This is a genomic window from Streptomyces sp. NPDC001070 (assembly GCF_053598835.1).
This window is the reverse complement of the sequence record NZ_JBSFLB010000029.1, coordinates 55,608-110,181: the sequence shown is the minus strand read 5'-3', so window position 1 is coordinate 110,181 and position 54,574 is coordinate 55,608. Positions and strand designations below refer to the sequence as shown.

54 protein-coding genes, 1 tRNA gene and 1 pseudogene (2 of these 56 only partly in view) are annotated in these 54,574 nt (G+C 72.4%); 25 read left to right on the top strand and 31 right to left on the bottom strand.

Features of this window, described 5'->3' with window-relative positions; translation table 11 throughout:
• The 3 genes from ACWDAS_RS31055 to cdgB all read right to left on the bottom strand — a co-directional run.
• Positions 1 to 236, bottom strand: partial view of a response regulator gene (locus ACWDAS_RS31055; RefSeq protein ID WP_450397635.1) — the beginning only. The gene continues 454 nt to the left of window position 1, outside the view; only the first 236 of its 690 coding nucleotides appear in the window; its start codon is at positions 234 to 236; its stop codon lies beyond the left edge, outside the window.
• A gap of 58 nt (positions 237 to 294) precedes the next feature.
• A complete protein-coding gene (locus tag ACWDAS_RS31050; RefSeq protein ID WP_450397634.1) occupies positions 295 to 1,488 on the bottom strand; it encodes a sensor histidine kinase in 1,194 nt (397 codons plus the stop codon).
• 132 nt (positions 1,489 to 1,620) lie between these two features.
• The gene (gene cdgB / locus ACWDAS_RS31045; protein ID WP_450397633.1) at positions 1,621 to 3,267 is read right to left on the bottom strand and encodes a diguanylate cyclase CdgB; all 1,647 of its coding nucleotides are present in this window, start codon (positions 3,265 to 3,267) and stop codon (positions 1,621 to 1,623) included.
• Between the two features lie 436 nt (positions 3,268 to 3,703).
• On the opposite strand from cdgB, the gene ACWDAS_RS31040 reads away from it, so the two are divergent.
• Positions 3,704 to 4,177, top strand: a complete 474-nt coding sequence (locus tag ACWDAS_RS31040) for a flavin reductase family protein (RefSeq protein ID WP_450397670.1) — start codon at positions 3,704 to 3,706, stop codon at positions 4,175 to 4,177.
• Positions 4,178 to 4,253: 76 nt separating this feature from the next.
• Here the strand turns inward: ACWDAS_RS31040 and arfB are convergent, their stop codons facing one another.
• The gene (arfB, locus tag ACWDAS_RS31035; RefSeq protein ID WP_450397669.1) at positions 4,254 to 4,697 is read right to left on the bottom strand and encodes an alternative ribosome rescue aminoacyl-tRNA hydrolase ArfB; all 444 of its coding nucleotides are present in this window, start codon (positions 4,695 to 4,697) and stop codon (positions 4,254 to 4,256) included.
• Between the two features lie 171 nt (positions 4,698 to 4,868).
• Between arfB and ACWDAS_RS31030 the strand changes: the two genes are divergently transcribed.
• The 6 genes from ACWDAS_RS31030 to ACWDAS_RS31005 all read left to right on the top strand — a co-directional run bounded on the left by ACWDAS_RS31030 (position 4,869) and on the right by ACWDAS_RS31005 (position 9,495).
• Entirely contained in the window at positions 4,869 to 5,444 is a 576-nt protein-coding gene (locus tag ACWDAS_RS31030; RefSeq protein ID WP_450397632.1) for a TerD family protein, read from the top strand.
• 61 nt (positions 5,445 to 5,505) lie between these two features.
• Positions 5,506 to 6,054, top strand: coding sequence for a GNAT family N-acetyltransferase (locus tag ACWDAS_RS31025; RefSeq protein ID WP_450397631.1), 549 nt, complete (start codon positions 5,506 to 5,508; stop codon positions 6,052 to 6,054).
• A complete protein-coding gene (locus tag ACWDAS_RS31020; RefSeq protein WP_450397629.1) occupies positions 6,051 to 6,545 on the top strand; it encodes a hypothetical protein in 495 nt (164 codons plus the stop codon). Before ACWDAS_RS31025 ends, ACWDAS_RS31020 begins: the two co-directional genes overlap by 4 nt.
• A gap of 55 nt (positions 6,546 to 6,600) precedes the next feature.
• Entirely contained in the window at positions 6,601 to 7,008 is a 408-nt protein-coding gene (locus ACWDAS_RS31015; RefSeq protein WP_450397627.1) for an SHOCT domain-containing protein, read from the top strand.
• Between the two features lie 81 nt (positions 7,009 to 7,089).
• Positions 7,090 to 8,064 (top strand): zinc-binding dehydrogenase, encoded by a 975-nt coding sequence (locus ACWDAS_RS31010; RefSeq protein ID WP_450397626.1) that lies wholly within the window; start codon positions 7,090 to 7,092, stop codon positions 8,062 to 8,064.
• A 189-nt stretch (positions 8,065 to 8,253) separates the two neighbouring features.
• Positions 8,254 to 9,495 carry a GDSL-type esterase/lipase family protein gene (locus ACWDAS_RS31005; RefSeq protein ID WP_450397624.1) on the top strand — a complete coding sequence of 414 codons (1,242 nt, stop codon included), beginning with the start codon at positions 8,254 to 8,256 and terminating at the stop codon, positions 9,493 to 9,495.
• Here ACWDAS_RS31005 and ACWDAS_RS31000 read toward each other — a convergent pair.
• Entirely contained in the window at positions 9,482 to 10,798 is a 1,317-nt protein-coding gene (locus ACWDAS_RS31000) for an FAD-binding oxidoreductase (protein ID WP_450397622.1), read from the bottom strand. The two genes, ACWDAS_RS31005 and ACWDAS_RS31000, sit on opposite strands and share 14 nt — an antisense overlap.
• A complete protein-coding gene (locus ACWDAS_RS30995; protein ID WP_450397621.1) occupies positions 10,795 to 11,682 on the bottom strand; it encodes an LLM class flavin-dependent oxidoreductase in 888 nt (295 codons plus the stop codon). Before ACWDAS_RS30995 ends, ACWDAS_RS31000 begins: the two co-directional genes overlap by 4 nt.
• A gap of 64 nt (positions 11,683 to 11,746) precedes the next feature.
• Here ACWDAS_RS30995 and ACWDAS_RS30990 point away from each other — a divergent pair, with 64 nt between their 5' ends.
• The 5 genes and pseudogenes from ACWDAS_RS30990 to ACWDAS_RS30970 form a co-directional block, all read left to right on the top strand.
• On the top strand, positions 11,747 to 12,118 hold the full coding sequence (locus tag ACWDAS_RS30990; protein WP_450397619.1) for a winged helix-turn-helix transcriptional regulator: 372 nt from the start codon (positions 11,747 to 11,749) through the stop codon (positions 12,116 to 12,118).
• A 49-nt stretch (positions 12,119 to 12,167) separates the two neighbouring features.
• Entirely contained in the window at positions 12,168 to 12,506 is a 339-nt protein-coding gene (locus ACWDAS_RS30985) for a hypothetical protein (RefSeq protein ID WP_450397618.1), read from the top strand.
• 364 nt (positions 12,507 to 12,870) lie between these two features.
• Positions 12,871 to 14,892 carry a glycosyl hydrolase family 28-related protein gene (locus tag ACWDAS_RS30980; protein ID WP_450397668.1) on the top strand — a complete coding sequence of 674 codons (2,022 nt, stop codon included), beginning with the start codon at positions 12,871 to 12,873 and terminating at the stop codon, positions 14,890 to 14,892.
• Positions 14,893 to 15,408: 516 nt separating this feature from the next.
• On the top strand, positions 15,409 to 15,678 hold the full coding sequence (locus tag ACWDAS_RS30975) for a chaplin (protein ID WP_450397616.1): 270 nt from the start codon (positions 15,409 to 15,411) through the stop codon (positions 15,676 to 15,678).
• 660 nt (positions 15,679 to 16,338) lie between these two features.
• Positions 16,339 to 16,795 (top strand): annotated as a pseudogene (locus ACWDAS_RS30970) (site-specific integrase); the annotation flags it as partial.
• A gap of 1,065 nt (positions 16,796 to 17,860) precedes the next feature.
• On the opposite strand, the gene ACWDAS_RS30965 reads toward ACWDAS_RS30970, so the two are convergent.
• Positions 17,861 to 17,936, bottom strand: a tRNA-Thr gene (locus ACWDAS_RS30965).
• A 222-nt stretch (positions 17,937 to 18,158) separates the two neighbouring features.
• On the opposite strand from ACWDAS_RS30965, the gene ACWDAS_RS30960 reads away from it, so the two are divergent.
• The 3 genes from ACWDAS_RS30960 (at position 18,159) to ACWDAS_RS30950 (ending at position 20,683) form a co-directional block, all read left to right on the top strand.
• Positions 18,159 to 19,277, top strand: a complete 1,119-nt coding sequence (locus ACWDAS_RS30960) for an ABC transporter ATP-binding protein (protein ID WP_450397615.1) — start codon at positions 18,159 to 18,161, stop codon at positions 19,275 to 19,277.
• A 224-nt stretch (positions 19,278 to 19,501) separates the two neighbouring features.
• Positions 19,502 to 19,915 (top strand): hypothetical protein, encoded by a 414-nt coding sequence (locus ACWDAS_RS30955; protein WP_450397614.1) that lies wholly within the window; start codon positions 19,502 to 19,504, stop codon positions 19,913 to 19,915.
• A gap of 30 nt (positions 19,916 to 19,945) precedes the next feature.
• Entirely contained in the window at positions 19,946 to 20,683 is a 738-nt protein-coding gene (locus ACWDAS_RS30950) for a nucleotidyltransferase family protein (protein ID WP_450397613.1), read from the top strand.
• Positions 20,684 to 20,795: 112 nt separating this feature from the next.
• Here ACWDAS_RS30950 and ACWDAS_RS30945 read toward each other — a convergent pair whose 3' ends face one another.
• The 6 genes from ACWDAS_RS30945 to ACWDAS_RS30920 all read right to left on the bottom strand — a co-directional run bounded on the left by ACWDAS_RS30945 (position 20,796) and on the right by ACWDAS_RS30920 (position 27,100).
• The gene (locus ACWDAS_RS30945; protein WP_450397611.1) at positions 20,796 to 22,469 is read right to left on the bottom strand and encodes a DoxX family protein; all 1,674 of its coding nucleotides are present in this window, start codon (positions 22,467 to 22,469) and stop codon (positions 20,796 to 20,798) included.
• An 82-nt stretch (positions 22,470 to 22,551) separates the two neighbouring features.
• Positions 22,552 to 23,508: a 23S rRNA (guanosine(2251)-2'-O)-methyltransferase RlmB gene (rlmB, locus tag ACWDAS_RS30940; RefSeq protein ID WP_450397609.1), complete on the bottom strand. Its 957-nt coding sequence runs from the start codon at positions 23,506 to 23,508 to the stop codon at positions 22,552 to 22,554.
• 76 nt (positions 23,509 to 23,584) lie between these two features.
• Positions 23,585 to 24,979, bottom strand: a complete 1,395-nt coding sequence (gene cysS / locus ACWDAS_RS30935; protein WP_450397607.1) for a cysteine--tRNA ligase — start codon at positions 24,977 to 24,979, stop codon at positions 23,585 to 23,587.
• 178 nt (positions 24,980 to 25,157) lie between these two features.
• Positions 25,158 to 25,682 (bottom strand): 2-C-methyl-D-erythritol 2,4-cyclodiphosphate synthase, encoded by a 525-nt coding sequence (gene ispF / locus ACWDAS_RS30930; RefSeq protein WP_450397605.1) that lies wholly within the window; start codon positions 25,680 to 25,682, stop codon positions 25,158 to 25,160.
• Entirely contained in the window at positions 25,672 to 26,403 is a 732-nt protein-coding gene (ispD, locus tag ACWDAS_RS30925; protein ID WP_450397667.1) for a 2-C-methyl-D-erythritol 4-phosphate cytidylyltransferase, read from the bottom strand. Before ispD ends, ispF begins: the two co-directional genes overlap by 11 nt.
• A gap of 214 nt (positions 26,404 to 26,617) precedes the next feature.
• Positions 26,618 to 27,100, bottom strand: coding sequence for a CarD family transcriptional regulator (locus ACWDAS_RS30920; protein WP_018559600.1), 483 nt, complete (start codon positions 27,098 to 27,100; stop codon positions 26,618 to 26,620).
• Positions 27,101 to 27,706: 606 nt separating this feature from the next.
• On the opposite strand from ACWDAS_RS30920, the gene ACWDAS_RS30915 reads away from it, so the two are divergent.
• Positions 27,707 to 28,300 (top strand): DUF461 domain-containing protein, encoded by a 594-nt coding sequence (locus ACWDAS_RS30915; RefSeq protein ID WP_450397603.1) that lies wholly within the window; start codon positions 27,707 to 27,709, stop codon positions 28,298 to 28,300.
• A gap of 237 nt (positions 28,301 to 28,537) precedes the next feature.
• On the opposite strand, the gene ACWDAS_RS30910 is transcribed toward ACWDAS_RS30915, so the two are convergent.
• Positions 28,538 to 29,218: a response regulator transcription factor gene (locus ACWDAS_RS30910; RefSeq protein WP_031525271.1), complete on the bottom strand. Its 681-nt coding sequence runs from the start codon at positions 29,216 to 29,218 to the stop codon at positions 28,538 to 28,540.
• Positions 29,215 to 30,501: a sensor histidine kinase gene (locus ACWDAS_RS30905; RefSeq protein WP_450397601.1), complete on the bottom strand. Its 1,287-nt coding sequence runs from the start codon at positions 30,499 to 30,501 to the stop codon at positions 29,215 to 29,217. The genes ACWDAS_RS30910 and ACWDAS_RS30905 overlap by 4 nt, the downstream gene beginning before the upstream one ends.
• A 205-nt stretch (positions 30,502 to 30,706) precedes the next feature.
• On the opposite strand from ACWDAS_RS30905, the gene phoU reads away from it, so the two are divergent.
• Complete coding sequence (gene phoU / locus ACWDAS_RS30900) at positions 30,707 to 31,387, top strand: phosphate signaling complex protein PhoU (protein WP_450397599.1); 681 nt, start codon at positions 30,707 to 30,709, stop codon at positions 31,385 to 31,387.
• 401 nt (positions 31,388 to 31,788) lie between these two features.
• Here the strand turns inward: phoU and ACWDAS_RS30895 are convergent, their stop codons facing one another.
• From ACWDAS_RS30895 to ACWDAS_RS30870, 6 genes are all read right to left on the bottom strand, one after another.
• Complete coding sequence (locus ACWDAS_RS30895; protein WP_450397597.1) at positions 31,789 to 32,268, bottom strand: VOC family protein; 480 nt, start codon at positions 32,266 to 32,268, stop codon at positions 31,789 to 31,791.
• Between the two features lie 106 nt (positions 32,269 to 32,374).
• Positions 32,375 to 33,025 (bottom strand): class I SAM-dependent methyltransferase, encoded by a 651-nt coding sequence (locus ACWDAS_RS30890; protein WP_450397596.1) that lies wholly within the window; start codon positions 33,023 to 33,025, stop codon positions 32,375 to 32,377.
• Positions 33,026 to 33,594: 569 nt separating this feature from the next.
• Positions 33,595 to 33,948, bottom strand: coding sequence for a VOC family protein (locus ACWDAS_RS30885; protein ID WP_450397595.1), 354 nt, complete (start codon positions 33,946 to 33,948; stop codon positions 33,595 to 33,597).
• 468 nt (positions 33,949 to 34,416) lie between these two features.
• Positions 34,417 to 35,481, bottom strand: coding sequence for a CU044_5270 family protein (locus tag ACWDAS_RS30880; RefSeq protein WP_450397594.1), 1,065 nt, complete (start codon positions 35,479 to 35,481; stop codon positions 34,417 to 34,419).
• On the bottom strand, positions 35,478 to 36,116 hold the full coding sequence (locus ACWDAS_RS30875) for an RNA polymerase sigma factor (RefSeq protein WP_450397593.1): 639 nt from the start codon (positions 36,114 to 36,116) through the stop codon (positions 35,478 to 35,480). Before ACWDAS_RS30875 ends, ACWDAS_RS30880 begins: the two co-directional genes overlap by 4 nt.
• A gap of 256 nt (positions 36,117 to 36,372) precedes the next feature.
• Entirely contained in the window at positions 36,373 to 37,134 is a 762-nt protein-coding gene (locus ACWDAS_RS30870) for a phosphoglyceromutase (protein ID WP_450397592.1), read from the bottom strand.
• 107 nt (positions 37,135 to 37,241) lie between these two features.
• On the opposite strand from ACWDAS_RS30870, the gene ACWDAS_RS30865 reads away from it, so the two are divergent.
• On the top strand, positions 37,242 to 38,531 hold the full coding sequence (locus tag ACWDAS_RS30865; RefSeq protein ID WP_450397591.1) for an MDR family MFS transporter: 1,290 nt from the start codon (positions 37,242 to 37,244) through the stop codon (positions 38,529 to 38,531).
• Positions 38,532 to 38,816: 285 nt separating this feature from the next.
• Here the strand turns inward: ACWDAS_RS30865 and ACWDAS_RS30860 are convergent, their stop codons facing one another.
• Positions 38,817 to 39,332 carry a YbjN domain-containing protein gene (locus tag ACWDAS_RS30860; protein WP_450397589.1) on the bottom strand — a complete coding sequence of 172 codons (516 nt, stop codon included), beginning with the start codon at positions 39,330 to 39,332 and terminating at the stop codon, positions 38,817 to 38,819.
• Entirely contained in the window at positions 39,325 to 40,674 is a 1,350-nt protein-coding gene (mshA, locus tag ACWDAS_RS30855; protein WP_450397587.1) for a D-inositol-3-phosphate glycosyltransferase, read from the bottom strand. Before mshA ends, ACWDAS_RS30860 begins: the two co-directional genes overlap by 8 nt.
• A 154-nt stretch (positions 40,675 to 40,828) precedes the next feature.
• Between mshA and ACWDAS_RS30850 the strand changes: the two genes are divergently transcribed.
• From ACWDAS_RS30850 to ACWDAS_RS30840, 3 genes are all read left to right on the top strand, one after another.
• Positions 40,829 to 41,629, top strand: a complete 801-nt coding sequence (locus ACWDAS_RS30850; RefSeq protein ID WP_450397585.1) for a class I SAM-dependent methyltransferase — start codon at positions 40,829 to 40,831, stop codon at positions 41,627 to 41,629.
• A 287-nt stretch (positions 41,630 to 41,916) separates the two neighbouring features.
• Positions 41,917 to 42,945 (top strand): C40 family peptidase, encoded by a 1,029-nt coding sequence (locus ACWDAS_RS30845; RefSeq protein ID WP_450397583.1) that lies wholly within the window; start codon positions 41,917 to 41,919, stop codon positions 42,943 to 42,945.
• 105 nt (positions 42,946 to 43,050) lie between these two features.
• The gene (locus ACWDAS_RS30840) at positions 43,051 to 44,517 is read left to right on the top strand and encodes a PP2C family protein-serine/threonine phosphatase (RefSeq protein WP_450397666.1); all 1,467 of its coding nucleotides are present in this window, start codon (positions 43,051 to 43,053) and stop codon (positions 44,515 to 44,517) included.
• 103 nt (positions 44,518 to 44,620) lie between these two features.
• Here the strand turns inward: ACWDAS_RS30840 and ACWDAS_RS30835 are convergent, their stop codons facing one another.
• The 3 genes from ACWDAS_RS30835 to ACWDAS_RS30825 form a co-directional block, all read right to left on the bottom strand.
• A complete protein-coding gene (locus ACWDAS_RS30835; RefSeq protein ID WP_450397581.1) occupies positions 44,621 to 44,959 on the bottom strand; it encodes a DUF2516 family protein in 339 nt (112 codons plus the stop codon).
• Between the two features lie 87 nt (positions 44,960 to 45,046).
• Positions 45,047 to 45,676, bottom strand: coding sequence for a hypothetical protein (locus tag ACWDAS_RS30830; RefSeq protein WP_450397579.1), 630 nt, complete (start codon positions 45,674 to 45,676; stop codon positions 45,047 to 45,049).
• Between the two features lie 77 nt (positions 45,677 to 45,753).
• Positions 45,754 to 46,257: a helix-turn-helix domain-containing protein gene (locus tag ACWDAS_RS30825; RefSeq protein ID WP_450397578.1), complete on the bottom strand. Its 504-nt coding sequence runs from the start codon at positions 46,255 to 46,257 to the stop codon at positions 45,754 to 45,756.
• Between the two features lie 730 nt (positions 46,258 to 46,987).
• Between ACWDAS_RS30825 and ACWDAS_RS30820 the strand changes: the two genes are divergently transcribed.
• Genes ACWDAS_RS30820 through ACWDAS_RS30810 form a run of 3 tightly spaced genes read left to right on the top strand, consistent with a single transcriptional unit; the run spans position 46,988 to position 49,454 of the window.
• The gene (locus ACWDAS_RS30820; protein ID WP_450397576.1) at positions 46,988 to 48,061 is read left to right on the top strand and encodes a MerR family transcriptional regulator; all 1,074 of its coding nucleotides are present in this window, start codon (positions 46,988 to 46,990) and stop codon (positions 48,059 to 48,061) included.
• A gap of 9 nt (positions 48,062 to 48,070) precedes the next feature.
• Positions 48,071 to 48,850 carry a 2-phosphosulfolactate phosphatase gene (locus ACWDAS_RS30815; RefSeq protein ID WP_450397575.1) on the top strand — a complete coding sequence of 260 codons (780 nt, stop codon included), beginning with the start codon at positions 48,071 to 48,073 and terminating at the stop codon, positions 48,848 to 48,850.
• 55 nt (positions 48,851 to 48,905) lie between these two features.
• Positions 48,906 to 49,454 carry a DinB family protein gene (locus tag ACWDAS_RS30810; protein WP_450397574.1) on the top strand — a complete coding sequence of 183 codons (549 nt, stop codon included), beginning with the start codon at positions 48,906 to 48,908 and terminating at the stop codon, positions 49,452 to 49,454.
• Between the two features lie 4 nt (positions 49,455 to 49,458).
• Here ACWDAS_RS30810 and ACWDAS_RS30805 read toward each other — a convergent pair whose 3' ends face one another.
• The 3 genes from ACWDAS_RS30805 to ACWDAS_RS30795 all read right to left on the bottom strand — a co-directional run bounded on the left by ACWDAS_RS30805 (position 49,459) and on the right by ACWDAS_RS30795 (position 52,303).
• Complete coding sequence (locus tag ACWDAS_RS30805) at positions 49,459 to 50,286, bottom strand: MerR family transcriptional regulator (protein WP_450397572.1); 828 nt, start codon at positions 50,284 to 50,286, stop codon at positions 49,459 to 49,461.
• A 113-nt stretch (positions 50,287 to 50,399) separates the two neighbouring features.
• Positions 50,400 to 51,428, bottom strand: coding sequence for an aspartate-semialdehyde dehydrogenase (locus ACWDAS_RS30800; RefSeq protein WP_450397570.1), 1,029 nt, complete (start codon positions 51,426 to 51,428; stop codon positions 50,400 to 50,402).
• Positions 51,425 to 52,303: a dihydrodipicolinate synthase family protein gene (locus ACWDAS_RS30795; protein ID WP_450397568.1), complete on the bottom strand. Its 879-nt coding sequence runs from the start codon at positions 52,301 to 52,303 to the stop codon at positions 51,425 to 51,427. The genes ACWDAS_RS30800 and ACWDAS_RS30795 overlap by 4 nt, the downstream gene beginning before the upstream one ends.
• A gap of 119 nt (positions 52,304 to 52,422) precedes the next feature.
• Between ACWDAS_RS30795 and ACWDAS_RS30790 the strand changes: the two genes are divergently transcribed.
• Entirely contained in the window at positions 52,423 to 52,848 is a 426-nt protein-coding gene (locus ACWDAS_RS30790; protein WP_450397567.1) for a GNAT family N-acetyltransferase, read from the top strand.
• Between the two features lie 67 nt (positions 52,849 to 52,915).
• Here the strand turns inward: ACWDAS_RS30790 and ACWDAS_RS30785 are convergent, their stop codons facing one another.
• Both ACWDAS_RS30785 and ACWDAS_RS30780 read right to left on the bottom strand, forming a co-directional pair.
• Complete coding sequence (locus ACWDAS_RS30785) at positions 52,916 to 53,641, bottom strand: winged helix-turn-helix domain-containing protein (RefSeq protein WP_450397565.1); 726 nt, start codon at positions 53,639 to 53,641, stop codon at positions 52,916 to 52,918.
• Positions 53,595 to 54,574: the 3' portion of a phosphotransferase gene (locus ACWDAS_RS30780; RefSeq protein ID WP_450397564.1), read on the bottom strand. Its footprint extends 286 nt past the window's final position; only the last 980 of its 1,266 coding nucleotides appear in the window; its start codon lies beyond the right edge, outside the window; it ends in the stop codon at positions 53,595 to 53,597. Before ACWDAS_RS30780 ends, ACWDAS_RS30785 begins: the two co-directional genes overlap by 47 nt.

The following is a 54,574-nucleotide window of genomic DNA, read 5'->3' as shown; positions in this document are numbered from 1 at the left end:
TCGGGGGTGCGGTCGGGGGCGCCGCAGATCCGGCGGGTGGCCTCGACGCCGTCCAGGCGGGGCATCCGGACGTCCATGAGGACCACGTCCACCGGGGTGGTGCGCAGGGTCTCGACGGCCTCCGCGCCGTCCCCGGCCTCGGCGACGACCTCCATGTCGGGCTGGGCCTGCAGCACCATGCGGAAGCCGGTGCGCAGCAGCACCTGGTCGTCGACGAGCATCACGCGGATCGCCATGGGTCCGGTCCTCTTTCCCTTTTCCTGTCGTCTGTGTTCCCGTCCCGGCGTGTGCCCGCTAGCCCGCGGCCCTCACCGGGAGGACCGCGCTGATGCGGAAGCCGCCGCCGGGTCGCGGCCCGGCGTCGAGGGTGCCGCTCACCATGCCGACGCGTTCGCGCATGCCGATCAGGCCCTGGCCCTGGCCGTCCTCGCCGCCGCCCTCGTAGAGCTCCTGCTGGGCGCCGCGTCCGTCGTCCTCGATGAGCAGGCTGAGATCGCTGTCGCCGAACGTGAGCCGGACCTTGGCGTGCGCCTCGGGCCCGCCGTGCTTGCGGGTGTTGGTGAGCGCCTCCTGCACGATGCGGTACGCGGTGAGCTCGACGCCGCTGGCGAGCGGCCGTGACTCCCCCTGCACCTCGAAGGCGACGGGCAGCCCGGCGCCCCGGACCTGCTCTATGAGGTCGGTCAGCTGGTCGACGCCCGGCTGCGGCACGTACTCGCCGCGTCCGTCGTCGCCGGCCCGCAGCACCCCGAGCAGGCGGCGCATCTCGGTGAGCGCCTGGCGGCCGGTGGTGGAGATCGTCTCCAGGGCCTGCTTGGCCTGCTCCGGCGAGGCGTCCAGCACATAGGCGGCGCCGTCGGCCTGGACGACCATCACGGACACGTTGTGGGCGACGACGTCGTGGAGTTCGCGGGCGATCCGGGCGCGTTCGGCGGCGACCGCGGCCTTGGACTGGGCCTCGCGTTCGCGCTGCAGGCGGGCGGCGCGTTCCTCCAGCTCGGCGTAGTAGGCGCGGCGGGTGCGGAGGCTGTCGCCGATCACCCAGGCGAGCAGGAAGGGGACGGCGAGGAAGACGGCGGAGACGGCGTCGGCCCAGTGGCCTTCGGTCTCGTTGGGCCAGCGCAACGTGGCGATGGTGGAGGCGACCAGTCCGCCGGCGAAGGCGAGCCGGGACGCCCAGCGGGCGCCGTTGGCCGCGACGGTGTAGATGATCACCAGCATGGCGAAGTCGCCCGGGTTGGCCTGGACGTCCAGCAGCAGCTGGAGCGCCCCGACGAGGACGGCGAGCAGCAGCATCTTCTCCGGCATGCGGCGGCGCAGCGCGACCACGACGGACAGCGCGAGCGCCAGCGGCACGGCGGCGACCCGGGAGTGCGCGTGCAGCTCGTCGGCGGCGATCCACAGGGAGGAGAACCCGAGCAGGACGAGGGCCCAGAAGCCGTCGACCCAGGTCGGGTGCCTGCGGAGGAAATCGTAGAGACGCTGCACGTAACCCAGCGTAGGCATCCGGGATGCGTGCGGGAGTCAACCGGAGGAGCGATCCGGGGTACTCCCCAGGGTGGACGCGCGCCCTCCGCCGAGGATGAGGCACCGGGCCGCCGGAGGTGCGCCCCCGTGCGGTCAGCCCGCGGCGCGGCGGTGGCTGCGGGTGCCGTTGCGGGAGCGCTTCTCGATGTACATGCGCTGGTCCGCGGATTGCAGCACCTCGTCCGCGGTCATGCCGCAGCCGGCCCAGCCGATGCCGAAGCTGGCCCCGACCCGGACCGCGCGGCCCTCGAAACGGATCGGCGGGATGATCGCGTTGCGCAGCCGCACCGCGAGGTCCTCGGCGTCCTCCTGGCCGAGGCCGTCGGCGAGGACGACGAACTCGTCGCCGCCGAGCCGGGCCACCGTGTCCCCGTCCCGTACGGCGCTGGTGAGGCGGCGGGCGACCTCGATGAGCACGGCGTCGCCGGTGTGGTGGCCGAACCGGTCGTTGATCGACTTGAAGCCGTCCAGGTCGCAGAAGAGCACGGCCAGACCCTTGCCGCCGTCCCGGTCGCCGGACGGCGGGACGGTGTGGGTGTGGTGGTCGAAGCCGGACAGCGGGGCGCCGCGGTCGACGGGGTCGTAGTCGTAGGTGTACGCGAACTCGTCGCCGCCCGCGTGGGCGGCGGTGTGGCCGTCGGCGTCGGGGGCCAGGGGGCGGGCGCAGATCCTGCCGGAGAGCCGGGCGCGCAGCTCGGCGCTGTTGGGCAGCCCGGTGAGCGAGTCATGGCTGGCGCGGTGGGCGAGGGCGAGCTCGCGGCCCTTGCGTTCCTCGATGTCCTCGACGTGGGTGAGCAGGAAACGCGGACCGTCGGCGGTGTCGGCGACGACGGAGTTGCGCAGGCTGACCCACACGTAGGAGCCGTCGCGGCGCTGCAGCCGCAGCTCGGCGCGGCCGCCCTCGGCGCTGGTGCGCAGCAGGACGCCGACGTCCTCGGGATGGACGAGGTCGGAGAAGGAGTGGCGGCGCAGCACCGCGGCCGGGCGGCCGAGCAGCCGGCACAGCGCGTCGTTGGTGCGGACCAGCTTGCCGTGCTGGTCGCCGCCCATCTCGGCGATGGCCATGCCGCTCGGGGCGTACTCGAAGGCCTGCCGGAAGCTCTCCTCGCTGGCCCGCAGCGCCTGCTGCTCGCGTTCCAGGCGGACCAGCGCGCGTTGCATATTTGCACGTAGACGCGCGTTGCTGATGGCGATGGCGGACTGGAAGGCGTACATCTGCAGCGCCTCGCGGCCCCACGGGCCGGGCCGCCGGCCGCCCACCGGGCGGTCGACGGATATGACGCCGATCAGCTCGCCGCCGCCGGACGGGTTGGCGTACATGGGCGCCAGGAGCCGGTCCTCGGGGTGCCATTCGTCGGGGAAGCGGGGAGGCGGGCCGTCGCCGGGCCAGCTGGGGACGTCGTCGCCGTCCAGGACCCAGCCCTCGTGGTGCGGGATGAAGCGCAGGGTGCCCCAGCGCTCGCCCATGGTGAGCCGGCGCTCCCAGGAGGCGCGCGAGCCGACCCGCCCGGCCATCAGGGCCTCGGCGGCGGGGCTCCCGGCGACTGCGGCGACGACCAGGTCACCGTCCGGCCGGACGAGGTTGACCACGGCCAGCTCGAAGCCGAGGCCCTTGACCACGCCGTCGGCGACGGCCTGAAGGGTGTCGGCGAGGCTGCGGGCGCAGTTGAGATCCGCCACGACCTGGTGCACCTGGCGCAGGGTCGCGAGGCGGACATACGGCTCCGACTCGGTGTCCATGCGCTCTCCCCGGGCCCTCGACGACAACTCCTGAGACTGCTTGTGGTCCGTTGTGGTCCAATTCCCACCGCAACTGAATCACAGCGAGCAGTTCGACCGGTACACAGGGTCAACAATTCATGCCCCTTGTGACTCAAGTCACATCTGATTGTCGTGTTCCGATCACGCAGCGTAGAGCAGACCGGTGCTTCGCCTTCACCCATCGAACACAATCGAGCAGGTGAGCGGGGGTTGCACGACCAGAACCGGGGTGAGGCCGGAGGTCCTAGGACCCGGCTCGATCCGAAGTCCGATGCGGGTGGCGCGGCAGTCCGGCTAGCGTCGGGGCGTGTCACAGTCAATCACCTCCCCGTCCCTCATCCCGCATCCTGGGACCGTGCCCGACGGTTCCGAGCCACCGCCCCCGGTCGTGGACGGCGAAGCCTTCCGCGCCGCCATGAGCCGCCTCGCCGCGGGAGTCGTCCTCGTGACCGCCCACGACCCCGAGGACGGCCCGCGGGGCGAGGACGTGGGCATGACCGCGACCGCCTTCGTCTCGGTCTCCCTGGAGCCGCCCCTGGTGATGGTGAGCCTGCGCGAGGGGTCGCGCATGGACGAGTTGCTGGAGCGCCGGCGGCGCTGGGCCGTGTCCGTGCTGAGCGAGAGCCAGCGGCACATCGCCGGGCGCTTCGCCATGCGCGGCCGCATCAGCGACCGGCTGCTCTTCGAGGACGTCCCCTACTACCGCGGCGAGGTCTCGGGCGCCCCCATCCTCGGCGGCGGCCTGGCCGTGCTCGAGTGCGAGACCGAGCAGCGCGTCGCGGCCGGCGACCACACCCTCGTGATCGCCCGTGTGCTGACCGCCCGCACGCCCAGCGCGGACGGCGCGCCCCTGGTGTACTTCCGGGGCCGCTACCGGCACTTGAGCTGACACGCGGAGCCGGAGCGCCGGGCAGAGCGGCCGGAGCGCGCGGAACGCGCGCGGACGCGCCCGGCACCGGGGAGCGTCAGGACCAGCCCCGCGGGTCGCGGCCGCGCTTGGTGTCGCCGCGGCGCTTCTTCTCCCGCAGCCGCCGCTCGTTGATGCCGCGCGGGATCTTCGTGGGCCGGCGCACCTTGGGCGGCGGCGCCGTCGCCTCGGCGAGCAGCGCCCCCAGACGTGTCATCGCCGTCTCGCGGTTGCGCCACTGCGAACGGTGCTCCGAGGCCCGTACCACCAGGACGCCGCCCACCAGGCGGGAGGCGAGCCGCTCCAGGGCGCGCTGCTTCCACACCGGCGGCAGCGACTCGGAATTGGCGAGATCGAATCGGAGCTCGACCTGGCTGTCGGAGGTGTTCACGTGCTGGCCGCCCGGTCCGGACGACCGGGAGAAACGCCACATGAGCTCGGCCTCCGGTATGGAGACCGAGCCGCGGACGAAGAGGGAGGACGGCCCGGACATGCCTCCCATGATCCCGCCGGCGGCCGCCGGCGTCACAGGGTTTTCCGGCACCTGCTCCCGGACGGTCCCGAACACCGTTTTCCGCCGCAAAGGAACCGCACCGGCCTCTCACGGCGTTGTCCCCCGTGAAGGTAGCGTCGACGTCGGCACGAAATGACCGACATCACGGAGGGGACTCCCATGGCTGTAAGCCTGTCGAAGGGCGGCAACGTCTCGCTCACCAAGGAAGCGCCGGGCCTGACGGCCGTCACGGTGGGCCTGGGCTGGGACGTTCGCACCACCACCGGCACCGACTTCGACCTCGACGCGAGCGCCATCGCGCTCAACCCCAGCGGCAAGGTCTACGCCGACGCCTTCTTCGTCTTCTTCAACAACAAGCAGACGCCGGACCAGAGCATCGTCCACACCGGTGACAACCGCACCGGCGAGGGCGCGGGCGACGACGAGGCGATCAACGTCAACCTGGCGGGGCTGCCCGCCGACATCGAGCGCATCGTCTTCCCCGTCTCCATCTACGACGCCGAGTCCCGCAGCCAGAACTTCGGCCAGGTCCGCAACGCCTACATCCGCATCGTCAACCAGGCCGGCGGCGCCGAGATCGCCCGCTACGACCTCAGCGAGGACGCGGCCACCGAGACCGCCATGGTCTTCGGCGAGCTGTACCGCAACGGGGCCGAGTGGAAGTTCCGCGCGGTCGGCCAGGGCTACGCCTCCGGCCTCGCCGGCATCGCCACCGACTTCGGCGTCGGCCTCTGACCCAGCCGGGGCCTCACTTGATGAGGCGCCCCGTGCCCCGCACGCGACTAGCGTGCGGGGCATGCTGCTGCTCGAACCCCTCGTCCCGGTGGACGGCTCCCTCCCGCCCGGCGTCCTCGCCGAACTGACGGAGCTGTACGCCTCCAACACCGCCTTCCACCGCGCCGGCGGGGACTTCCCCGACCCCGAGGACGTCACCGCCGAGCAGGTCGCGAGCAGCGTCAACGCCGAACTGGTCCACCCGGCGGTGGAGGTGCTGCTCGCCCGCGACAGCACCGACGGCACCCTCGCCGGGATCGCCGTCACCCTCGCCGAGCACCCGGACCCGCTCGACCCGTACCCCTGGATCGGCCTGCTGATGGTGCACGGCGGCCGACACCGCGCGGGCCTCGGACGCGAACTCGCCGGCCTGGTCGAGCAGCGACTGCGCGCGGCGGGCAGGGACGGCGTGCGCCTCGCGGTGCTCGACGCCAACCCGCGCGCGCTGGCGTTCTGGCGGGCGCTCGGCTACCAAGTGATCGACCACCGTGAGGACCGGCAGATGGGCCGCCCCTGCTCCGTCCTGCACAAGGACCTGCCTCCGGGGGCGCCGCGTACCATCGGCGGGTGATCGACCTCGGCTACTCGCTCTCCCGCCGCTTCCCCGACCCCCCGCAGACCGACTACCGCACCGCGGACGTGCGGGCGCTGCGCCACGACCTGTTCTGCGGGGACGTCTACCTGGCGGACGTGACGGCCGACCGCGAACTGTCCACAGCCTGGGGATGGGTGCCGGTCCTCGACTTCGCGTGGGCGCTGTGCGACATCGTCGAGCAGCTGGACCGGGACCCGCTCGGCAGCCGAGCCTCCCGCCCCCAGTACGCCGAGCTGGACTTCACCGAGTCCACCGACCGGCTGCGGTTCCAGCGCCGCTTCGGCTTCGTCGACGTCACCGCCGACTGGGCACCGGACGAGCGGCCGCTCTCCTTCGCCCACTCCGAGCTGCGCCGCGAGACCCGCGACTTCCTGCACGACCTGATCGCCGACCTCACCGACATGCACGACGGCCTGGACGCCAACCCCGCGATCTGGGACCTGCGGGCGCGCTTCCCGCGCGTATAGCCCGAATGGCGCAGCCCCGGGTGCGGGACCCGTTCGGCCGACGTCCACTTGGGGCATGGACGACTACAACTACCCGCTGCTGAACCTGTTCTGGACCATGCTCCTGATCTTCTGCTGGGTGCTGTGGTTCTTCCTGCTCTTCAGGATCATCGGCGACCTCTTCCGTGACCACACGGTGGGCGGGTGGGCCAAGGCCGGCTGGATCATCCTGCTGATCTTCCTGCCCTTCATCGGCGTGCTGATCTACATCATCGCCCGCGGCAAGGGCATGGCCGAGCGCGACCAGAAGCAGGCGAAGGAGATGGACGCGGCCTTCAAGCAGTACGTGCGCGAGGCCGCCTCGGGCGACGGCGGGGCGGCGGGCGGCAACGTCGACCAGCTGGCCAAGCTCGCCGAGCTCAAGAACCAGGGTCACATCACCGACGAGGAGTACGCCAAGGCGAAGGCGAAGCTCCTCGCTTGACCTCAAGCGGGGTTGAGGTCGAACAGTGGGCGGTGCGGATCATCCGACCGCCCACTGCCGATGTGTCCAGGGGGAAGCACCGTGCACGCCATCCGTCTCCACGCCTTCGGCCCGGCCGGGAACCTGCGGTACGAGAAGGCCGAGGACCCGCAGCCCGGCCCCGGCGAGGTGCGCATCGCCGTCGCCGCCGCCGGTGTCCACGTGATCGACACCGCCATCCGCTCCGGCGACCCCAAGGGCCCGTACCCGCTGCCGCCGCTGCCCACGATCCCCGGCCGCGAGGTCGCCGGCACCGTGGAGACCACCGGGGAGGACGTCGGTCCCGAGTGGCTCGGCAGGAGCGTCGTCGCCCACCTGGGCATGGTGCCGGGCGGCTACGCCGAACTCGCCGTCACCGCCGTCGGCAAGCTGCACGTGCTGCCCGAGGGCCGCGACGCCGCCGAGGCCGTCGCCATGATCGGCACCGGCCGCACGGCCATGGGCATCCTGCGCCAGGCCCCGTTGGGCCCCGGTGACACGGCCGTCGTCACCGCGGCGGCGGGCGGTCTGGGCAGCCTGCTGGTACAGGCCGCGCGGAACGCCGGCGCCGGCGTCCTGGGCCTGGCGGGCGGGCCGGTCAAGACCGGACGGGTGCTGGCCCTGGGCGCGGACGCCGCCGTCGACTACTCCGCGGAGGGCTGGACGGACAGGGCCCGGGAGGCCCTGGACGGGCGGCCCGGCACGGTCGTCCTCGACGCGGTCGGCGGCGACCTGGGCCGCGGCGCGGTGGGGCTGCTCGGCCCGGGCGGACGGCACGTGGTGTACGGCTGGGCGTCCGGGGGGCCACTGGAGTTCACGGCCGGGGAACTGGCCGCGCGCGGCATCACCTCCGAGGTCGTCCTGGGTCCCGCCATGCTGCGGATCGGGCTGCGCGCGCTGGAGGAGGAGGCCCTGGCGGAATGGGCGGCCGGGCGGCTCACCCCCGCCGTGCAGCGCTTCCCGCTCGCCGACGCCGCCGGCGCGCACGCGGCGCTGGAGAGCCGCGGCACGATGGGCAAGGTGGTCCTGGTCCCGTAGGGGCCGCCGCCGAACCGCTGCCCCCTGCCCTTTCCAGGACGGCTCTCCGCCTCGTTGCCGGAAGATCCGCCCGCCCGCGGCGCACAGGGCGCGGCCCCGGGGCCCCGTCGTGTGTGACCGCCCCGGTGGCGAGCCCATCGGCGCCGGCGCGGCGCCGGGCGCCGGATCCGATGGCGCGGCCGTGTGCCCATGGCGGGTCGCGGGCAGGGGGAAAACGTGACAACAGCCACGCACGCGCTGCGCGCGGTCCCGCTGACCGGCGGCCCGGTGGAGATCCGCGGCGCCCTCGACCTGGAGCGGACGAGCGCCGGTCTGCTGCCGCGCCGCCTGCCGGCGTGGACCCGCGCGCAGTACCCCGACGTCTTCATGGACGAGGTGACCGCCCTGCCGTCCGGCGTACGGCTGGCGTTCCGCACCGCGGCCCGGACGATCGAACTGGAGCTGCTGACCTCGGTGTGGCAGCTGGCGGGGACCTCCGAACCGCTGCCCGCCGGAGTCGTCGACCTGGTGGTCGACGGCGCACGCGCCGGCAGCGTCCCCGCACCGCCCGGGGACGTGCTCCACAAGCCGGACCTCTTCGCCGAGCCCTCGCGGCGCGAGCCGGGGGCACCGGGACGCGTCAGGTTCGGCGACCTGCCCGGGGGCGAGAAGGACGTCGAGCTGTGGCTGCCGCAGCAGACCCGCACCGAGCTCGTCGGGCTGTGGGCGGACGCCGAGGTGCTGCCGCCGCGCCCGACCGGCCGGCGCCGCTGGATCCACCACGGCAGCTCCATCAGCCACTGCGCCGCGGCCGACTCCCCGACCGCCACCTGGCCCGCGCTCGCCGCGGCCCTGGCCGGGGCGGAACTGCTCAACCTCGGGCTCGGCGGCAACGCCATGCTCGACCCGTACGTCGCCCGGACGATCCGGGACGTGCCGGCCGACCTGATCAGCCTGAAGCTCGGCATCAACATCGTGAACCGGGACGCCTTCCGGCTGCGCTCCTTCGGCCCGGCGGTGCACGGCTTCCTCGACACCGTCCGGGAGGGGCATCCGGACACCCCGCTGCTGGTGGTCTCGCCCATCAGCTGCCCCGTCGTCGAGACCACTCCCGGCCCGACCGCGCCGGACCTGTCCGCCCCCGTCCCGCGGGTCGTGGCGATGGGCAGCCCCGCGGACGTACCCGGCGGCGCCCTGACGCTCACCGTCATCCGGGCCGAGCTGGCCCGCATCGTCGCCGCCCGCGCCGCCTCCGGCGACCGGCATCTGCACTACCTGGACGGCCGCCGGCTGTTCGGCCCGGGTGACGTCGCCGACCTGCCCGACAACCTGCACCCCAACGCCGCGGGGTACCGGCGGATGGGCCGGCGCTTCGCGGCGCTCGCCTTCGGCCCCGGCGGGCCCTTCGCGGAGCGGCGCGGGGCGGGACGCGGCCCGGTCAGCCGGGTGTGAGCGGGCGCAGGACGCCGTCCGGGTCGTGGCGCCGCCACAGCTCGCGCACCCGCGCGCCGGTGGCCCCGGGGTAGGCGCGGTCGAAGACGTCGGGGCCGGTGCCGCTCTCGAAGTTCACGTACGAGCCGGTGGCGTGGTCCCGGACGGGCGCCCACACGTGTCGGAGGTCCTGCGCCGCGTACGGCGGGAAGTGGTTGCCCTGCGCGAGGACCTGCGCGGTGCGGTGCGCGTACGCGGTGGCGTCGGCCGGGGTGTCGTTGATCGCGCCCCCGAGGGAGCGCAGTTGGACGAAGGCGGGCCGGCGCCGGTCGCCCGCCGCCGCCATGACGGCGCGCGCCGCGTCCCGGGTCATCCCGGGCAGCAGGGAGTTGGTGCTCACGACGGGCTGCTGCCCGGTGTTCGGGTGCTGGTGCGCGGTGGAGACGAGCGCGGTGTACGGGGCCATGTGCGCGGAGGCCCGGAGCGGGCGGTGGCGTCCGGCCAGAAGGGGCCCGAGGGTGTCGCGCACGTGGTCGGGGTCGTCGTCGGCCACGGCCACGGAGACGGAGAGCGCCAGGCCGGGCCCGTTCGGCACGATCAGGGCGGCGGAGGTGAGCGTGCGCGGTGCGGCGGCCGTCGCGGACGCCCAGTGCGCGAGGGCGGCACCGTCCGCGTCGGCCTCGTAGACGAGCTGGGCGACGCCGATGTCCCCCAGTTCCATCGCCTCGATCTCGAAGGCGGTCACGATCCCGACGCCCCCGCCCGCGCCGCGCACCGCCCAGAACAGGTCCGGGTGGTGCGCGGCGTCGGCGCGCAGCGCGGTCCCGTCGGCCAGGACGAGCTCGACGGCACGGACCCGGTCGACGGTGAGGCCGTACACACGGGCGAGCCAGCCGATGCCGCCGGCGGTGGCCAGGCCGCCGGCCCCCACGTTGCCGTGGTCGCCCGAGCTGATGGCCAGACCGTGCGGGGCGAGCGCGGCCGCCACCGAGCCCCAGCGGGCGCCCGCCCCGACCCGCACCAGGCGGGCGGCGCGGTCCAGGACCCGGACGCCGTCGAGGGCCGAGAGGTCGATGACCACCCCTCCGTCGTTGGAGGACCGGCCGGACAGCCCGTGGCCTCCGCTGCGTACGGAGACGGCCAGGCCCTGCGCGCGGGCCGCCGCCAGCGCGGCGGCGACATCGCCGGCGTCGTGGACCAGGACCACGGCGGCGGGGCGGGCGATGGCGGTGTAGGTGGAGCTCAGCAGCGGGTAGCGGGGATCACCGGGCAGCACGGTCCGCCCCTTGAGCGCCCCCGGGGCGGCGAACGCGGCGGTCGTCATCGGCCCACCCGCTCGCGGACGGCCGGCACGACCTCGGCGGCGAAGACCTCCAGTTGCTGCCGGTGCGCGGTGAGCGGCCAGAACACGAAGGTGTCGAAGCGCAGCGCGGTCGCCCACTCGGCGAGGGTGTCCGCCCACCGGCCGACGCCGCCGTTCATGCCCGGGGCCCCGGAGCCGCCGATCACGCCGATGACGTTGTAGATGCGGCGGATCCGCGCCGGGTCGCGCCCGGCGGCGCGCGCGGCCTCGTCGATGATCCGCTGCCGCTCCGGCACCTCCTGGGGCGGCACGTAGATGTTCAGCGGCGAGATCCAGCCGTCCGCCGCCCGGCCGGCGACCGCCAGCATGCGCGGCCGCTGTCCGCCGAGCCACAGCTCCACCCGTCGCGGCGGCACCGGGCCCGCCTGGTAGCCGGGCACCGTGAGCATCTCTCCGCGGTGCCGTACCGGTCCGCCGTCCAGTGCCTGCCGCATGATCCGCAGGGACTCCTCCGTGTAGGCCACGGTCTCCCGCGGCGTCCGCGGGGGTGCCCCCATCGTGGCGATCGCCTCGGGGATGCCACCGCCGCCGACGCCGAGCCGGAACCGGCCGCCCGACACGGCGGCGAGGCTGGCCGCGGCCTTGGCCAGCATGACCGGGGGCCGCAGCTGCAGGTCGGCGACATCGGTGAACAGGGAGATCCGCGAGGTGCGGGCCGCCACGTGGGCGGCCAGCGTCAGCGCGTCGAGGTGCTCGGGCTGGTACGGGTGGTCCTGCAGGGCGAGCAGATCCAGCCCCGCGGCGTCCGCGGCGGCGGCCAGCTCCAGCGTCTCCGGCAGCCGGCCGGCGTCCGGGTCGAGGCTCAGGCCGAAGCGGAGCGGTTGTGGACGGTCGGTGGTGTTCATGGCTTCAGCGTCGGGGGGCCGGGGTCACCGGCAAAGAAAGGGATTAGCGGCTAACCTTTGGTAAGTGACCTTTCGCGACACGGACCCCGACATCGACGCCGAGGCCTGCACCGCCTTCCAGGCCGTCCTCGAACAGGTCGGCCGCCGCTGGACCGGCGCCGTCCTGCTGGCCGCGGCGCGCGGCGCGCGCCGCTTCACCGACTACCGCCGCATGGTGCCCGGCATCTCCGACCGCCTGCTCTCCCGGCGCCTCAAGGAAATGGAGGCCCTCGGCCTCATGACCCGCGAGGTCGTCCCCAGCACACCGGTCCAGGTCCTCTACCACCCCTCCGCCCGCGGCACCGAACTCCTCACCGCCCTCGAACCCCTCATCGCCTACGGCCTCCGCCACGCCCCCGCCCCGGCACCCCCGGACGCGGACCCGTCGGCCGCCTGACCCGGTCCGGCCACTGGTCAAGGCGGAACGACCCTGGTTTGACCACCGGATGACCGACGCCGGGACCGGAAACCACGACCGACTGCCCCGCGCCGCCGTCGTCCTGGGCGCCTGCTCCGTCGCCTTCTGGTTCTGCCGCCCCTTCTGGATGCTGACGTGGCTCATCGCGCTGCCCGCCGGCCTCTCGGGCGCCGGGCTCGGCTTCGTCGCGTACCGCACCGCGTCCCGCGAGGGCGCGAGCCGGGGCCGGTCCGTCACGGCCATGGCGCTCGGAGCCGTGGGGACGGCGGCCGCGATCGCCTACCTCGCCTTTCTGATCCGGCACCCGGACCTGGAGTGGACCCCCGCGCCCCTGCCGGGGCAGAACTGGGTGAGCCTGCCCCGGTAGCGGGCTCCGGCAGCAGCGCGGCGCGCGGCGCCCCTCCCTTGGTCTCCGCGTGTGGACGAAGGTGTCCGCGCGCGGAGACCCGTTGCCCGGCGCGCGCAACCCCTCAGCCCCGTAATTCCGCAACGAGTCACGTAAGCATCGCAAAAAATGAACACGCATCCGCACCTTGTCGGCATCAGACCGAAAACATCGCGCATGAGCCTTGTGGGGCGGCACGGCCGGTCCCTACTGTCGCCTCACCTCATGACGTCCGCTCCGCCTCGAACGTCCCGGGCGGTCGCGCCTTACGAGAGAAGAGCTGGGGATGACACGGACACGGAGCAGCAGCAGGAGAGCGTGGCGAAGAGCCGTGGCAGTGGTCGCGATGGCGGCCGGCGTCGGCATCGGCATCGGGCCGGTCGCCGGTACGGCGCAGGCGGGTGCCGTGCCGGCGCAGGGAGCGACAGGTCCGGTCGTGACGCGGGCGGCGCTGGATCCGGCGCTGGTCGCGGGGCGCGGCGCCGACCTGGGGTTCGAAGAGCAGGAGGCGGAGAACGCTGCGACGAACGGCGAGGTCATCGGCCCCGACCGCAGCGCCTACACGCTCCCGGCCGAGGCGTCCGGGCGGAAGGCGGTCACCCTGGAGCCGGGCCGGTACGTGGAGTTCACGCTCCCGGGCGCCGCCAACGCGATCACCGTGCGGTACAGCATCCCCGACGCGCCGGGCGGGGGCGGCATCACCGCGCCGCTCGACGTGACCGTCAACGGCCGCGCCCGCACGACGATGACGCTGACCTCCCAGTACGCCTGGCTCTACAACCAGTACCCCTTCTCCAACGACCCGCAGGCCGGGCTGCTCCACGACGACTGGTGGATCACCGAGTGCGGCTGCGTCCCCAACGCGACCACCCCGGCACCGGTGATCTCCAAGCCCTTCCGGCCGAACCACTTCTACGACGAGCAGCGCCTCCTGCTGGGCCGCACGTACAAGGCGGGCGACAGGATCCGGCTGACCGTCCCGGCGCGCGCCGGGGCCGTGCCGACGACCGTCGACCTCCTCGACTCACAACTGGTCGCCCCGCCCCGCGTCTCGCTCCTCGCCGCGAACGTGCTCGCCTTCGGCGCCGACCCGACCGGACGCCGGGACTCCGCGAGCGCCCTCGACAAGGCGATCGCCTTCGCCCGCCGCGCGCACCTGAAGGTCTACATCCCGCCGGGCACGTACCGGGTCAACCGGCACATCATCGTGGACGACGTGACGATCGAGGGCGCCGGCAGCTGGTACACGATCATCAAGGGCAAGGAGGTCGCGCTCGACTCCCCCGCGCCAGGAGGGTCCCCCAAGCCGGAGGCTGGGGGAGGCTCCGTCCACACCGGCGTCGGCTTCTACGGCAAGGACGCGTCGGCCGGCGGCAGCCGCGACGTCCACCTGTCGGGCTTCGCGATCGAGGGCGACGTCAGCGAACGCATCGACACCGACCAGGTGAACGGCGTCGGCGGGGCGATGAGCGACTCCACCGTCGAGGGCCTGTACATCCACCACACCAAGGTGGGCATGTGGTTCGACGGCCCGATGTCGAACCTGCGGATCACCGGCAACGTCATCACCGACCAGATCGCCGACGGCCTCAACTTCCACACCGGCGTGACGGATTCGGTCGTCCGCGACAACTTCGTCCGCAACTCCGGTGACGACGGGCTGGCGATGTGGTCGGAGAAGACCGGCAACGCCCGCAACACCTTCGACCACAACACCGTGCAGACGCCCGTGCTCGCCAACGGCATCGCGATCTACGGCGGCACGGACAACACCGTCTCCGGCAACCTGATCGCCGACCCCATCCGTGAGGGCAGCGCCCTCCAGGTGGGCTCCCGCTTCGGCGCCCAGCCGTTCACCGGGCATCTGTGGATCACCGACAACACCACCGTGCGGGCCGGTACGTACGAGCTGAACTGGAACATCGGCCTCGGCGCGATCTGGTTCTACGCACTGGAGCGGAACATCGACGCCGACATCCGGGTGACCGGCGACCACTTCCTCGACAGCACCTACAACGCGATCATGCTGGTCACCGACTGGCCGGTGAAGGACACGTACTCGATCACGGACGTGCACTTCAAGGACGTCCGGGTGGGCGGCACCGGCACCTCGGTCGTCAGCGCCCGGGCCGCGGGCTCGGCGTCCTTCGAGAACGTGGACGCCCGCAACGTCGGCGCGGTCGGGGTCGACAACTGCGGCTCCTTCAACTTCCCGGCCACCGGCTCCGAGTTCTCCCTGAACGACCTCGGCGGCAACGACGGCGGGGGCACCACCGGCCCGTGGCTGGGCACATGGGAGCTGCCCAACACCATCACCTGCGACGACCGCCCTCCGGTCGTCGTTCCCCCGGCCCCGTCCCCCTGGTGAGCCCCGCCCGGACCTGACCCGCGGGGTCCCGCGCGAGTCCGCCTCCGCGGGGGACCCCGGCCGTGGCCGGCATGGGGGCCTTCCCCGTACGCGCCTACGCGATCGTCACCGGAGCGGAAACCGACGGGCCCGGTCAGGGGAAGGCGGGAAGGGCGGGGGTCGCTCCGGGCGGACGTCGACGTAATCCGAGGCCGTGTTGCCGACGAGATGGCCGGTCCGGTCGCCTTGCCGAAGGTCACGGTCCAGGTGCCGTCCCGAGTCGCCCGTTCCGGATCGGCGAATCGGCCCTTGGCGTCGACGCCCAGGGCGTGCACGTACCGGTGGCTCCTGGCCCCGCGGGGCCGGAAGTACAGGGACACCTGGGTGTCGCGAGGAGCCTTCCGGACGGTGCCGCCGCGGTACCGGCCCTGGGCCGGATTCCGGCCTTGCGGCTGTTCGGGGGACTTGGCGTTGCAGTGTTCTGCCCCGTTCGTTGAGCAGGACCCAAGACCGAATCATCGAATGAGGTAGGTGGCTATGCATCGTCTGGCCAAGACTGTTCTCCTGACCGCCACTGCTGCGGCGGCAGCCGTGGGAAGCACCGGCGCGGCCTTCGCCGACGGCAAGGGCGGCCATGACAATGGGAGTGGTGCGACGGCCAAGGCAATTGCCGTCGGATCGCCAGGCTTTCACAGCGGCAACGTGTTCCAGCATCCGCTGAACCTCCCGACGAACCTCTGCGGCAACACGCACAACCACTTCGCCCTGCTGAACCCGACGCTCGGCAACGTCTGCATCAACAGTTAAGACAGCGGCGACGCGGTTGGTCACCGCCGTCGCTCTTCGGGCCCCGAAACACAACGCGCCTTCCTCCGCGCCGCCTTGAGTCGGGGCCCTTGCCATGCCCGAGCACCGACGACTGGCGACCGGAGTCGTCCATCGCACACCTGATTCAGTCTCGGATATCGCCAAGCCGGCACCACGGAGACGCTTTACCAGACGCGCACGGGCATACAGCCGGATACATAGACCGAAGACGGCCCCGGTCCCTTGCTGTCGGGTGTGAGGTCGGTGCAGCGACTTTGACCGGGAGCTGCTTCGGGCGCGAGTGATCAGGGCCCCTTGCGCCGGCCCGCGGATCGGGCAGGCTTGTGGACCTGCCCGTCAGTGCCCGGCGTGAGGCCGTGATCTTCGAGGCTCGCGCCGAATCCGGCCTTGTGCCCCGGTGTCCATGTGGGCGGACGGCGCGCCGAGCGGGCGAAGACCGGAGGCGTGGGCGCGGCCGGACGCGGGCCGCGCGCCGCCGCGCTTTGGCATGCGCGTCACCGAGGTCGCCGCAGTGCTGCCGGGCATGGCCGAGCGCTCGGTCTGGTGGTGCGGGTGCAGGAGGCCGCCAGAGGCGTGGTGACCCGGCCCGCCATCCGCGCCGCCGCCCACCGCGGAGCCCTCCCCGTCCCCGCGGCCGACGACCAGCACGTACGGCTCCACCCGGCGCCGTTGCTCGGCTCCGAGCGGCTGGAGTCCCCGGGGCCGCGTGACGTACGGACCTTCGTCGCCGAGGTGTCCCGCCGGACGACTCCTGCCACGGCCACAGAGGCCCACCGCGTGCTCCGTACGGCCCTCACCGCGGCCTGCCGGGAGGAACTGGCGACCCGGAACGTCGCCTCGCTCGTGGAGCCGCCCAAGGCCGTCGGCCGCGGGCTGCCTCCCTGGACGCTGGACGAAACGCTGACGTTCCTGGAGGAGGCCCGTCGCGATCCGCTCTACGCCGCCCTCGTCCTGGCCGTCGCCATCGGCCCGCGACGTGGAGACGGGGCTCCGCCGGCCGGGCATGGACCTCGGCGACCGGGTCTTGCGGTTCAGCAAGCAGGTGCAGCGCGTCGGCGGCGAGCTCTACGAGGACACCCCCAGGAGCGGCCGTCAGCCACATGGAGCGCCTGCTCAGGCGTCGCCTCGCCCGTGAGTGACCGCCCGCGCGGAGAGCAGAGGGCCGGCGCTCGTGGCGAGCGCCGGCCTTCGTCATGCGGGCGCCCCGCCGGCACCGCATCCTGGGACCACGGCCCCGCCCTGGTTCCTCGGCTCGAGCCGGGCGGGGCCGCCCGTCATCCCTGTGCGCCGCCCAGCCGGCGCCCGCTCCCTGGCGGGAGGAGTCCGGGCGCAGTGCCCGAGGGATCCCCCCAGATGCCTCCCGTGGGCACGAGAGGCCCTCGCCGCACTGCCGTGCCGGGGGCTTCTCGTTCCCGGCAGGCTTTGCCATTGAGGGCGCCCGCCGGCGCGCGTCGGGGTGTATACCTGAAGTAACCGCATAAAAACCCCAAAACGGTCGCATCGCTGCGCCTCTGAGGAGCCCACCATGTCCTACGGAGCCGGCGGTGCCGCCCGCGCCGCCCCTCGCCCCGATGTGCCCCTGGCCCGCGACTGCGAGGTATGCCTCGGCTGGGGAACCGTGGTCACCGACCAGGGGCGACACGAACTCTGCCCGGCCTGCCAATGCCGGGCTTGCCAAGTGGGGCGCGCGCAGTGATGATCCGCCCCACGATGACGAGGCCCCCACCGCGGCAACTGCGGTGGGGGCCTCGTGCCGTCGGAGATCGGCACTTGTGGCGAGCGCCGGCCCGCACCGTTGCAGCCTCCATCGGGTAGGACCGCCGTCCACGGCGCACCCGTACGGCATTTCTGAGCAGAAGGAGCCCTGCGGTGCCCGGCCATGGGGAGGTCTGCACCGCGCGCATCAGCCGGTGGGGGCTTCCTCGCCTCGGCTGGCGTCGCTCCCCGCGTGGTGACGGGGATCCCCGGGCACAGCCGGATCGGCATCACGACGGACGTCCACACGCACGTGACATCCGCCACACAGTGTGAGGCCGTCAGCCACTTGGACCACCTGCCCGGGCGTCGTCTCGACCGTGAGTGACCGCCCAGGTCGATGTCACCCGTGGATGTCGAACGCCCCTGACCGATCATGGTCCGGGGCGTTGTCGCTGCTCCCAACTGGAGCCGCCTGTCGGGTTCGAACCGACGACCTTCGCTTTACAAGAGCGGTGCTCTACCAGCTGAGCTAAGGCGGCACGGCACCGTGCCCGCTCCGGGATGGCCGGACGACGGGTGGGGCCACGAGAAGTGTACCCAGGCGGGGAGGGGGGAGGACTCGGGAATTCGGGGCCGGGAGGGTGCTGACAAAGCGGGGCGGTGCGGGTAGCGTCACGGGAGGTCCACGCCTTGTGGACTAGACCTCATTCCTTTACTCGGATCGTCCGGCACGTTCCTGCCGGTGAAGGGAACGCATCACCATGGCCACTGTCACCTTTGACAAGGCAACCCGGATCTACCCCGGGTCCGAGCGCCCCGCCGTCGACGCGCTTCAGATCGACATCGAGGACGGCGAGTTCCTCGTCCTCGTCGGCCCGTCGGGCTGCGGCAAGTCGACCTCCCTCCGCATGCTGGCCGGCCTGGAGGACGTCAACGCCGGCGCGATCCGGATCGGTGACCGGGACGTCACCCACCTTCCGCCCAAGGACCGGGACATCGCCATGGTGTTCCAGAACTACGCGCTGTACCCGCACATGACGGTCGCGGACAACATGGGCTTCGCCCTGAAGATCGCGGGCGTGAACAAGGCCGAGATCCGCAAGCGGGTCGAGGAAGCCGCCAAGATCCTGGACCTCACCGAGTACCTGGGCCGCAAGCCGAAGGCGCTCTCCGGTGGTCAGCGCCAGCGTGTGGCGATGGGCCGCGCGATCGTGCGTGAGCCGCAGGTGTTCCTCATGGACGAGCCGCTGTCCAACCTGGACGCGAAGCTCCGTGTCCAGACCCGTACGCAGATCGCCTCGCTGCAGCGCCGCCTCGGCGTCACCACGGTGTACGTCACCCACGACCAGACCGAGGCCATGACCATGGGCGACCGCGTGGCGGTCCTCAAGGACGGTCTGCTGCAGCAGGTCGACACCCCGCGGAACATGTACGACAAGCCGGCCAACCTCTTCGTCGCGGGCTTCATCGGCTCGCCGGCGATGAACCTGGTCGAGGTGCCGATCGCCGACGGCGGCGTGAAGTTCGGCAACTCGGTGGTGCCGGTCGAGCGTGACGCGGTGCAGGCCGCGGCCGACAAGGGCGACCGCACGGTCACCGTCGGCGTCCGCCCGGAGCACTTCGACATCGTCAACGGTGACGGCTCCGGCCTGTCCAAGGACGCGCCGGCGGGCCTGGCCGTGACGGTGAACGTCGTCGAGGAGCTGGGCGCGGACGGTTTCGTCTACGGCTCGGCCGAGGTCGGCGGCGAGCACAAGGACCTGGTCATCCGCGTCGGCGGCCGCCAGGTGCCGGAGAAGGGCTCCGTGCTGCACGTCGTTCCGCGTGCCGGCGAGAGCCACGTCTTCTCGACCTCCAGCGGTGAGCGTCTGAGCGACTGAGCCACCGAGCTCGGAGCTCCGCGACGGACACACGTGGCCCGGCCCCCGCGCAAGGGGGGCCGGGCCACGGCCGTTCCCAGGCCGCGCATAACACCACATTTCCTGCCATAGGAAGGCGTTTCGACCATGTTCGTCAATGTGCACGTAGTTGATCAAGGGGCATTCATCACTCATCAGAGTGGCTAAATGTCGCCAAATCATCACTCCTCGCTACCATCGCTGCCGTGAACCAGGTAGCCCGCCGCATCGGCAAGTCACTCGCCCTCGTCCTCCCGGTCGTCCTCGTGCTCTCAGGCACCCTCGCCGTCACCCGCGTCCCGTGGGCCACTTCGGCGTCCGAGGCCCAAGTCCTCACCGCCTCGCACCAGAAGAACGCGCTGTCCGAGCGGTCGGCCCCGCAGGAGGTGCTCCGCCGCAGCCTGCTGGGCGAGCTGCAGGAGAAGAACCCCGGCATCGCCCTGACGCACCTGCAGCGCGAGATGGCCGAGCGGCCCTCGCTGGCGCAGTACTGCGGCTCGATCGCCAGGTCCCTCGGCCGGGCCGCGGTCGCCAAGTACGGCTCGGTGCAGCGCGCCCAGGCCTGGTCGCGTCCGGTCTGCGACACCGCCTTCGCGACGGGCGTGGCCTCCCTCGGATGACCCGCGAGCCGGGTCGCGTAGGGTGCGCTCATGAACGGCGCGCCCCCGACCTCCCAGGCGGTGACCCAGGCCGTCCTCCTCGCCGGAGGACAGGGCTCCCGCCTGAGGCCCTACACCGACACCCTCCCCAAGCCGATGATCGAGATCCCCGGGACCGGGGTCCCGATCATCGGCCATCAACTCGCCTGGCTGGCCGCCGAGGGCGTCACCGACGCCGTGGTCTCGTGCGGCCACCTCGCTGAGGTCCTCCAGGAGTGGCTCGCCGGCGCGGCGGCCGACCTGCCGCTGCGGGTGACCACCGTCATCGAGCGCGAGCCGCTGGGACGCGGCGGCGGCCTGAAGTACGCCGCCGCCTCGCTGCCCCGGCCGCAGGAGGCCTGGTACGCCACCAACGGCGACATCTGGACCCGCTTCTCGCTGCGGGATATGGCCGCCTTCCACTTCGAGCGCGCCGCGGTCGCCACGCTGGCACTGGCCCGGCCGCGCATCCCGTGGGGCGCCGTGGAGACCAACGAGTTCGGCCATGTCCTGGACTTCATCGAGGCGCCGCCCTCGCCGTTCCTCATCAACGCGGGCGTCTACGTCTTCTCCCCCGAGTTCACCGAGTTGCTCCCGGAGCGCGGTGACCACGAGCGCACCACCTTCCCCCAACTCGCCCGGGAACGGCGGCTCGCGGGCTTCCCGCTGCCCCAGGGCGCGTACTGGCGGGCCATCGACACCGCGAAGGACCTGACCGAGGCCGCGAAGGAGCTCGCCTCCCAGGCGTGAGCGCACGCGCCGTACGCGGCGGGCCGGGGCGCACCGCGGCACGACGGCAACGACGAGGAGGCGGCCGGAGGAGAGAACCTCCGGCCGCCTCTTCTCGTGTGCCGTACGGGCGTTACGCGACCTTGCCGGACCCGTGCCGCGCCGGGGCGCCGAACAGCCAGCCGGAGGTCTCTCCGCTGCCCAGCAGCCCGCCGAGGGCGCCGCCGCTGTCGGAGGAGCCGCCACCGCCGCCGGCGCCGCCGTTGCCGCCGCCCGTCGTGGGCGGGTTGCTCGGCAGCGTCGGGCGGGACGGGACGGACGGCACGGTCTGCGAAGGTCCGCCGCCGGTGCCGCCCCCGGTACCGGTGTTCGTGGAGCCGGGGCGTGAGTGCGTGGCGTTGGGCGCCGAGGACGCCGCTCCGGGCGCCGGACGCGAGGGGGACGGGGACGACGAGGGACCGCCGGAACGGCCCGCCGAGGGGGCCGTGGAGGGCCTGGCCGACTTCTCGCCGGGCACCTCGGGCAGCGGGGAGCCCTCGAGGTTGTTGGTCGGCAGGTCGGTCGGGGCCGGGAGCTCGGAGCGCGGGCTGGTGGACCGTACGGCGGTGCCGAGGGTGGCCCCGACGACCAGCGAGAGCCCGGCCAGCACCGTGGCGAGCACCGCGCCGCGCCGCAGCACCCGGCGCCGCAGCTCCCACAGCGGGGTGCGCGGGCCGAGCTTGCGCCAGGCCTCGCTCGCCAGGCGGCCGTCGGCGGAGTAGACCGGTGCGCCGGCGATGACCAGCGGGCTCCAGGCGGCCAGCATGATGATGTCGGGCGTGTCGTAGGCCGGCACGGTCCGCCAGCTCACCGTCACCAGCAGGGCCGTCGACAGCATCACGCCGATCGACGCCGCGAACCGCTGCCAGAGCCCGAAGACCGTCAGCACACCCGCGATGACCTGCAGGAAGGCCACCGTCAGCCCGGCACCGATGGGGTGCGCCAGCGCGAGATCGCGCAGCGGCTCGGCCATCCCCCACGGGTGGAGCGAGCCGAGCCAGGTCACCATCGAGCCGCGCTTGCCGCCGTCGAAGTAGACGGGGTCGCAGAGCTTGCCCATGCCGGCGTAGATGGAGATGAAGCCCAGGAAGATGCGGAGCGGCAGCAGCACGATGCCGAGGTTCATGCGGCGGCCGGGGTAGTAGGCGTGCCGGATCGGCTCGGCCCGGTCGCGGGCGCGGCCGTGCTCGCTGCCGGGCTCCCCGTACGACTCGAAGTCGGTGTCCTCGTCACCGGGGTCGCCGGGGGCGCCGTGCGGCGCGGCGTAGGCGAACTCACCGGTGTCCTCGGGGTCGAGGTAGTCGTCGTAGGCGCCGCGCGCGGGGCGGATGCCGCCCAGCATCTCGCCGGGCGCCGGCGGCCGGCGGGGCGGGCCGAGGACGGGCTGCGGCGGCTCCTCGATCCGCGGCAGCACCTGCGTCGCGGCGCCCACGTCCGGGCCGCCGTCCATCTGGCCGTGGCGCACGGCCGCGAGCAGCTGGGTGGCGGCGGCGTCGCCGGGTTCGCTGCGCCCGGACCACACCAGGGGCGCGCCGCGCCGCTGCGCGGCGGCGGAGGGTCGTACGGAGGTGGGAATGACGGGGACGCGCTGGGTCCTCGCCAGCGCGCGTCCCGACGTAGCGCCGAGCTGCACGCGGAAACTCGCGTGATTGACGATGACCTGGGCCGGGTCGGAGGAGACCTTGAGCATGTTGAGCACAGGCTCGTCAGTGACCGCCGACGACCGTCCCCCCGGAGGAGTGCGGGGTGTTCTGGTGTCCACACTCATCTAACCGAGTGACACCCGATAAGGACACTGTGTGACGGGCCCCGTTGTGTCCGAGGCCCGTCAATCAGGGGTTACGGCCGGTTCAGGCCCGGCGGCGCGCCGCCTCGTAGAGCACGATGCCCGCCGCGACGCCGGCGTTCAGCGACTCGGCGCCGCCCGGCATCGGGATGCGCACGCGCAGGTCGCAGGTCTCGCCGACGAGCCGGGACAGGCCCTTGCCCTCCGAGCCCGCGACGATGACGACCGGCCCGGCGAGCGCCTCGAGGTCCTGGAGCTCGAGCTCGCCGTCGGCGGCGAGGCCGACGACCGTGAGGCCCGCCTTCTGGTACGCCTCCAGCGTCCGGGTGAGGTTGGTGGCGCGGGCGACCGAGACCCGGGCGGCGGTGCCGGCCGAGGTCTTCCAGGCACCGGCGGTCATCCCGGCGGCGCGGCGCTCGGGGACGACGACCCCGTGGCCCCCGAAGGCGGCGACGGAGCGGACGACGGCGCCGAGGTTCCGCGGGTCGGTGACCCCGTCCAGTGCCACGATCAGCGGGTCCTCGCCTGCGTCGAAGGCCTCGGCGGCGAGGTCCTCGGGGTGGGCGTACTCGTACGGCGGGATCTGCAGCACCAGGCCCTGGTGGTTGAGCCCGTTGGTGATGCGGTCCAGCTCCGGGCGCGGGGCCTCCATCAGCGGGACGCCGCGCTCGGTGGCGAGTTTGATGGCCTCGCGCACCCGTTCGTCGTTGTCGATGAACTGCTGGACGTAGACCGCCGAGGCCGGGATGTCGGCGCGCAGCGCCTCCACCACCGGGTTGCGCCCGGCCACCAGCTCGGAGGTGGACTTGGCGCCCCGGCCCGAGGGGCGGCGCGACTGCGCGGACGCGGCGCGCTTGGCCCTGGCGTTCGCGGCACGCTGCTTGGCGTGCCCCTTGCGCGCCTCCGCGGGCGGGGTGGGGCCCTTGCCCTCCAGGGCCCTGCGCCGCTGCCCGCCGCTACCGACCGTGGCGCCCTTCTTGTTGGACGTGCGGCGGTTCCTGCGCTGGCTGTTGCCGGCCATGGGTCACCTGTTTCCTGCTGCTGTTGCTGCTACTGCGTGAACGAACGTACGTGTCAATGATGGCGCGGGCGCCCGGCTACCGGGAGCCGAGCGACCAGCGCGGCCCGGAGGGGGTGTCCTCGATCTCCAGCCCGGACTGCTGGAGCCGGTCGCGGATGGCGTCGGCGGTCGCGTAGTCCTTGCGCCCGCGGGCCGACTCCCGCTGCTCCAGCACCAGCCGGACGAGCGAGTCCACGACCCCGTGCAGGTCCTCGCTGCGCTCGCCGCCGGACCAGTGCTCGTCGAGCGGGTCCAGGCCGAGCACGCCGAGCATCGCGCGCACCTCGGCGAGGCGGGCGACGGCGGTCTCCTTGTCGTCGGCGGTGAGCGCCGAGTTGCCCTGCCGGACGGTGGTGTGGACGATCGCCAGCGCCTGCGGGACGCCCATGTCGTCGTCCATCGCCTCGGCGAAGGCCGGCGGCACCTCGGCGGCCGGCTCGACCGGGCCCGCCATCTCGACGACCCGCTGCACGAAGCCCTCGATCCGCGCGAACGCCGACTCGGCCTCGCGCAGCGACTCCTCGCTGTACTCGATCATCGAGCGGTAGTGCGGGGTGCCGAGGTAGTAGCGCAGCACGATGGGCCGCCAGCGCTTGGTCATCTCGCTCACGAGGACCGAGTTGCCGAGCGACTTGCTCATCTTCTCGCCGCTCATCGTGACCCAGGCGTTGTGCATCCAGTACGCGGCGAAGTCGTCGCCGTACGCCTTGGCCTGCGCGATCTCGTTCTCGTGGTGCGGGAAGATCAGGTCGATCCCGCCGCCATGGATGTCGAAGGCGCTGCCCAGGTACTTGTGGGCCATCGCCGAGCACTCCAGGTGCCAGCCGGGCCGGCCGCGGCCCCATGGGGTCTCCCAGGAGGGCTCGCCGGGCTTGGCGGCCTTCCACATGGCGAAGTCGCGCTGGTCGCGCTTGCCGGTCTCCCCCTCGCTCTCCGGCTGGCGGAGGTTGTCCAGCTCCTGGTTGGACAGCTCCAGGTAGCCGGGGAAGGAGCGGACGTCGAAGTAGACGTTGCCCTCGGACTCGTAGGCGTGGCCGCGCTCGATGAGGCCGCGCATCATCTCGATCATCTCGGGGATGTGGCCGGTGGCGCGCGGTTCGTACGTGGGCGGCAGGCAGCCGAGCACGTCGTAGCCCTCGTTGAAGGCCCGCTCGTTCTCGTAGCCGATCGCCCACCAGGGGCGGCCCTGCTCGGCGGACTTGGCGATGATCTTGTCGTCGATGTCCGTGACGTTGCGGACGAAGGTCACGTCGTAGCCGCGGTGGGCGAACCAGCGCCGCATGATGTCGAAGTTCAGATCGGACCTGATGTGCCCGATGTGCGGGGCCGCCTGCACGGTCGCGCCGCACAGGTAGATCGAGACGCAGCCCGGCCGGAGCGGGGTGAAGTCACGGACCTGGCGCGCGTTGGTGTCGTACAGGCGAATAGTCACGCATCAAGGGTAGTGGCCCCGGGTGCGTGCGCCGTCCGCTCGGCGTGAGCTTCACGGTGTCGTAACGCCCGGGGGCACCGTGGAGCGGCTCGCGGGGGCCGGCCGGAGGCCGCGCGCTTCACCCGTACGACGGACGGCGCGGCCCGCGGGCGGCCGGGCAACTCACTCCCGCCGCACGTCACTTCGCCCGGCGGACCACCAGTGCGGTGGCGACCGCGGCCAGTCCCTCGCCACGTCCGGTGAAGCCCAGGCCGTCGGTCGTCGCGCCGGAGACCGCCACAGGGGCGCCCACCGCGGCGGACAGGATCTCCTGCGCCTCGTCGCGGCGCTTGCCGATCTTGGGGCGCGGGCCGATGACCTGGACCGCCACGTTGCCGATGGCGTAGCCCGCCTCGCGGACGATCCGGGCGGCCTCCGTGAGCAAGGTCACACCGGACGCGCCCGACCATTCCGGCCTTCCGGTGCCGAAGTGCGCGCCCAGGTCGCCCATCCCCGCGGCGGAGAACAGCGCGTTGCAGGCGGCGTGCGCGACGACGTCGGCGTCGGAGTGCCCGGCGAGGCCGTCGCCCTCGCCCTCCCAGAGCAGGCCGGCGACCCACAGCTCGCGGCCGGCCTCGAAGGCGTGGATGTCGGTGCCGATCCCCACCTGGGGCAGCGGCGGGATCGCGGGGTCCTGCTCGGCGCCCGTCGGCTCAGTACTCATCGGCGGCCCTCCGGCGGGCGAGGACCGCCTCGGCGAGGACGAGATCCAGCGGGCGGGTGACCTTGAAGGCCTCCTCGTGGCCCGGTACGACCAGCACCGGGACGCCGAGCCGCTCGACCATGCTCGCGTCGTCCGTGACCTGGCCGGTGACCGTGGTGTGCGCCTTGAGCAGCGTCGCCCGGTCGAAGCCCTGGGGGGTCTGCACGGCGCGCAGCAGCGAGCGGTCCGGGGTGCCGACGACGGTGTCGGTGGCCGGGGCGATCTCCTTGACCGTGTCGGCGAGCGGCACTCCCGGCACGACGGCCGAGGCGCCCTCCCGTACGGCGGCGGCGACGGCGTCGACCATGTCGACCGGCACGAGCGGGCGGGCGGCGTCGTGGACGAGCACCACCTCGACCTCGTCCGGCAGCGCGGCCAGCCCCAGCCGTACCGATTCCTGGCGGCTCTCGCCGCCGGCGACGACCTTGATGTCCTTCGCCTCGGGCAGGCCGTGGCTGTCCAGCAGCGCCCTGACCTCGGCGACCCCGTCCGGGGGCGCCACCACGACGACCAGTGACACCGCGCGGGCGCGGGTCATGGCGCGCACGGCGTGCACGAGGATCGGAACGCCGCCCAGGGTGCGCAGCGCCTTGGGCGCACCGGGGCCGAGCCGGACTCCGCGTCCGGCGGCGGGAATGACTGCCGCGGTAGTCAGGTTTGTGTCCTTGGCCGAAATGGGTATCGCCTCAACGTGCCGGGCACGAAGCCCCTGTCGGACCCTTCCGTGACACCGACAGGGCCGGCTGCCCGGGCCCGGCACTCAGTATGCAGGGGGAAGCGGCGCGCGAACGAAGACGAGGGGGCTCCTCGGCGCCGTCGAAATGCCGGGAAGGTGTTCTGGCATGCCGCAGTGCCCGGCGTATGGGACGCACCGGGCACCGCAGCGGAAATCCGCGTCAGGACGCGAGGACCTCGTCGAGGAGGGTCTCGGCCTTGTCCTCGTTGGTGTTCTCCGCGAGCGCGAGCTCACTGACCAGGATCTGGCGGGCCTTGGCGAGCATGCGCTTCTCGCCGGCCGACAGCCCGCGCTCCCGCTCACGACGCCACAGGTCACGCACGACTTCCGCGACCTTGATGACATCGCCGGAGGCGAGCTTCTCCAGATTTGCCTTGTAGCGGCGGGACCAGTTCGTGGGCTCCTCGGTGTACGGTGCGCGCAGCACCTCGAAGACCCGGTCCAGCCCTTCCTGACCGACCACGTCGCGCACGCCGACGAACTCCGCATTGTCCGCGGGCACGCGTACCGTCAAGTCGCCCTGGGCGACCTTGAGCACCAAGTAGGTCTTGTCCACGCCTTTGATCTGGCGAGTTTCGATGGCCTCGATCAGCGCGGCCCCGTGATGGGGATAGACCACGGTGTCGCCAACCTTGAACGTCATGTGACAGGTACCCCTTCCGTGGCTATCCAGGGTAACACGGGAACGGCTGGTTCTGAATGGCGTTTTCGCAGGTCAGGGCATATCTCGGGGCTTGACAAGTGCGCCTGGAACGTGCTGCGAGTGGGTACCGGAAGGCGGAATTCGCAGGTCGGAGCCGGTATCGAGGGGGCCGGAAACGCGCCCGTTACACCCCACGGACGGCCGAAGCAAGGGGAGGAACATCCCGATTTGTCGCTCTCTTGCGGGGGGTCTCTCGCTACTCCGTTCGGCCCCCGAGGGCTTCCCGTGATCCATTTTCGTACCACACCGGATTTCCGTCCGGTGGTTGAACAGGAAATGGATCTTGCCGCAGTGGCGGGAATCGTTCGGCGGAATCCCGGAATGGATTCCGTCAGGACCGCGCCGGTACGCGCCGGAGCCCCGCGAAGGGCCGTCAGGGGCCCTCAGGACGCCTCCGGGACACCCGGGCGGGTGAAGCCTCGCCCCGCCGAGGGGTGGCCCGGTGCGGGCACGGAACACGGGCTCGGTAACCTAAGCCAGCACCAGGTAAGCCGTAAGTCCCGTACGTCCGTACCTCCGTACCCCGCCCAAGGAGATGCCGCCGCCGTGAGCAGCAGCCTTCGACGCGGCGTCCTCGCCGCCGCCCTCGCACTCTCGATCGCCCCGCTCACCGCTTGCGCCGCCGGGAACAGCGCCGACACGCTGCGCATCAGGCCGGACAACGCCGCCACCAGCGTCGGCGACATCGAGGTCCAGAACGTCGTGGTGCTCACGCAGGCCACTTCCGACGGCTCCTCCTCGGTGACGGCCAAGGTCTTCAACAACGGCGACGACGAGCAGACCCTGCAGTCCGTCAAGGTCGGCTCCAAGGACGCCGACCTGTCCGCCCCGATCACGGTGCCGGGCCACAGCTCCCTGCTGCTCGGCGGCGACGGCAACCCGGCGGCCCTCTTCAAGGGGGGTTCCGAGAGCAAGAACGACGGCGACTTCCAGAAGGTCGTCTTCGACTTCAGCAAGACCGGCGAGGTCTCCCTGCAGGCCCTCGCACTGCCCGCGGCCGGCTACTACGCGTCGTTCGGCCCGACCCAGAAGGCCGCGCCGAGCGAGTCGGCAAGCCCGAGCGGGTCGCCCGCCGAGGGCGCCACCGGGACGGCCTCGCCCACCGCGACGGAGACGGTCACCTCGTCGCCCGCCGGCTGACACCGACCACGCGGAGGGGGCCCCGGGAGCGATGTGCTCCCGGGGCCCCCTCCGCGTGCGGTTCACGGCTCGAACTTGTAGCCCAGGCCACGGACCGTCACCAGGTAGCGCGGCGCACCCGGGTGCGGCTCGAGCCCGATCCCGCGTGCGCTCCTCGCACCGCCCGGCCCCCAGGGGGCCTCACGGGCTTCGCAGCGCTGTGCCGGACTCCGTCCGGCCTCCCCTTCCGCGTGCGGTTCACGGCTCGAACTTGTAGCCCAGGCCACGGACCGTCACCAGGTAGCGCGGCGCACCCGGGTCCGGCTCGATCTTGGCGCGGAGGCGCTTGACGTGGACGTCGAGGGTCTTGGTGTCCCCGACGTAGTCGGCGCCCCAGACCCGGTCGATGAGCTGCATACGGGTCAGCACCCGGCCCGCGTTGCGCAGCAGCATCTCCAGGAGGTCGAACTCCTTCAGCGGCAGGTCGACCTTGCCTCCGCCCACCGTGACGACGTGCCGGTCGACGTCCATCCGGACCGGGCCGGCCTCCAGGGCGGCGGGGGAGATTTCCTCCGGCTCGCCACGGCGGCGCAGGACCGCGCGGATGCGAGCGACCAGCTCGCGGGAGGAGAAGGGCTTCGTGACGTAGTCGTCCGCTCCTATTTCGAGGCCGACAACCTTGTCGATCTCGCTGTCCTTCGCGGTGACCATGATCACCGGGACGTTGGACTTCAGCCGCAGCTGGCGGCAGACCTCGGTGCCGGGCAGGCCCGGCAGCATCAGGTCGAGCAGGACCAGGTCGGCGCCGTTGCGCTCGAACTCGTCCAGCGCGTCGGGCCCGGTCGCCGAGATGGCGACCTCGAAGCCCTCCTTGCGGAGCATGTACGACAGGGCATCACTGAAGGACTCTTCGTCCTCGACGACGAGTACTCGGGTCACGGGAGGACCTCCGGGGCGGGGATGTGATCGGGAAACGTCTCGTAGAGGGCGGGGGAAGAGCCGGATCCCGGTTCGGGGCCGGCGTCCTCCGCCGCCACGGCGGTGGAGCGGTCCCGGCCGTCCCGGGTCGCCGCGGCTTCGGGCAGCCGCAGAGTGAAGGTGGAGCCCTGGCCTTCGGCGCTCCACACCGTGACCTCCCCGCCGTGGGAGGCGGCCACGTGCTTGACGATGGACAGACCGAGGCCGGTGCCGCCGGTGGCGCGCGAACGCGCCGGGTCGACCCGGTAGAACCGCTCGAAGATGCGGTCCCGGTCCTTTTCGGAGATGCCGATTCCCTGGTCGGTCACGGAGATCTCGACCAGGTCGCCGCTGGGCGTGGCGACCCTGCGGCCCGCGATCCCCACGCGGGTGCGGGCCGGGCTGTAGTTGACCGCGTTCTCGACGAGATTGCCGAGCGCGGCCGCGAGCTGGCCGCGGTTGCCCCAGATGCGCAGGTCGGGGGCACCGCCGGTGACCATGGTGATCTGCTTGGCGTTCGCCGGGTGGCGGCAGCGGTCCACCGCCTCGGCGACGAGGTCGTCGACGGCGACGGGCTCGGCGTCGTCGAGGGGGCTGTCGTCCTGGACCCGGGAGAGGTCGATGATCTCCTGGACCAGGCTGGTCAGCCGGGCGGCCTCGATCTGCATCCGGCCCGCGAAGCGCTCGACGGCCTCGGGGTCGTCACTGGCGTCCATCACCGCTTCGGAGAGCAGCGACAGCGCGCCGACCGGGGTCTTGAGCTCATGGCTCACGTTGGCGACGAAGTCGCGCCGTACCGCCTCGATGCGCCGGGCGTCGGTCAGGTCCTCGACCAGCAGCAGCACCAGGCGGGAGCCCAGTGGTGCCACCCGGGCGGAAACCGCGAGGCCCTCGCCGCGGCCGGCGCCCCGGCGTGGCAGGTCCAGTTCCACCTGCCGTATCTCGCCGTCCCGCCGGGTCTCCCGGGCCATCTGCAGCATCTGGTCGACGGCGAGCCTGCCGCCACGGACCAGTCCGAGGGCGTACGCCGCCGAGCTGGCCTTGACCACCGTGTCGCCCTCGTCGAGGACGACGGCCGACGAGCGCAGCACGGAGAGCACCGTGTCCACGCCCGGCGGTAGTACGGCTGCGGCGTCGGGCCGCAGGGATGTGCGCGTGGGGCGGGCCTGTTCCCGCTCGCTCCAGCGGAACGCGAGCACAGCGATCACACCGGTACAGAGCCCGGCGATCGCACTGGCTGCGGCGACTGCCGCGTTCACGTCCATACACCCAGGTTAGGGGGACGGAATGAGTGGCCCACAGCCATGGAAGCGTCTTCTCGAACGCGCGTTGCCAAGAGTTCACCGTGGTGTCAGCGCTGATTCATTCCGGATGCTCGGGCGGTACGCGTCCGCGCGCGAGCGTGGGAGCGTGTCAGCCTGGAGGACAATCCTCTTTTCGAACAGCTGAAGCGGCAAGGAAAGGAACGCGATGCGCGACGCATACCATGAGGAACTCGACTCGATCGGTGACGGCCTGGTCGAGATGGCCCGGCTGGTGGGATCCGCGATCGGGCGGGCCACCACGGCGCTGCTCGATGCCGACCTCAAGCTCGCGGAGAGCGTGATCGCCGCCGACGAGAAGGTGGACGACCTGCAGCGCGAGCTCGAGAACCGGGCAATCACCCTGCTCGCCCGCCAGCAGCCCGTCGCGACCGATCTGCGGATCGTCGTCACCAGCCTGCGCATGAGCGCCGACCTGGAGCGCTCGGGCGACCTCGCCCGGCATGTGGCGAAGCTCGCACGCCTGCGCTTCCCGAACACCGCCGTCCCGCGCGACCTGCACAGCACGATCCTGGAGATGGGTCAGCTGGCGCAGCGCCTGATGGCCAAGGCCGCCGAGGTCATCGTCACCAAGGACGTCGACGACGCGCTGCAGCTGGAGGCGGACGACGACCGCATGGACGAGCTGCACCGCACGCTCTTCCAGCACCTGCTCGACGACCGCTGGAAGCACGGCATCGAGACGGCCGTGGACGTCACGCTCGTCGGCCGCTACTACGAGCGCTTCGCCGACCACGCGGTCTCGGTGGCCAAGCGCGTCGTCTACCTCGTCACCGGCGAGCACGCGGACGAGCTGACCCCGCCTCCCACCCCGATCCCGGCGGAGTAGTACGGCGCGGCGCGCGGGGCGGGGGCGTCGCCCGCCCCGCGTAACGCTTCCGCGCGCCGTTGATGCGCCGGTGGGGGACGCCGTTCACTGGTGGCAGGCATGCAGGCAGCCGTCACCAACGGCAGAGGAGGGTAACGATGCCCGAGTCCCCCACTTCGCCCACCGCCCGCGACCAGCCGTCCCCAGAGGGGAGCCCGCAATCCGTCGGCATCCGCGAGCTGCCGCTGCTCGGAGCATGCGGCTGCGGATCAGGCTGCGGATGCGGCTGCCAGTCCGGAGCGCCGTGCCGCTGCGGCGGCAGCTGCTGACTCCACCGGCTCCAGGCCACCCGCGCTCTTCAGGGTCGGGGGCCCGTCCGCTTCGCTCCGGACGGGCCCCCGTCGCCGTTCGCTCCCCCTGGTTCACTCCCCGTCATACGCGCGCCGCAGGGCTGCGAGGTCCATCTTCCTCATGGACAGCATCGCCTCAGTGGCCCGCCTGGCCTTCTCAGGGTCGGAGTCGGCGATCATCTCGAGCAGCACCTCGGGGAACACCTGCCATGACACCCCGAACCGGTCCTTCAGCCACCCGCAGGGACCCTCCTCGCCGCCCTCGGTGAGCTTGTCCCAGTAGTAGTCGACCTCGGCCTGGTCGGCGCAGCGGATCTGGAACGAGATCGCCTCGTCGAAGGTGAACTGCGGGCCGCCGTTGAGGGCGACGAACTTCTGGCCGTTGGCCGTGAACTCGACGGCCAGCACGGAGCCCGCGGGGCCGGGGCCCGCCTCGTTGTAGCGGCCGATCCGGCCGATGGCGGAGTTCTTGAAGACCGAGACGTAGTAGTTCGCCGCCTCCTCGGCCTGCCCGTCGAACCACAGGCACGTGGTGAATCCGTCGGTGCTCATCGCTGCCTCCTCCTGACGCGTGGGCGCTCACACCCATAGGACGGGCGCGGCGCCGGAAACTCATCGGCGCGCGGGGCGGGCACCTCGCCCGGGCGCCGATGAGCACCTACTGCCTGAGCATCAGCAGGTGCCCCTTGCGGTATTGCCGCTCGTCCGGCAGGGGCTCGCGGAGCATCCGGCCGACCTCGGCGAACCCGGCCTCCCCCGCCATCGCCGCGAGTTCGTCGACGGGCCACCGGTAGGCCGTCGTCACCTTGTGGTCGAACGGCTCGACCGGGCCGCCGCCGGCTTCGAAGAACGCCAGCAGGAGATGGCCGCCCGGGGCCAGTACCCGACGGAATTCGGCGAAGTACGGGGGCAGTTCCCGTGGCGGCGTGTGGATCACCGAGTACCAGGACACGATGCCGCCCAGTTCCGCGTCGGCGACGCCCAGGTCGTCCAGGGCGTCCATCGAGCCGACGTCGAAGCGCAGCCCCGGATGTGCCTCGCGGGCGAGACCGATCATCACGGGCGACAGGTCGACCCCGAACGCGTCGAGCCCCAGGCCCCGAAGGTGCGCGGTGATGTGTCCCGGGCCGCACCCCAGGTCGGCAACGGTTCCGCCGCCGGTCGCCCGCACGGAGTCCGCGAAGGCCGCGAGCATCGAGCGGTCCAGCGGGAGCGAGTCGAGCGAGTGGCGGAACATCTCCGCGTAGCGGACGGCGACGACGTCGTAGGCCCGGGCTGTCGAGCCGGGACGGAGCAGGGGGTCGGCCATGGGGAACGACCCTAGGCCATCGCCCGCGTGACCGACCCCGGCGAACGCCGGATTCCGCGGTCGGTTCTGGGCGTCGCCCTTGTCACGCGGTTGGACACTCACCGCTGCCGCTCCTCGTGAACGCATCGGCGGTTCGGAGATCTGCCGCGCGAACTCCTCGACGGCCTGGGGCACGACGCGTTGGGCGTCCTCGGCTCGCAGAGCTTCAACGAGCGCCCGGCGCACTTCTGCGTACGGTCGTCCGGTGTGTGAGGCGCGGGCCCGGTCGGCTGCCCGCTCGGCCTTGGCTAGGTGTGCCGCGACGATCGGCATGGACCTGTCGCACTCGCCGCGGTCGATGGCCATGCGTCCAGCCGATCAGTACGGATCGGCCGGGGTCAAGGTCGGGGCGGCCGTCACCTTGGCAGGCTCGGGTGATCCACGGTCAGCCTGGCCGCCGAACTGCGGCGAGCGGCAGGCGGAAAGCCGTCGTCGCTGCCGTTCCGCTCAGTGAACGGTGAGGATGCCGAGAGATGAGGCCACAGGGCTTGAACCTGTGGCCTCGTCCTGCAGCGCGCCCTCAGGGGTTCTCAGGGACGCCGTTGGCCGAGGACACAGAACTCGTTGCCCTCGGGGTCCGCCATGACAACCCACGACTGGTCACCCTGGCCGATGTCGACACGCTTCGCGCCGAGCGCCTCAAGGCGAGCCACCTCGGCGTCCTGGTCGTCAGGCCTGAAGTCGAGATGCAGCCGGCTCTTGGCCGTCTTGTTCTCATCGATCCGGACGAAGTCCAATCCCGGCAGACGATCCGGCTCCGGACGGATCTCGAACTCCTCGTCAGAGGAATGGACCACAACCCAGCCAAGAGCCTCAGCCCACCACTGCCCCAGGGCCACCGGATCCACCGAGTGAACGATTACCTGTTCCCATTCCAAGGCCATCCGGCGAGTCTAGGCCTACCGAGGGCCTCGAATCCGGCCGACGCCGCGACGGCCCGGAGACGGCCCCGGAGCGGCGCCAAGCCCCCCACGCGCGGGAGAACCGCGGGCAGGAGGCTTGATCAGTGCGTCTTACTTCTTCTTGCCCTGGGTCTGGCAGGCGTGGTCTTCACCCCTGATCAGCGGGGTACACACCTCAGTTGGCCAGGGCCGGGCGGTCGTCGTTGGCCGTTGCCTGTCGTCCTCGGTCGTCGCCGGAGGGCCCGGACAGGGCCCGGATCCCGGCGCGCTCGTGATCTACGGCGAACGAGGCCGGTGCATTCGGCGCGCTCAACGCCCACGTTTCGAAGGGAGGTCCGCCAGCGGGAGATCCCGCCGCGAGACCGACAGCCGCGACGACGGGAGTGCTGCTCGACGCGCCGGCCCTGATCGCGTGGCAACTTACGCACGGCCTAGCGGGTGATCGCGTTCTCACGCATCGGTACCTTGCGCGCCGGGGCGGTGCTTCTGGGCGTCGACGACGGCCCGCTCCAGCACGGCGGTGCATTCGCGGACCGTGCCGGGCTTGATGTCGTCGACCTGCTTGACCTGGACACCGCGGCTGCCGAGGTAGGCGTACGTCTTGCGGTCGAAGATCCACTCGGCGCGATCGCCGCTCTGCTGGTCGACATGGGCCAGGGCGATGCCCTCGCGTCCCGCGGCGTCCTTGGCGTGCTCCACCACCACAACCCCGGGGATCTTGGCCGCGGCCCGGTACAGCGCCGCGTTCAGCTTCGCCGGTGCGAGCTGCTCCTTGAGCAGGTCGCCGACGGTGTCGAATGCCTGCTGGTCCGGGGAGTTCCCCTGGCCCTTGGTCTCCTTGTAGATCTTCTTCAGCAGGGCGTCCGGGTCGGTGGGCAACGTCTTGAGGTAGTCGTAGGAGGGGGCGTTCAAGCTGCGCTCGACGTCGCTGTTGATGGTGATGCCGCCCTTGGGCTGGTAGCCGGGCTCATCCAGCCAGCCCTGCTTGCCGTCGGGGGAATTCCAGACCTCACGGATGTGCAGGGGCTCGACCAAGGTCTTGGACTCGTCTGCGTCGGTGTGCGAAACGGAGAGGTAGGAGACCTCGCTCTTGATGTAGACGTACTGGCCCGGGCCGGGTTCGGGCGTCTTGCTGGCCGAGGCGGCGGCGGCGATGTGCTCGACGGTGGAGGCGAGCTGGGCTGTGCTGCCGGGCTCGATGCGGACGACCGGCGCTTCGACCGGGGGCGGGGTGGCCGCGGCCGGGTCGCTGCCCCCGGAACCGGTCAGCGAGGTGAAGGCGAATGCGCCGGCCAGGGCGGCGGCGGTGACCGGGACACCGATCAGCAGGACACGGCGTGCTGGGCGGCGGGACGGCGCAGGGGCGGGTGCGGTGGGCTGGATCTCGTTCATCAGGTGCTCCTCGAGAAGCAGGTGACGGTCGAGCGACAGGTGCGGGTCTCCCGGCGCCGGCAGCAAACGGGCCAGCTCCGCGTAGTCCAGCGACTCCTCACGCCGAGACCTCTTGCGGATCATTCGGACCTCTCCTCGTACGACTCGTGTGACCGGGCCGCAGAAGTGCGGCCGCCCTCTACTTGTCCGTTGCGCAGCAGCGGTTCCCTGCGTTTTCTCAGTTCTTCGTCGGCCAGCTTGCTCAGCCGTTTGCGGGCGCGGGACAGGCGCGAGCGCACGGTGCCGACCGGGACGCCGAGCACGGCCGCAGCCTCCGCGTAGCCGAGCCCGGACCACACACAGAGCGTGAAGACCTCGCGCTCGCTCCGGGTCAGCTTCTTCAGCACCCGCTGGGCGGCAGCCAGCTGGTCGGCATCGGCGATGCGGCCGACGAGTTCGTCGGCGAAGTCCGGGACCGTCTCCTTGGCCGGCAGGCGCTGCAGGGCCCGCTGGTGGCGGCGCGCAGCGCGGGTTGTGTTGCGCAGTACGTTCACGGCGATGCCCATCAGCCAGGGGCGCGGGCCGTCGCCCTCGTCCCGCAGCTTGGCACGCAGCCGCCACGCCTCCAAGAAGGTCAGCGAGACGATGTCCTCGGCGACGGTCCAGTCCCCGGTTACGCGCACCGCGTGCCGGTGGACCAGCCGGGCGTGGTCACGGAAAAGCTCGCGGAACGCCTCGGGGTCGCCTGCCCGTATCCGGGTGTGCAATGAGTAGTCCACGTCAAGCTTTGTCCAAGCAGCGGGGCAGGTTCCCGTGGCGTGCGTCACACGGTCAGGAGACATGAGGCTGCGCGGCCGGCTCTCGCATTGCGTTCGCCGTCTCCGGTGGCGTCAGGTCGAGCGGAGGTCTTGTCGTTCAATCCCCTCGAACTGTGCCCGCAAGACTCGGGGCACTGAGGGCCCACAGTGGGGCCAGGCCGCGAAAATGCCCCCGATCCGGCGCCATAAGCGCAGGTCGGAGGCATGATCACAAAGGCTACTTCTTCTTGCCCTGGTTCTTCACGGCCTCGATCGCCGCCGCGGCCGCCTCGGGGTCGAGGTAGCGGCCGCCCGGGTTGACGGGGCGGAAGTCGGCGTCGAGCTCGTAGGAGAGCGGGATGCCGGTGGGGATGTTCAGGCCCGCGATGTCGGCGTCGGAGATGCCGTCGAGGTGCTTGACGAGGGCGCGGAGGCTGTTGCCGTGGGCGGCGACCAGGACGGTGCGGCCGGCGACGAGGTCGGGGACGATGCCGTCGTACCAGTACGGCAGCATGCGGTCGACGACGTCCTTCAGGCACTCGGTGCGCGGGCGCAGCTCCGGCGGGATGGAGGCGTAGCGCGGGTCGTCGCTCTGGGAGAACCCGCTGCCGTCCTCGAGCGGCGGCGGCGGGGTGTCGTAGGAGCGGCGCCAGAGCATGAACTGCTCCTCGCCGAACTCGGCGAGGGTCTGCGCCTTGTCCTTGCCCTGGAGGGCGCCGTAGTGGCGCTCGTTGAGGCGCCAGCTGCGGTGGACGGGGATCCAGTGCCGGTCGGCGGCCTCGAGGGCCAGCTGCGCGGTGCGGATCGCGCGCTTCTGGAGGGAGGTGTGGACGACGTCGGGGAGGAGTCCGGCGTCCTTCAGCAGCTCGCCGCCCCGGACCGCCTCCTTCTCGCCCTTCTCGTTGAGGTTGACGTCAACCCAGCCAGTGAAGAGGTTCTTAGCGTTCCACTCGCTCTCGCCGTGGCGGAGGAGGATCAGCTTGTACGGAGCTTCAGCCATGGCAAGGAGTCTAAGAGAAAACCCCTTGGTGCCCTCCGGAGGGCGGCTGTAATCTGCGCAGGCCACCCTGACCTATTACGCCCATGTCGCCGCGAGGAGCCTCCGCCGTGCCTGATGTCAGACGTGCCGTCCGGGAGACCGTGTCGGGACTCCCCAGGACCTTCTGGTGGCTGTGGACCAGCACGCTGGTCAACCGACTCGGCGGCTTCGTCGTCACCTTCCTCGCGCTCTACCTCACGCTGGACCGGGGGTACTCCGCCACCTACGCCGGCCTCGTCGCCTCCCTGTACGGCCTCGGCGGCGCCGTCGGCGCGGTCGTGGGCGGGGTGCTGACCGACCGGGTGGGGCGGCGCTCGACGATGCTGCTGGCGCAGGCGGCCGCCGCGGCCTGCACGGCGACGCTGGCGTACGTGCACGGGCAGGTGGCGATCGCGGCCGCGGCCACGGCGATCGGCGTGGCGAGCAGCGCCTCGCGGCCGGCGGTGCAGGCGATGATGGCGGACGTGGTGCCCGCCGCGGACCGGGTGCGGGCGTTCTCGCTCAACTACTGGGCGATCAACATCGGCTTCGCGGTCTCCTCCGCCGCGGCCGGCCTCATCGCCTCGCAGGGCTACTTCTGGCTGTTCCTCGGCGACGCGTTCATGACGCTGCTCTGCGCGCTGGTGATCTACGCCAAGGTGCCGGAGTCGATGCCCGCCCACGAGCCCGATGCGTCCGGCGAGCGCCCCGGGGACGCCCCGGGGCGCGGGGATTCCCGGGTCGGCCTCGGCGTCGTGCTGCGCGACCAGCGCTTCATGGCGTTCGTCGCGCTGACCTTCCTGCTGGGCACGGTCACCCAGCAGGGGGCGACGACCCTCTCGGTCGACATGGGCCGCCAGGGCTTCACCGCGAGCGAGTACGGCCTGGTCATCGGGCTCAACGGGTTGCTGATCGTACTGCTGCAGATCCCGCTGACCCGCCTCGTCGAGCGGCGGAGCGTGGCGGCGCTGCTCACCGCCGGCACCCTGCTGATGGGCTGGGGCTTCGGGCTCACCGCCTTCGCCGGGTCGGTCGCGTTCTACGCCCTCACGGTGGCGGTGTGGACCGTCGGCGAGATCCTGCACGCGCCGGCCTCGATGTCGCTGGTCGCCGACCTCTCCCCGGCCCACGCCCGGGGCCGCTACCAGGGCATGTACTCCCTCGCCTGGCCCGCGGCGTCCTTCGCCGGGCCGCTGCTGGGCGGCGTCGCGCTGGACCGGTGGGGCGGCGGCGTGGTCTGGGGAGCCTGTGCCCTGGTCGGCACGGTGGCCGGCGCCGGATACTGGCTGCTGCTGCGGGAGCGCAGGCCCCAGGAGGAGCCGGTGGACGCGGTTCCCCCGGCCCCGGCGCGGGTGCCGGGGCCGACGGCGGACTGCTGATCAGCCGGACACCCGCGCTGGGCCTCGTACAGGTTGCGCGGTGCGACGGCCGGGTTCCCGTACGAGGCCGGCCGCGAGTGCAGCGGCCCGGTGAGGTCGGGGACGTCGATCTGGCCGAAGGCGGTGACCTCGCAGATGCCGACGGTGGCGCTGCACGGGACGAGTCGTGACGCCTCTCGCGTACCTGAGCAGCATTCAGATGTGCGACGGGCACCGAGGACGCTATGAGCGGCATCCCCTGGGAAGACCCCAGGGAGACTTCGGGAGAGCCCGGACGAGCGCCCGCTACTCTGCGCCCTTGTCCGCCTTGCCGATCAGATGGGTGAACGCGTCGAGGTTGCGCGTGGACTCGCCGCGCGCGGTCCGCCACGCGTACTCCTTGCGGATCGCGGAGGCGAAGCCCAGTTCCAGCAGCGTGTTGAAGCTGCCGTCCGCGTTCTCCACGACGGCGCCCAGCACCCGGTCGACCTCGTCGGGGGTGACCGCGGCCAGCGGCAGACGGCCGGACAGGTAGACGTCGCCGAGCGCGTCGATGGCGTAGGCCACCCCGTACAGCCGGGTGTTGCGCTCCAGCAGCCAGCGGTAGAAGGCCTCGTGGTTCTCGTCGGGGCGGCGCACGACGAAGGCGTTGACCGTGAGGGTGTGCCGCCCGACGGCCAGGGCGACGGTGGTGGAGAGCTTCCGCGTGCCGGGGAGCTTGACGACGTACTCACCGGAGGCGCCGGTCTCCCAGTCGAGTTCCGCGTCCTTCAGTGCCTGCTCGACCGCCGCGCGTGCCGCCGTCTGCTCCCGCTCACCCATGCGGCGATCGTAGGCGACGCCGCCGTTCCGCCATCGCACCCGCGTACACCTCGGCGGTCCTGGCGGCCGCCGCGTCCCAGCCGAAGCACTCCGCGTGCCGGGCCGCGGCCGCGCCCATGGCGCCGGCGAGTTCCGGGTGCGCGACGAAGCGGCGCAGGGCGCGCGCGTAGTCGGCGGGGTCGTGGCCCGCGACGAGGAAACCGGTCTCGCCGTCCTTGACGGCCACCGGCAGTCCGCCGACCGCCGCCGCCACGACGGGCGTGCCGCAGGCCTGCGCCTCGATGGCCACCAGCCCGAAGGACTCGCTGTACGAGGGCATGACCAGCACGGACGCGGCCCGGTACCAGTCCGCGAGCCGGTCCTGGGCGACCGGCGGCTGGAAGCGCACGAGGTCGGAGATGCCGAGCCGGGCGGCGAGCTTCTGCAGGCGCTCGGGCTTGGCCAGGCCGCTGCCGCTCGGCCCGCCGACGACCGGGACGACCAGGCGGTCGCGCAGGGACGGGTCCTCCGCGAGGAGGATCGCCGTGGCGCGCAGCAGGATGTCCGGCGCCTTGAGGGGCTGTATCCGGCCGGCGAACAGCGGGATCAGCGCGTCCTGCGGCAGGCCGAGCCGGGCGCGGGCCCCCGCGCGGCCGCCGTGGGCGTCCGGCCGGAAGCGGTCCAGGTTCACCCCGGGGTGCACGACGGCGACCTTGGCCGGGTCGGCCTCGTAGTGCCGGATCAGCTCGTCCGACTCCTCGGCGGTGTTGGCGATCAGCCGGTCGGCGGCGGAGACGATCTGCGTCTCGCCGATCACCCGGGCCGCGGGCTCGGGGGTGTCGCCCTCGGCGAGGGCGGCGTTCTTGACCTTGGCCATCGTGTGCATGGCGTGGACGAGCGGGACGCCCCAGCGTTCGGCGGCGAGCCAGCCGACGTGGCCGGAGAGCCAGTAGTGCGAGTGCACCAGGTCGTAGTGGCCCTGCCGGTGGCTGGCCTCGGCGTGCATCACACCGTGGGTGAAGGCGCACAGCTGCGCGGGGAGGTCCTCCTTGGCCAGGCCCTCGTACGGGCCGGCGTCGACGTGGCGCACCAGGACGCCGGGGGCCAGCTCGACCGTGGGCGGCAGGGCGGCCGTCGTGGCACGGGTGAAGATCTCGACCTCGACGCCGGGGCCCTCGGCGAGCCGCTTGGCCAGCTCGACGATGTAGACGTTCATGCCCCCCGCGTCGCCGGTGCCCGGCTGGTGGAGGGGGGACGTGTGCACGCTGAGCATGGCCACGCGCCGCGGGCGGCGCCCACCGACGGCATGGCGCAGCCGGCGGTGCGCACCCCCGGCCAGGACCTTCGCCACGTACTGGCTCACGTCGCGTCCTCCACTTCTCGGACGGGCGGCCGAGCGGAGGCCACCCCTGAACAGTGACAACCAGCGGAAGGCCGAGATCCATTTCCACTTTGCCAAAGCGTGACCGAGGCCACGGCCCGGATCCGGCGCGCGCGGGCTCGCATAGGCTCGGCGTATGCGCGCGACACGACCGGTCGGAGAGGTGACCCGGGGGACGACCAATCCCAACCGGCTGCGCCGCATGGACCGCTGGATCGCCGCCGCGCACGGCCCCGCGCTGCGCCGCAGCGACGACCCGCTCGCCGTGGACCTGGGCTACGGCGCCGCGCCGTGGACGGCCCTGGAACTGCTCGAACGCCTCCGCACCGCCCGCCCGGACGCCGAGGTCGTCGGCATCGAGATCGACCCGGCCCGGGTGGCCGCCGCCCAACCGTACGCCCGCGAGGGGCTCTCCTTCGCACACGGGGGCTTCGAGGTGCCCCTCCCGGACGGGCGCAGGCCGGCCCTGATCCGGGCGGCGAACGTGCTGCGCCAGTACGACGAGGAGCGCGTCACCGAGGTGTGGACGCGCCTGCGCGCCCGGCTCGCCCCGGACGGGCTGCTGGTGGAGGGCACCTGCGACGAGATCGGCCGCCGCCACGTATGGGTGGCGCTCGGCCCCGAGGGCCCGCGCACCGTGACCTTCGCCACCCGGCTCGGCTCCCTGGAACGCCCCTCCGACCTTGCGGAACGGCTGCCCAAGGCGCTGATCCACCGCAATGTGCCAGGCGAGCCGGTGCACGCCTTCCTCACCGACTTCGACCGCGCGTGGGCGGCCGCCGCGCCCTTCGCCTCCCTCGGCGCCCGGCAACGCTGGATCCGCGCGGTCCGCAGCCTCGCGGGCCCCGGCGGCTGGCCGGTCACGGACACCCAGGCCCGCTGGCGCCAGGGCGAAGTGACCGTCCGCTGGGAGGCCCTGGCCCCCGCCGCGGGCTGACCTCCGCGCTCGGTGGCGACCGCCGCCCCACTCCGGCTGCGGAGAGGCGAAGTGGGCGCCGGCCGACAGGCGTTGACGCTCTGCCGCATGGGCCACACCCGGGGTCCGCCGCGTGGCACGGCGACCGGGCGATGCGGCACGCGGTCCGGTACGCGGTCCGGAAACAGGGGACGGAACGGCCCCGCCCCGCAAGGCGTTGGCCCACGCCCCTGGCTGATTCACGCCTCCCGTGGCACCATCCACAGCTATGTGACGGACCGTCAGATCAGCCCGCCGGAGGTGCCCGCATGAAGCGTACGGTCTGCCTGACCTGTGCCGCGCTGCTGCTCCTCGCCGCCCCGGCCCCCGCCGCGCACGCCGATCCGCCGCGCCCGCGCCGCACCGTGCAGGACGTACGGGCCGAGGTCGACGCCCTCTACCGGCAGGCCGAACGCGCCACCGACACCTACAACGCCGCGCACGAACGGGTCCTCGCCCAGCAGGAGGACATCGTCGCGCTCGCCCGCGTCATCGACCGGGAGCAGACCCGGCTGCGCACCCTGACCGCGCAGGCGGGCGCGCTCGCCCGCGCCCAGTACCGGGGCGGCGGGATCGGTCCAGGGCTGGACCTGCTGCTCAGTGACGACCCGGAAGCCCTCCTCGACGGACTCTCCCTCGCCGACCGGGGAGCGCAGGCCGCGAACGCCACGATCGGCGAGCTGCGCACCACCACGGCGGAACTCGGCGCCTACGCCCACTCCGCCACCGCCGCCTGGGAGCGCCTGACGGCCGGCCAGAAGAAGGCGGCCGACGCCAAGCGGAGGATCACCACCCGGCTCGCCAGGGCGAAGATCCTGCTGGCCGGGCTGGAGGCACTGGAGCGGGCCCGGCTGGAACGGCTGGAGGACGAGGCCGCCTACCGTGCGCAGGTCGCCTGGTTGCGGACCGGCGCCGCCGCCGAACTGCGCCGCAACGCCGCCGGCGCCACCCGGCAGGGCGCCGCCGCCGTCGCCTTCGCCACCGCGCAGATCGGCAAGCCCTATGAATGGGGGGCGAACGGGCCCGCCGCCTACGACTGCTCGGCGCTGACGCAGGCCGCCTGGCGGGCGGCCGGCGTGGGCGTCCCGCGCACCTCGCAGGAGCAGTGGCGGCTGCTGCCCCACGTCCCCGTGTCGGCGATGCGGCCGGGCGACCTGGTCGTCTACTTCGACGACGCCAGTCACGTCGGCATCTACGTGGGTGACGGCGCCATCGTCCACGCGCCGCGCCCCGGGCGGCGGATCACGATGGCGGGCGCCGGGTCGATGCCGGTCCTGGGCGTCGTACGCCCCGGATGACCGGGCCCGCGGGGCGACGCCGGCCCGCTCCCGTGTGACCTGGATCCTGTGACCCCCGCCCTGTGACCGTCGCCACGCCATGCATGATCAAACGTGACCTTGGTCATGCCCGGTTCATCCCCTCGCGGCCGAAATCCGCAGCTCAGAACCGCATATGACACGGGCGGTTTACCAGCAGGGCCTCCCCCGCCGCCGGGCGCTACCGCTATGGTCGCCCTTCAGTGTGCTCGGAGCAGAGCAGACGATCCGATCGATCCGACCGCTCCGGGACGTTGCCCTCGGGGGGAGGGAAGGAATTGCCCGATGTCGCCGATGTCCGCCACCGAGCGGCGCACCGACCAGTTCGCCGCCGTGCCGGGGCCGCGCCAGGAGACACCCCTGGCCGACGGCCGGATCTCCCCTGCCCTCACCCTGCTCGTCATCGGTGAGGACCCTTCGGGCGCCTTCACCGTCCCCGACCTGCTGGACGTCTCCGGTACGCGGGTCCGTATCCGCCGCGCCCGCAACCTGACCGAGGCCGAGCGGCTGCTCAGGGACGACGTCAACTGCATCCTGCTGGAACTCACCGCCCGCGCCGCCGAGGGCGCCTCCGACGGGCTGGACGGCCTGCGGCAGCTGCTGCGGCTCGCCCCGCGCACCGCCGTGCTGGTGCTCACCGCGGGCACCGACACCGACGCCGAGCGTGCCGCCGAGGCGGTCCGCGTCGGGGCCCAGGACCATCTGACCCCGGCCGATCTGGACCCTTCCCACCTGACCCGGGCCATCCGCTACGCCGTGGAGCGCAAGCGCGCCGACGTCGCGCAGCGCCAGCTCACCGAGACGCGGCTGCTGGCCCAGGAGAACTCGCGGCTGGAGCGCGGACTGCTGCCCACGCCGCTGCTGCACGGCGCCGACCTGCGTTTCGCCGCCCGCTACCGGCCCGGCCGCAGCCGTGCCCTGCTCGGCGGCGACTTCTACGACACCGTCCGCACGCCCGACGGGACCGTGCACGCGATGATCGGCGACGTCTGCGGCCACGGCCCGGACGAGGCCGCCCTCGGCGTGGAGCTGCGCATCGCGTGGCGCGCGCTGACCCTCGCCGGGCTGTGCGGCGCCGGCCTGCTGACCACGCTGCAGCAGGTCCTGGAGCACGAGCGGGCCGACGACGAGATCTTCGCGACCCTCTGCCAGGTCGACATCACCCCGGACGGGCGGGCCGCCGACCTCTGGCTGGCCGGCCACCCGGCACCGCTGGTGTCCCTGTCCGGGATGGCGCCGCAGCTCCTGCCGTACCAGCACGGCGGCCCGGCGCTCGGCCTGCTGCCCGACAAGGACTGCTGGGAGGGCGCGCGGTTCGAACTGGGCGAGGCGTGGAGCCTGCTGCTCTACACCGACGGGCTCATCGAGGGCCGCGTCGGCCCGGGCGCACAGCGGCTGGGCCAGGAGGGCATGGTCGAGCTGGTCGGGCGGCAGCTGGGCGCCGGACTGGCCGGCGAGGAGCTGCTGGACGCGGCCATGACGGAGGTGCGGGAGCTCAACGGCGGGGAGCTGACGGACGACGTCGCGCTCATGCTGCTGGAGTCGGGCGCCTGATCCCCGGCCCCGGCCCGGGGCCGGGCGGCCCGCACCGGCACAACGGCCGAACGGGCCGCTTCCGCGGCCGGACGGGGGGGACTCGGCGGTCGGAGGAGGAGCCTCAGCGGTTGAAGGGGCCGTACGGCCCGTCGCTGCTGCTGCCGCCGCGCCGGCGGGGGCCGCCCTTGCCCGCGACCTCGCGAAGCTTCGGCCTCACGTCCACCATGTACACGATCACCGCGATCAGGCCGATGACCGGCAGGAACGACATGATCGAGAAGATCTTCATCACCACGGCGGAGATGCCGAGGATGATCAGCCAGAACGCCTTGGTGTTCTTGTCGGCCGCACGGTAGGCATCCTCACGATGGATCGCGGCGTTGACGAACGCGAAGACCGCGAGCAGGAAGAGCGCCCAGGACACCAGTCCCAGCACACCCAGGAAACCCGTAACCAGCATTGCCGTCCACCTCCGTCATCGGCTCCCACCGTACCGGCACAACGAGCCGGGCACGCCGTGCGTGCCCGGCTCGTGATGTCCGGCCGATCAGGAAGCGGGCCTGCCCGGCGTCGCGGGCTTCTTGGGCGCGGGGGCCTTCTTGGCCGCGGAGGCCTTCTTCTGCTGCGCCACGGACTGACTGTCCTGCGCCGGGGCCGGGGAAGGCGCCGGGGCGGGGGCGGGCTTGATGTCCGAGACGGGCGCCTGCCGCGCCGCCGGGACGGGCTCCGGCTCGATCGCGACCGCGATCTCCTCGACCTGGTCGGCGGCCTCGCCGCGCCAGGTGGCGACCGCGCCCTTGCCGCGCTCGGCCAGGCCGTCGTACGCCTCCTTGGCGCGGACCGCGTACTCGGCGGCCCGGCCCACCTGCTGCAGCGCGAAGTCCTGCGCCGAGTCGCGCAGCTTGCGCAGGTCGGTGTCGATGGTGCCGAAGAGCTCGTTGACCTTGGCCTGCGCCTTGGTCTGCGCGTCCTTGGCCTGCGCGGTCACCTTCTCCTGCACGGCCTTCGGGTCGGTGCCGCGGATCTTCTCGATCCGGTCGGGGGCCTCGGCGCGGATCTTCTCGATCAGCGGCGGGACCTCCTTGAGCTTCTCGGCCGCGAGGTCCGCGGTCCCGGCCAGCGCGTACAGCGGGGTCGGGTCCTTGAGGGTCTTCACGATGTCTTCGGTGATCGCCATGAGGGTTTCTCCCGTATGAGGATGGTGGCGTTTACGTCTGGTGAGTCCGCTGGATCCGTGCGACCGGGGTGCGCCGGTCACCCGGCGGCCGCGGCGTCGTCGCCGCCACCGCCACTGTCCGGTCCAGCCGGTCCGGCCGTCTTCGGCTTCAGTACGGCGACAGCCTTCTTCGCCGCCTTCTTCGCCGCGTGCTCGCGCGGCGCAGCGGGCTGCTCGTCAAGAGCTTCCTCCACTGCGGCGTTCTCCTTGCGGAACGACTCGTAGATCTGCAGGAGGACTTGCTTCTGCTTCTCGTTGATCGCCGTGTCGGCCAGGATGGCGGTCCGTACCTCCATCCCGTCGCCCTGGTCCCGCTCGTCGAGGATCCCGGCCTGCACGTACAGGGTCTCGGCGGAGATGCGCAGCGCCTTGGCGAGCTGCTGCAGGATCTCGGCGCTGGGCTTGCGCAGCCCGCGCTCGATCTGGCTGAGGTAGGGGTTGGACACCCCTGCGGCGTCGGCGAGCTGACGCAGGGACAGCTGCGCGTTGCGGCGCTGCTCCCGCAGGTACTCACCGAGGTTGCCGACGTTCAGTGAAGCCATGTCTTCGAGCATGCCGCGCGGTGCTAACTTTTGCAAGCAAGGTGCTTGCAAAAGTCTCGTTACGGGGATGTGACATCCCCCACCCGGCCCAGTGCGCGCCGACCGGGCGCCCGTACGGCGGCACCGGCCGGCTGTCGGCGCCGGGGCCGGAAGGCGGCTGTGGACCTGCGTCCGGAACTGCTCCCGCCGCCCGTCAGCCCGGCACGGCAGGCGGAGATCAGCCGTGCGATCGAGCGGATCGCGGACCTGGCCGAACACGGGGAACGCGCGGACGCCGCCGCGGACGCCGCCGCCTTCAACGAGGCGGCCGGCCACGACCACCGGCTCCGCGACGTCACCGGGTACCACATGTGGCGCGACACGGGGGAATCCGCCCGGAAGGCCGCCCGGCCCCACCGGCCGCGGGTGGACGGCGTCGACCGCGACGAGCTCGTCGGGATCGCCGCCGGACCGAGGCGGACCCGGCGGGCGACGACGCCGACCGCTACCTCTGCCTCTGCCTCTGCCTCTTCGACGCCGACACCCCGCACCCGCGGGCCGCCGACCTGGTCCTCCACCCACCCGCCGGACTCGCGGGCGCCTCCCCGGCGCGGATCGTCGACGCCGCCCCCGCCTGCCGTCCGATCACCCGGTGACCCTTGCCCTGACGGCCGGTTGACCTTGACCTTGGGGCAGGCCACAGCATCGACGTGACCGGGCGGCGTGCCCGGTCCGAGGGAGGGAGCCCGCCATGGACTCGCTGACGATCGGGGCGTTCGCGAAGGCGTCCCGGCTGTCGCCGAAGGCGCTGCGGCTCTACGACGAGCTGGGGCTGCTGACGCCCGCGCGGGTCGATCCGGTGACCGGCTACCGCCACTACGCCCCCGCCCAGCTGGAGCAGGCCCGGCTCGTGGCGTGGCTGCGGCGCCTGGGCATGCCGCTGGCCCGTATACGGGAGGTGTGCGCGCTCGACGCGCCCGCCGCCGCGCGGGAGATCCGGGCGTACTGGGCGCAGGTGGAGGCCGCGCACGGTGCGCGGCGGGATCTGGCCGCCTTCCTCGTCGATCACCTGTCCCGGAAGGACTCCGCCGTGAACGACGCGAACCAGCCCCTGGAACTGCGCTACGCCGCCCTCTCCGACGCCGGCCTGGTCCGGCAGGGCAACCAGGACACCGCCTACGCCGGGTCCCGGCTGCTGGCGGTGGCCGACGGCTTCGGCGGCGACGGTGCGCCCGCGGGCGCCGCCGCCGTCGACGCGCTGAAGGAACTCGACCCCGCCGGCGTCGCCGCGGGCGGCCTGCTCGACGTCCTGCAGGGCGCTCTGGACCGGGCCGATGAGGCCGTGCGCGGTCTCACGGAGTCGGGCACCACCCTCACCGCGCTGCTGTGGACCGGGGAACAGCTGGCGCTCGTCCACATCGGCGACTCGCGGGCGTATCTGCTGCGCGGGGGCGGGCTGTTCCTGATCACCCACGATCACACGATGGTGCAGTCGATGGTGGACGAGGGCCGGCTCACCGCGGCCGAGGCCGCTTCACACCCGCAGCGGTCGCTGCTCGTACGGGCGTTGGGCGCCGGCACCCCGCCCGCCGGGCGGCTGCCCGATCTGCGGCTGCACGACCCGCGCCCCGGCGACCGCTATCTGCTCTGCACGGACGGCCTGTCCACGGTGGTCCCGGACGACGAGCTGCGCCGGGTCCTCGGGTCCGGCGCGGCACCCGGGCAGGCGGTCCGCGAGCTGGTCGCGCTCGCCAACGCCGCCGGCGGTCCCGACAACGTCAGTTGTGTGGTCGCCGATGTACGGGAGCGGTCCGCGGCGGCATAGTCGTCGCCCATGGGCGACGACTGGTTTCTGCAGACGGGTCACGGGGTGCGCTTCGAGTGGGGCCCGGAAGGCGCCCGCAGGATCGGGGCGGGGGCGGCCTGCCTGGTGATCGTCGACGTGCTGTCGTTCACGACGTCGGTGACGGTGGCCGTCGAGGCGGGCACCGCGGTGCATCCGTACGCCTGGCGCGACGCGTCGGCGGCGGCGTACGCGCGGCGGGCCGGGGCGCGGCTGGCCGTGGGGCGGCGCGAGGTCAGCGAGCGCTCACCGTGGTCGCTGTCCCCGGCCGCGCTGCGGCGGGCGCCGTTCACCCCGCGGCTGGTGCTGCCCTCGCCCAACGGGTCCGCGATCGCGGCGGCCGCCGGGCAGGCGGCGACAATCGTCGCCGCCTGCCTGCGCAACGCGGCCGCCGTCGGCGGTTGGCTCGCCCGGCACGGCTACGGCACCCCGGACCGGCCCGTGGCGGTCATCGCCGCCGGCGAGCGCTGGCCGGACGGTATCCTGCGGCCCGCGCTGGAGGACCTGCTCGGCGCGGGCGCGGTCGTCACCGCGCTGCGCGAGCACGCCCCCACGCTGTCCCCCGAGGCACGAACCGCGGCGGCGGCCTTCACCGGGACCCCGGACCCGGCCGCCGCCGTCGCGGCCTGCGCCTCCGGACGCGAGCTGGCCGGCGGCGGCTTCGCGGAGGACGTCGCCATCGCCACGGAGATCGACGCGACCGCGGCCGTCCCGGTCCTGTCCGACGGCGCCTTCTCATCGCGGACAGGAACTGACCGCATGGGTGCGTAACGTCGAAGACGCAGAGGACGCCGGGGCACCGGCACCTACGACAAGGGAGCGCGCGATGCCGACAGTGGTACGGAACGAGACGGGCGAGCGGGACGCACTGCTGGCCTACCTGGAGGCGCAGCGCGGCGGGGTGCGCCGGGCGGTGCTCGGGCTCACCGACGAGCAGGCGTCCTCGCGGCCGAGCGTCAGCGAGATGAACCTCGCCGGACTGGTCAAGCACGTCGCCAGGACCGAGGAGTCCTGGGTGCAGGGTCTGCTGCTGGGCCGCGAGGACAAGAAGGGCACCGAGGAGGACTACGTCAACGGCTTCCGGCTGCTGGAGGGCGAGACCCTCGCCGGATGGCTCGACCGGTACGAGCGCATCGGCCGGGACACCGAGGAGGCCGTTCTCGGGCTGCCCGACCTGGAGGTCGTGGTGCCGCTGCCGGACGCCCCGTGGAACCCACCGGACATGAAGGTCAGCGCCCGCTGGATCCTGCTCCACCTCATCGAGGAGACCGCCCGGCACGCCGGGCACGCGGACGTCATCCGCGAGTCCCTGGACGGCCGGACGGCCTTCGAGCTGGTCGCGGAGGCGGCGCAGCAGGGGAAGCCGATGGGCTGACCCGTCAGGCCCCCGGGGCCACCGGTTCCTGCAGCTCCGTGACCCAGGTGTCGGGGTGCCCCTCGCACTCCAGGTACAGCTCGCGGGGGTAGCCGGCCGAGCGGTGGCCGTGGGCGTCGATCCCCCGCGCCAGGGCCTGGGCGCTGCGCAGGACGTCGTCCATGGAACCGCGGTGGACGATCGTCGCCGCGCTCTCGATGGCCGGCAGGTCGACGACCGCGAAGTCGTACCCGCCGTCCGGCTCCACCGCGACCTGCAGTCCCGCGTGCACGAGGATCGCGCCGTCGCCCTCCGGCGCGTCCTCGTAGTACGCGATCCCCGGCCCGGTCGGCACCACGCCCGCCGCGTCCAGCCGCCGGCACAGCTCGTCGTACAGCGGCTGGATGACCGGGCCGATCTGCGCCGGCTCGAACCCGGCCGCGGTCGCCGTCAGCTCCGCGAGCCGCACCGGCGGCACCCGCTTGATCACCACGTCGTCAGTGGACATCCGTCCCTCACTCTCGATCGTCCGGAGCCTCGCCTCAACCCCCGCCAGCCGGGCCGCGTCCGCGGCCATCGCCGCCGCGAGCTCGGCGCGGCGCAGCCGCAGCATGCCGCGCAGCTCCTCCGCGCTCACCTCCTCGTCGAGGATCGACCGCACCTGGTCGAGGGTGAAGCCGAGGTCCTTGAGGGCGATGACGCGGTTGAGCCGGGCGAGCTGCCCGGCGGCGTAGTGGCGGTAGCCGCTGGCGGGGTCGACACGGTCGGGGCGCAGCAGCCCGATGGCGTCGTAGTGACGCAGCATGCGGACCGACACGCGGCCGTGCCTGGCGAAGTCTCCGATTCCGAACATGACGTCTCCGAGTCCACCGCCTCACACGGTGTGAGGGTCAAGCGCGGGGTCGAGCGGGAACGGCGGATGCCCCGGTGCGCGGTGCGCGCCGGGGCATCCGATGGCGAGCGGCGTCAGCCGCGCAGCTCGGCGGCGACCAGCTCCGCGATCTGGACGGCGTTGAGAGCGGCGCCCTTGCGGAGGTTGTCGTTGGACAGGAAGAGCGCGAGGCCGTGCTCGACGGTCTCGTCCTGGCGGATCCGGCCGACGTAGGAGGGGTCCTTGCCGGCGGCCTGCTGCGGGGTGGGGATCTCCGACAGCTCCACTCCGGGGGCCGCCGCCAGCAGCTCGTACGCGCGCTCCACGCTGACCGGACGCTGGAAGCGGGCGTTGACCTGCAGCGAGTGCCCGGAGAAGACGGGCACGCGGACGCAGGTGCCGGACACCTTCAGCTCCGGGATGCCCAGGATCTTGCGGGACTCGTTGCGGAGCTTGTGCTCCTCGTCGGTCTCGAAGCGGCCGTCGTCGACGATCTTCCCGGCCAGCGGGACGACGTTGAACGCGATGGGCCGCTGGTAGACCGCGGGCTCGGGGAACTCCACGGCCGCGCCGTCGAAGGTCAGCTCGGTCGCGCGGTCCGCGACCTTGCGCACCTGCCCGTCGAGCTCGGCGACGCCGGCCAGACCGGAGCCGGAGACCGCCTGGTAGGTGGTGGCGACCAGCGCGGTCAGCCCCGCCTCCTCGTGCAGCGGGCGCAGCACGGGCATGGCGGCCATGGTGGTGCAGTTCGGGTTGGCGATGATGCCCTTGGGACGGTCCGCGATCGCCTGCGGGTTGACCTCGGAGACGACCAGCGGGACCTCGGGGTCCATCCGCCAGGCGGAGGAGTTGTCGATCACGACCGCGCCCGCCGCGGCGACCTTGGGCGCCAGGGCCTTGGAGGTCGCGCCGCCCGCCGAGAACAGCACGATGTCGAGACCGGTGTAGTCCGCGGTGGCCGCGTCCTCGACCGTGACCTCGCCGTCCTTCCACGGCACGGTGCGTCCCGCCGAGCGGGCCGAAGCGAACAGCCGCAGCTGCTCCACCGGGAAGTCGCGCTCGGCCAGCACCTTGCGCATGACACCGCCGACCTGGCCGGTGGCTCCGACGATTCCGATCCTCATCCGGTCTCTCCGATCAGTGCGTACGTACGGTCCCGAGTATCCCCCGACGCGGCGAGCGCCCGGAGGGCCGTCTCAAGCGACGGTCGCCCGGCCGGCAGCAGCGGCAGCCGTACGGCGGGGGTCGGGATGCGTCCCTGGGCGTGCAGCACCGCCTTGATCACCGTGGGGTTCGGCTCGGCGAAGCAGGCGGCGGCCAGCCTCGCGAGCGCATGCCCCAGTTCCGGATCGTGGAGACGGGCCAGCTTCACCCACAGGTCGGTGGCCAGGTGCGCGGAGGCCGCGATCGCCCCCTCGGCCCCCAGGGCGAGCAGCGCGGGCGCGAAGACGTCGTCCCCGGCGTAGAGCGGCACGTCCTTGACGAGCAGGACGGTGTCCTGGTCGATGCCGCCGACGGCGTGCTTGAAGCCCTGGACTCCGTCGATCGCGGCGATCCGGCGCACCGTGTCCGCGGTGAGGGCGAGCCCCGTGCGGTAGGGGACGTTGTAGACGATCAATGGCACGGCGGATACCGCCGCCAGGGCCTCGAAGTGCGCGACGACCCCGTCCTGTGAGGGCCGTACGTACGACGGCGCCGACACGAGCGCGGCGTCGGCGCCGGCGTCGAGGGTGCGGAGTTCCTCGACCGCCTTGCGGGTGTCGGGCCCGCCGGCGCCCACGGTGTACCGCAGCCCCCGCTCCCGGCACACCCGCCCCACGGTCGCCCGGACCGCCGCCTTCTCCTCCTCGTCCAGCGTCGCCGCCTCGGCCGTCGTCCCCAGCGCCACCAGCCCGGCGGCGCCCCCGTCGGCCATCTCGTGCGCCAGCCGCACCAGCGCGCCGGCGTCCACGCGGCCGGCCTCGTCGAAGGGCGTGATCAGCGGTACGTGAATACCCATGCCATCGAGCGTGGGCCACACGACCCTCAAGGTCCAGTTAATAGTCCTTCATCGCACCCGTAAGCAGCTCTGCACAGAAGGCGGGTCCTCGGTGCTGCCGCTCCCGCTAGCCTCCGGCCATGACGACTGTCGAAGAGCAGTACGAGATCTCCGCCGACCCCGCCCGCGTCGACGCCGCCCTCGTCCACCACTGGCTCTCCACCGACGCCTACTGGGCCCTCGGCCGCCCCCGCGCCGTCCAGGACGCCGCGATCGCCGCCTCCCTCAACTTCGGCGCGTACGACCGGGAAACCGGCACCCAGGTCGCCTGCGCCCGCGTCGTCACGGACCACGCCACCTTCGCCTGGCTCTGCGACGTCTACGTCACCCCCGCGGCCCGCGGCCGCGGCCTCGCCACGGCCCTGGCCACCACCGCCCGGGAGCACCTGGCCGCGCTGGGCGTGCGGCGCGTACTGCTCGCGACGCACGACGCGCACGGGGTGTACGCGAAGGTCGGGTTCCAGCCGCTGGAGGTGCCGGGGCACTGGATGTCGCTGGTGATGTGAGGCATGGACGGGGGCGGCCGGGCCGGCGCTGTGTCAGCGGAGGCCACTCAGGGTCGGGTGAAGCCGTTCAGCGGGCGTCACACCGATCTGGCGATGCTCGTCCACAGGGAGTCGAAGCGACCTCCGCGACGAGGTCTCGCGCAGCCAAGTCGGCCAGGAGGTTCTCCAGCGACCGGGCGTGGAGGTCGATGAGTCCGGCAAGGCGCTCGAGCGGCCGCGAGTCTTCCGGATCATCCACATTACGGGGGATCGCCGAGGGGGCGTCCACGCTCGGGCGCAGTAGCCGAACACGGATCGACGAGGGTGAGATCTCCTGCCGATGAATGCGCCTGACCTGGGGTACGAGGGCCGCGGTGAGCGACTCGGCGGTCAGACAGTACGCGTCGATCGTGATGTGCTCCGCCTCGAACGCCTCGGCTATGGCGTCATCCAGCTCCACACTGCCGACGCTGACTGCGGGCGCAGGCACGTAAGCTGCCCCGTTGGCGTGGGCCGTGCCGACGGACTGCCGCCAGTCGCGGGCGAACACACCCTTGCCCTGGGCCGGCTCCACGTACCCTTCCGCTTCGGGCAGCTTGAGTGCCTTCTGAACCGTGGCACGGGCCGTCCCGAAGCGCTCCACCAGTTCGGTCCGGGTGGGGAGTTGCTCGCCCACCCTGATGGCGCTGCCCTCGATCTCGTCGCGCAGCCCATCGGCCGCGCGCTCGAACCCTGGCCTGGATCGGGCATTTGATACGAGGTCATCCTTAAACGGTAGCGCCGCGCTCCATTTGGGCTGTCCCGTTCTGCGCACTCTCGAGGAACAGTGGCGGCACTGCCTCCACGCCGGAGACCGTGTCGAGCCCGTGAGGCCGAACGGCGATATCCACCGACCGGGCCGGCTTGCGGAACTCCTGATGCCAGCGGAGGAGGACCTTCTCGATGTGCTCGGGCGTCGCGGCCTTCTTGAGACCCACATTCGGAAGGCCCGTGCCGTCCTCGCCTCGACGGGCACCAGTCAGAGCCGCCGCGATCGACGCCACCGCGCGACCGAGCACCTCGTCCCACTCCGGTCCGGCCTCCGTGGCCCATGCGATGGCCATCGCGCCGCGCATTACGTCGGTGTAGACGGATTGAACACGCTTGTACGCCCGGTAGCGCGGCAGATCCTGCCGCACGCCCTCCGTCGCCCCAGCCAGACGGCGCCCGACGGCGCGTCTCCAGCGCCGGACTGCCTCCCGCTCATGCCGTCGTGGGTAGCGCATCAAGTGAAGGTGCGTCGCGAGGTCATAGAGCGGATCACCAATGCGCGCCAGCTCCCAGTCGATGGTCCACAGTTCGCCCGCATGGTCGACGATGAGATTTTCGCGGTGCAGGTCGCCGTGAAGCAAAACAAAAGGGCGCGGGGTGAGAGGTCCCAAGTCGTCGGCGAGACGGTCCAAGAGGCCATCGGGGATGTCGAGCTCATCGAAGAGAGATTCAAGTACCGACTTCTTGCTCTCAAAAACCCCTCGGGTCTGATCGATCAGATTCCGTAGAAATTCAGTACTGCCGTCGCCTCCATAAGGAAGCTTGCCCGGCTCCGACGGCCCATTCCCGCACACCCGTTTCGCACGGATTTCTCTGGCGTCGATCGACGCAAGCGATCCGAACAACTGGGCAATCTGCGCCCTGTGGCGTCGGCGCACCGGAGAACCCATGGGTGACAGATTCCCCAGGGTTTGCCCTTCGATGAATTCAACGAGCG

What these genes read in the sequence shown, in the direction of transcription:
- ACWDAS_RS30945 (WP_450397611.1), bottom strand. Translation starts at nt 22,469, where the DNA reads ATGAGTGTGGACACCAGAACACCCCGCACTCCTCCGGGGGGACGGTCG.
- ACWDAS_RS30880 (WP_450397594.1), bottom strand. Translation starts at nt 35,481, where the DNA reads ATGATCCGCAAGAGGTCTCGGCGTGAGGAGTCGCTGGACTACGCGGAG.
- ACWDAS_RS30950 (WP_450397613.1), top strand. Translation starts at nt 19,946, where the DNA reads ATGAACGGCGCGCCCCCGACCTCCCAGGCGGTGACCCAGGCCGTCCTC.
- phoU (WP_450397599.1), top strand. Translation starts at nt 30,707, where the DNA reads ATGCGCGACGCATACCATGAGGAACTCGACTCGATCGGTGACGGCCTG.
- ACWDAS_RS30980 (WP_450397668.1), top strand. Translation starts at nt 12,871, where the DNA reads ATGGCGGCCGGCGTCGGCATCGGCATCGGGCCGGTCGCCGGTACGGCG.
- ACWDAS_RS30815 (WP_450397575.1), top strand. Translation starts at nt 48,071, where the DNA reads ATGGGCGACGACTGGTTTCTGCAGACGGGTCACGGGGTGCGCTTCGAG.
- ACWDAS_RS30805 (WP_450397572.1), bottom strand. Translation starts at nt 50,286, where the DNA reads ATGTTCGGAATCGGAGACTTCGCCAGGCACGGCCGCGTGTCGGTCCGC.
- ACWDAS_RS30890 (WP_450397596.1), bottom strand. Translation starts at nt 33,025, where the DNA reads ATGGCCGACCCCCTGCTCCGTCCCGGCTCGACAGCCCGGGCCTACGAC.
- ACWDAS_RS30870 (WP_450397592.1), bottom strand. Translation starts at nt 37,134, where the DNA reads ATGGCTGAAGCTCCGTACAAGCTGATCCTCCTCCGCCACGGCGAGAGC.
- rlmB (WP_450397609.1), bottom strand. Translation starts at nt 23,508, where the DNA reads ATGGCCGGCAACAGCCAGCGCAGGAACCGCCGCACGTCCAACAAGAAG.
- ACWDAS_RS30905 (WP_450397601.1), bottom strand. Translation starts at nt 30,501, where the DNA reads ATGGACGTGAACGCGGCAGTCGCCGCAGCCAGTGCGATCGCCGGGCTC.
- ACWDAS_RS30790 (WP_450397567.1), top strand. Translation starts at nt 52,423, where the DNA reads ATGACGACTGTCGAAGAGCAGTACGAGATCTCCGCCGACCCCGCCCGC.
- ACWDAS_RS30920 (WP_018559600.1), bottom strand. Translation starts at nt 27,100, where the DNA reads ATGACGTTCAAGGTTGGCGACACCGTGGTCTATCCCCATCACGGGGCC.
- ACWDAS_RS30850 (WP_450397585.1), top strand. Translation starts at nt 40,829, where the DNA reads ATGCGCGCGACACGACCGGTCGGAGAGGTGACCCGGGGGACGACCAAT.
- ACWDAS_RS30975 (WP_450397616.1), top strand. Translation starts at nt 15,409, where the DNA reads ATGCATCGTCTGGCCAAGACTGTTCTCCTGACCGCCACTGCTGCGGCG.
- ACWDAS_RS30810 (WP_450397574.1), top strand. Translation starts at nt 48,906, where the DNA reads ATGCCGACAGTGGTACGGAACGAGACGGGCGAGCGGGACGCACTGCTG.
- arfB (WP_450397669.1), bottom strand. Translation starts at nt 4,697, where the DNA reads ATGGGAGGCATGTCCGGGCCGTCCTCCCTCTTCGTCCGCGGCTCGGTC.
- ACWDAS_RS30830 (WP_450397579.1), bottom strand. Translation starts at nt 45,676, where the DNA reads ATGGCGATCACCGAAGACATCGTGAAGACCCTCAAGGACCCGACCCCG.
- ACWDAS_RS31040 (WP_450397670.1), top strand. Translation starts at nt 3,704, where the DNA reads ATGAGCCGCCTCGCCGCGGGAGTCGTCCTCGTGACCGCCCACGACCCC.
- ACWDAS_RS30835 (WP_450397581.1), bottom strand. Translation starts at nt 44,959, where the DNA reads ATGCTGGTTACGGGTTTCCTGGGTGTGCTGGGACTGGTGTCCTGGGCG.
- ACWDAS_RS30845 (WP_450397583.1), top strand. Translation starts at nt 41,917, where the DNA reads ATGAAGCGTACGGTCTGCCTGACCTGTGCCGCGCTGCTGCTCCTCGCC.
- ACWDAS_RS30800 (WP_450397570.1), bottom strand. Translation starts at nt 51,428, where the DNA reads ATGAGGATCGGAATCGTCGGAGCCACCGGCCAGGTCGGCGGTGTCATG.
- ACWDAS_RS30825 (WP_450397578.1), bottom strand. Translation starts at nt 46,257, where the DNA reads ATGGCTTCACTGAACGTCGGCAACCTCGGTGAGTACCTGCGGGAGCAG.
- cdgB (WP_450397633.1), bottom strand. Translation starts at nt 3,267, where the DNA reads ATGGACACCGAGTCGGAGCCGTATGTCCGCCTCGCGACCCTGCGCCAG.
- ACWDAS_RS30960 (WP_450397615.1), top strand. Translation starts at nt 18,159, where the DNA reads ATGGCCACTGTCACCTTTGACAAGGCAACCCGGATCTACCCCGGGTCC.
- ACWDAS_RS30795 (WP_450397568.1), bottom strand. Translation starts at nt 52,303, where the DNA reads ATGGGTATTCACGTACCGCTGATCACGCCCTTCGACGAGGCCGGCCGC.
- ACWDAS_RS30820 (WP_450397576.1), top strand. Translation starts at nt 46,988, where the DNA reads ATGGACTCGCTGACGATCGGGGCGTTCGCGAAGGCGTCCCGGCTGTCG.
- ACWDAS_RS31015 (WP_450397627.1), top strand. Translation starts at nt 6,601, where the DNA reads ATGGACGACTACAACTACCCGCTGCTGAACCTGTTCTGGACCATGCTC.
- ACWDAS_RS30885 (WP_450397595.1), bottom strand. Translation starts at nt 33,948, where the DNA reads ATGGCCTTGGAATGGGAACAGGTAATCGTTCACTCGGTGGATCCGGTG.
- ACWDAS_RS30895 (WP_450397597.1), bottom strand. Translation starts at nt 32,268, where the DNA reads ATGAGCACCGACGGATTCACCACGTGCCTGTGGTTCGACGGGCAGGCC.
- ACWDAS_RS30840 (WP_450397666.1), top strand. Translation starts at nt 43,051, where the DNA reads ATGCCCGGTTCATCCCCTCGCGGCCGAAATCCGCAGCTCAGAACCGCA.
- ispF (WP_450397605.1), bottom strand. Translation starts at nt 25,682, where the DNA reads ATGAGTACTGAGCCGACGGGCGCCGAGCAGGACCCCGCGATCCCGCCG.
- ACWDAS_RS31000 (WP_450397622.1), bottom strand. Translation starts at nt 10,798, where the DNA reads ATGACGACCGCCGCGTTCGCCGCCCCGGGGGCGCTCAAGGGGCGGACC.
- ACWDAS_RS31005 (WP_450397624.1), top strand. Translation starts at nt 8,254, where the DNA reads ATGGCGGGTCGCGGGCAGGGGGAAAACGTGACAACAGCCACGCACGCG.
- ACWDAS_RS31030 (WP_450397632.1), top strand. Translation starts at nt 4,869, where the DNA reads ATGGCTGTAAGCCTGTCGAAGGGCGGCAACGTCTCGCTCACCAAGGAA.
- ACWDAS_RS30860 (WP_450397589.1), bottom strand. Translation starts at nt 39,332, where the DNA reads ATGGGTGAGCGGGAGCAGACGGCGGCACGCGCGGCGGTCGAGCAGGCA.
- ACWDAS_RS30985 (WP_450397618.1), top strand. Translation starts at nt 12,168, where the DNA reads ATGACCGACGCCGGGACCGGAAACCACGACCGACTGCCCCGCGCCGCC.
- ACWDAS_RS31025 (WP_450397631.1), top strand. Translation starts at nt 5,506, where the DNA reads ATGCTGCTGCTCGAACCCCTCGTCCCGGTGGACGGCTCCCTCCCGCCC.
- ACWDAS_RS30995 (WP_450397621.1), bottom strand. Translation starts at nt 11,682, where the DNA reads ATGAACACCACCGACCGTCCACAACCGCTCCGCTTCGGCCTGAGCCTC.